Source organism: Geodermatophilus sp. SYSU D00710 (assembly GCF_054050195.1).
Window position 1 is genome coordinate 1 of the sequence record NZ_JBJGYX010000018.1, and the last position, 56061, is coordinate 56061.

57 protein-coding genes (1 of these 57 only partly in view) are annotated in these 56061 nt (G+C 75.6%); 29 read left to right on the forward strand and 28 right to left on the reverse strand.

Annotated features, from left to right (window positions below):
* From ACI78U_RS10635 to glfT1, 5 genes are all read left to right on the forward strand, one after another.
* On the forward strand, positions 1–689 hold a 689-nt coding region (locus tag ACI78U_RS10635), incomplete at its 5' end, for an LGFP repeat-containing protein (RefSeq protein ID WP_456875276.1).
* A 372-nt stretch (positions 690–1061) separates the two neighbouring features.
* Positions 1062–2540 (forward strand): hypothetical protein, encoded by a 1479-nt coding sequence (locus ACI78U_RS10640; RefSeq protein ID WP_456875277.1) that lies wholly within the window; start codon positions 1062–1064, stop codon positions 2538–2540.
* Positions 2541–2736: 196 nt separating this feature from the next.
* On the forward strand, positions 2737–3570 hold the full coding sequence (gene wzm, locus ACI78U_RS10645) for a galactan export ABC transporter permease subunit Wzm/RfbD (RefSeq protein WP_456875278.1): 834 nt from the start codon (positions 2737–2739) through the stop codon (positions 3568–3570).
* On the forward strand, positions 3567–4349 hold the full coding sequence (gene wzt / locus ACI78U_RS10650; protein ID WP_456875279.1) for a galactan export ABC transporter ATP-binding subunit Wzt/RfbE: 783 nt from the start codon (positions 3567–3569) through the stop codon (positions 4347–4349). Before wzm ends, wzt begins: the two co-directional genes overlap by 4 nt.
* Positions 4346–5254 carry a galactofuranosyltransferase GlfT1 gene (gene glfT1 / locus ACI78U_RS10655; protein ID WP_456875280.1) on the forward strand — a complete coding sequence of 303 codons (909 nt, stop codon included), beginning with the start codon at positions 4346–4348 and terminating at the stop codon, positions 5252–5254. The genes wzt and glfT1 overlap by 4 nt, the downstream gene beginning before the upstream one ends.
* Before the next feature lie 81 nt (positions 5255–5335).
* Here glfT1 and ACI78U_RS10660 read toward each other — a convergent pair whose 3' ends face one another.
* Positions 5336–7300: a glycosyltransferase gene (locus ACI78U_RS10660; RefSeq protein ID WP_456875281.1), complete on the reverse strand. Its 1965-nt coding sequence runs from the start codon at positions 7298–7300 to the stop codon at positions 5336–5338.
* Positions 7301–7321: 21 nt separating this feature from the next.
* Positions 7322–8509, reverse strand: coding sequence for a UDP-galactopyranose mutase (gene glf, locus ACI78U_RS10665; RefSeq protein ID WP_456875282.1), 1188 nt, complete (start codon positions 8507–8509; stop codon positions 7322–7324).
* Between the two features lie 170 nt (positions 8510–8679).
* On the opposite strand from glf, the gene ACI78U_RS10670 reads away from it, so the two are divergent.
* The 4 genes from ACI78U_RS10670 to ACI78U_RS10685 are packed head-to-tail and all read left to right on the forward strand — an operon-like array spanning position 8680 to position 12668.
* Complete coding sequence (locus tag ACI78U_RS10670) at positions 8680–9624, forward strand: glycosyltransferase family 2 protein (protein WP_456875283.1); 945 nt, start codon at positions 8680–8682, stop codon at positions 9622–9624.
* A complete protein-coding gene (locus tag ACI78U_RS10675; RefSeq protein WP_456875284.1) occupies positions 9621–10718 on the forward strand; it encodes a mannose-1-phosphate guanylyltransferase in 1098 nt (365 codons plus the stop codon). The genes ACI78U_RS10670 and ACI78U_RS10675 overlap by 4 nt, the downstream gene beginning before the upstream one ends.
* Before the next feature lie 53 nt (positions 10719–10771).
* On the forward strand, positions 10772–11542 hold the full coding sequence (locus ACI78U_RS10680) for an SDR family NAD(P)-dependent oxidoreductase (protein ID WP_456875285.1): 771 nt from the start codon (positions 10772–10774) through the stop codon (positions 11540–11542).
* A gap of 55 nt (positions 11543–11597) precedes the next feature.
* A complete protein-coding gene (locus ACI78U_RS10685) occupies positions 11598–12668 on the forward strand; it encodes a DNA-3-methyladenine glycosylase family protein (RefSeq protein WP_456875286.1) in 1071 nt (356 codons plus the stop codon).
* Positions 12669–12772: 104 nt separating this feature from the next.
* Here ACI78U_RS10685 and rfbA read toward each other — a convergent pair whose 3' ends face one another.
* Genes rfbA through cofD form a run of 3 tightly spaced genes read right to left on the reverse strand, consistent with a single transcriptional unit; the run spans position 12773 to position 15688 of the window.
* Positions 12773–13645, reverse strand: coding sequence for a glucose-1-phosphate thymidylyltransferase RfbA (rfbA, locus tag ACI78U_RS10690; RefSeq protein WP_456875287.1), 873 nt, complete (start codon positions 13643–13645; stop codon positions 12773–12775).
* Between the two features lie 29 nt (positions 13646–13674).
* Complete coding sequence (locus tag ACI78U_RS10695) at positions 13675–14733, reverse strand: coenzyme F420-0:L-glutamate ligase (RefSeq protein WP_456875288.1); 1059 nt, start codon at positions 14731–14733, stop codon at positions 13675–13677.
* Complete coding sequence (gene cofD, locus ACI78U_RS10700) at positions 14726–15688, reverse strand: 2-phospho-L-lactate transferase (protein ID WP_456875289.1); 963 nt, start codon at positions 15686–15688, stop codon at positions 14726–14728. Before cofD ends, ACI78U_RS10695 begins: the two co-directional genes overlap by 8 nt.
* Before the next feature lie 324 nt (positions 15689–16012).
* Here cofD and ACI78U_RS10705 point away from each other — a divergent pair, with 324 nt between their 5' ends.
* Entirely contained in the window at positions 16013–16264 is a 252-nt protein-coding gene (locus ACI78U_RS10705; protein ID WP_456875346.1) for a WhiB family transcriptional regulator, read from the forward strand.
* A gap of 151 nt (positions 16265–16415) precedes the next feature.
* Positions 16416–17363, forward strand: coding sequence for a hypothetical protein (locus ACI78U_RS10710; protein ID WP_456875290.1), 948 nt, complete (start codon positions 16416–16418; stop codon positions 17361–17363).
* Here ACI78U_RS10710 and ACI78U_RS10715 read toward each other — a convergent pair.
* Positions 17338–18324, reverse strand: a complete 987-nt coding sequence (locus tag ACI78U_RS10715; RefSeq protein WP_456875291.1) for a hypothetical protein — start codon at positions 18322–18324, stop codon at positions 17338–17340. The genes ACI78U_RS10710 and ACI78U_RS10715 overlap by 26 nt on opposite strands.
* Before the next feature lie 73 nt (positions 18325–18397).
* Between ACI78U_RS10715 and ACI78U_RS10720 the strand changes: the two genes are divergently transcribed.
* Complete coding sequence (locus tag ACI78U_RS10720) at positions 18398–19291, forward strand: hypothetical protein (protein ID WP_456875292.1); 894 nt, start codon at positions 18398–18400, stop codon at positions 19289–19291.
* A 67-nt stretch (positions 19292–19358) separates the two neighbouring features.
* Here the strand turns inward: ACI78U_RS10720 and ACI78U_RS10725 are convergent, their stop codons facing one another.
* Positions 19359–19838, reverse strand: a complete 480-nt coding sequence (locus tag ACI78U_RS10725) for a metallopeptidase family protein (protein WP_456875293.1) — start codon at positions 19836–19838, stop codon at positions 19359–19361.
* Between the two features lie 211 nt (positions 19839–20049).
* Here ACI78U_RS10725 and ACI78U_RS10730 point away from each other — a divergent pair, with 211 nt between their 5' ends.
* Together ACI78U_RS10730 and ACI78U_RS10735 are read left to right on the forward strand one after the other, a co-directional pair.
* Entirely contained in the window at positions 20050–20400 is a 351-nt protein-coding gene (locus tag ACI78U_RS10730) for a DUF3499 domain-containing protein (RefSeq protein ID WP_089402638.1), read from the forward strand.
* Positions 20401–20510: 110 nt separating this feature from the next.
* Positions 20511–21476: an IS481 family transposase gene (locus ACI78U_RS10735; protein WP_456875294.1), complete on the forward strand. Its 966-nt coding sequence runs from the start codon at positions 20511–20513 to the stop codon at positions 21474–21476.
* A gap of 22 nt (positions 21477–21498) precedes the next feature.
* Here the strand turns inward: ACI78U_RS10735 and ACI78U_RS10740 are convergent, their stop codons facing one another.
* The gene (locus tag ACI78U_RS10740; RefSeq protein WP_456875295.1) at positions 21499–23079 is read right to left on the reverse strand and encodes a helix-turn-helix domain-containing protein; all 1581 of its coding nucleotides are present in this window, start codon (positions 23077–23079) and stop codon (positions 21499–21501) included.
* Positions 23080–23168: 89 nt separating this feature from the next.
* Between ACI78U_RS10740 and ACI78U_RS10745 the strand changes: the two genes are divergently transcribed.
* Positions 23169–23921, forward strand: coding sequence for an SDR family oxidoreductase (locus ACI78U_RS10745; protein ID WP_456875296.1), 753 nt, complete (start codon positions 23169–23171; stop codon positions 23919–23921).
* A gap of 101 nt (positions 23922–24022) precedes the next feature.
* Positions 24023–24937, forward strand: coding sequence for a DMT family transporter (locus ACI78U_RS10750; protein WP_456875297.1), 915 nt, complete (start codon positions 24023–24025; stop codon positions 24935–24937).
* On the opposite strand, the gene ACI78U_RS10755 is transcribed toward ACI78U_RS10750, so the two are convergent.
* The 5 genes from ACI78U_RS10755 to ACI78U_RS10775 all read right to left on the reverse strand — a co-directional run bounded on the left by ACI78U_RS10755 (position 24928) and on the right by ACI78U_RS10775 (position 27462).
* Positions 24928–25377: a pyridoxamine 5'-phosphate oxidase family protein gene (locus ACI78U_RS10755; RefSeq protein WP_456875298.1), complete on the reverse strand. Its 450-nt coding sequence runs from the start codon at positions 25375–25377 to the stop codon at positions 24928–24930. The two genes, ACI78U_RS10750 and ACI78U_RS10755, sit on opposite strands and share 10 nt — an antisense overlap.
* A gap of 40 nt (positions 25378–25417) precedes the next feature.
* A complete protein-coding gene (locus ACI78U_RS10760; RefSeq protein ID WP_456875299.1) occupies positions 25418–26266 on the reverse strand; it encodes a DUF998 domain-containing protein in 849 nt (282 codons plus the stop codon).
* Between the two features lie 38 nt (positions 26267–26304).
* Positions 26305–26718: a hypothetical protein gene (locus ACI78U_RS10765; protein ID WP_456875300.1), complete on the reverse strand. Its 414-nt coding sequence runs from the start codon at positions 26716–26718 to the stop codon at positions 26305–26307.
* A 179-nt stretch (positions 26719–26897) separates the two neighbouring features.
* Positions 26898–27101: a hypothetical protein gene (locus tag ACI78U_RS10770; protein ID WP_456875301.1), complete on the reverse strand. Its 204-nt coding sequence runs from the start codon at positions 27099–27101 to the stop codon at positions 26898–26900.
* A 67-nt stretch (positions 27102–27168) separates the two neighbouring features.
* A complete protein-coding gene (locus tag ACI78U_RS10775) occupies positions 27169–27462 on the reverse strand; it encodes a hypothetical protein (protein WP_456875302.1) in 294 nt (97 codons plus the stop codon).
* A 230-nt stretch (positions 27463–27692) separates the two neighbouring features.
* On the opposite strand from ACI78U_RS10775, the gene ACI78U_RS10780 reads away from it, so the two are divergent.
* Complete coding sequence (locus tag ACI78U_RS10780; RefSeq protein WP_456875303.1) at positions 27693–30335, forward strand: ExeM/NucH family extracellular endonuclease; 2643 nt, start codon at positions 27693–27695, stop codon at positions 30333–30335.
* A gap of 122 nt (positions 30336–30457) precedes the next feature.
* On the opposite strand, the gene malQ is transcribed toward ACI78U_RS10780, so the two are convergent.
* Positions 30458–32350, reverse strand: coding sequence for a 4-alpha-glucanotransferase (gene malQ, locus ACI78U_RS10785; protein ID WP_456875304.1), 1893 nt, complete (start codon positions 32348–32350; stop codon positions 30458–30460).
* Between the two features lie 259 nt (positions 32351–32609).
* Here malQ and ACI78U_RS10790 point away from each other — a divergent pair, with 259 nt between their 5' ends.
* The 4 genes from ACI78U_RS10790 (at position 32610) to ACI78U_RS10805 (ending at position 36659) form a co-directional block, all read left to right on the forward strand.
* Entirely contained in the window at positions 32610–33110 is a 501-nt protein-coding gene (locus tag ACI78U_RS10790; RefSeq protein ID WP_456875305.1) for a hypothetical protein, read from the forward strand.
* Between the two features lie 59 nt (positions 33111–33169).
* On the forward strand, positions 33170–34240 hold the full coding sequence (locus ACI78U_RS10795; protein WP_456875306.1) for a TIGR03885 family FMN-dependent LLM class oxidoreductase: 1071 nt from the start codon (positions 33170–33172) through the stop codon (positions 34238–34240).
* Between the two features lie 129 nt (positions 34241–34369).
* Positions 34370–36040 (forward strand): alpha-amylase family protein, encoded by a 1671-nt coding sequence (locus ACI78U_RS10800; RefSeq protein ID WP_456875307.1) that lies wholly within the window; start codon positions 34370–34372, stop codon positions 36038–36040.
* A 43-nt stretch (positions 36041–36083) separates the two neighbouring features.
* On the forward strand, positions 36084–36659 hold the full coding sequence (locus tag ACI78U_RS10805) for a hypothetical protein (RefSeq protein WP_456875308.1): 576 nt from the start codon (positions 36084–36086) through the stop codon (positions 36657–36659).
* A gap of 10 nt (positions 36660–36669) precedes the next feature.
* On the opposite strand, the gene ACI78U_RS10810 is transcribed toward ACI78U_RS10805, so the two are convergent.
* The 5 genes from ACI78U_RS10810 to ACI78U_RS10830 form a co-directional block, all read right to left on the reverse strand.
* Positions 36670–37410, reverse strand: a complete 741-nt coding sequence (locus ACI78U_RS10810) for a hypothetical protein (RefSeq protein ID WP_456875309.1) — start codon at positions 37408–37410, stop codon at positions 36670–36672.
* A gap of 67 nt (positions 37411–37477) precedes the next feature.
* Positions 37478–38242 carry a sulfite exporter TauE/SafE family protein gene (locus tag ACI78U_RS10815; protein WP_456875310.1) on the reverse strand — a complete coding sequence of 255 codons (765 nt, stop codon included), beginning with the start codon at positions 38240–38242 and terminating at the stop codon, positions 37478–37480.
* A 62-nt stretch (positions 38243–38304) separates the two neighbouring features.
* Positions 38305–39078: a sulfite exporter TauE/SafE family protein gene (locus ACI78U_RS10820; RefSeq protein ID WP_456875311.1), complete on the reverse strand. Its 774-nt coding sequence runs from the start codon at positions 39076–39078 to the stop codon at positions 38305–38307.
* Positions 39079–39099: 21 nt separating this feature from the next.
* Positions 39100–39675: a GNAT family N-acetyltransferase gene (locus tag ACI78U_RS10825; RefSeq protein WP_456875312.1), complete on the reverse strand. Its 576-nt coding sequence runs from the start codon at positions 39673–39675 to the stop codon at positions 39100–39102.
* Positions 39666–42227 carry a DEAD/DEAH box helicase gene (locus ACI78U_RS10830; RefSeq protein WP_456875313.1) on the reverse strand — a complete coding sequence of 854 codons (2562 nt, stop codon included), beginning with the start codon at positions 42225–42227 and terminating at the stop codon, positions 39666–39668. Before ACI78U_RS10830 ends, ACI78U_RS10825 begins: the two co-directional genes overlap by 10 nt.
* 170 nt (positions 42228–42397) lie before the next feature.
* Here ACI78U_RS10830 and ACI78U_RS10835 point away from each other — a divergent pair, with 170 nt between their 5' ends.
* Both ACI78U_RS10835 and ACI78U_RS10840 read left to right on the forward strand, forming a co-directional pair.
* Complete coding sequence (locus tag ACI78U_RS10835) at positions 42398–42535, forward strand: hypothetical protein (RefSeq protein WP_456875314.1); 138 nt, start codon at positions 42398–42400, stop codon at positions 42533–42535.
* Between the two features lie 114 nt (positions 42536–42649).
* Positions 42650–43507 (forward strand): SDR family oxidoreductase, encoded by an 858-nt coding sequence (locus ACI78U_RS10840; protein ID WP_456875315.1) that lies wholly within the window; start codon positions 42650–42652, stop codon positions 43505–43507.
* Between the two features lie 80 nt (positions 43508–43587).
* Here ACI78U_RS10840 and mmuM read toward each other — a convergent pair whose 3' ends face one another.
* Positions 43588–44502, reverse strand: coding sequence for a homocysteine S-methyltransferase (gene mmuM / locus ACI78U_RS10845; protein ID WP_456875316.1), 915 nt, complete (start codon positions 44500–44502; stop codon positions 43588–43590).
* Positions 44503–44538: 36 nt separating this feature from the next.
* Between mmuM and arfB the strand changes: the two genes are divergently transcribed.
* Positions 44539–44979: an alternative ribosome rescue aminoacyl-tRNA hydrolase ArfB gene (gene arfB / locus ACI78U_RS10850; protein WP_456875317.1), complete on the forward strand. Its 441-nt coding sequence runs from the start codon at positions 44539–44541 to the stop codon at positions 44977–44979.
* Here the strand turns inward: arfB and ACI78U_RS10855 are convergent.
* The 5 genes from ACI78U_RS10855 to ACI78U_RS10875 form a co-directional block, all read right to left on the reverse strand.
* A complete protein-coding gene (locus tag ACI78U_RS10855) occupies positions 44951–46168 on the reverse strand; it encodes an RNA polymerase sigma factor (RefSeq protein ID WP_456875318.1) in 1218 nt (405 codons plus the stop codon). The genes arfB and ACI78U_RS10855 overlap by 29 nt on opposite strands.
* 5 nt (positions 46169–46173) lie before the next feature.
* Positions 46174–46533 carry a YciI family protein gene (locus tag ACI78U_RS10860; protein WP_456875319.1) on the reverse strand — a complete coding sequence of 120 codons (360 nt, stop codon included), beginning with the start codon at positions 46531–46533 and terminating at the stop codon, positions 46174–46176.
* 82 nt (positions 46534–46615) lie between these two features.
* Positions 46616–47260: an N-acetyltransferase gene (locus ACI78U_RS10865; RefSeq protein WP_456875320.1), complete on the reverse strand. Its 645-nt coding sequence runs from the start codon at positions 47258–47260 to the stop codon at positions 46616–46618.
* Positions 47261–47382: 122 nt separating this feature from the next.
* Entirely contained in the window at positions 47383–48327 is a 945-nt protein-coding gene (locus tag ACI78U_RS10870; RefSeq protein ID WP_456875321.1) for a DUF2382 domain-containing protein, read from the reverse strand.
* A 111-nt stretch (positions 48328–48438) separates the two neighbouring features.
* Positions 48439–49224 (reverse strand): TetR/AcrR family transcriptional regulator, encoded by a 786-nt coding sequence (locus tag ACI78U_RS10875; RefSeq protein ID WP_456875322.1) that lies wholly within the window; start codon positions 49222–49224, stop codon positions 48439–48441.
* Between the two features lie 267 nt (positions 49225–49491).
* On the opposite strand from ACI78U_RS10875, the gene ACI78U_RS10880 reads away from it, so the two are divergent.
* Complete coding sequence (locus ACI78U_RS10880) at positions 49492–50976, forward strand: aromatic amino acid lyase (RefSeq protein ID WP_456875323.1); 1485 nt, start codon at positions 49492–49494, stop codon at positions 50974–50976.
* Between the two features lie 3 nt (positions 50977–50979).
* Here ACI78U_RS10880 and ACI78U_RS10885 read toward each other — a convergent pair whose 3' ends face one another.
* The 3 genes from ACI78U_RS10885 to ACI78U_RS10895 all read right to left on the reverse strand — a co-directional run bounded on the left by ACI78U_RS10885 (position 50980) and on the right by ACI78U_RS10895 (position 54057).
* Complete coding sequence (locus ACI78U_RS10885) at positions 50980–51771, reverse strand: hypothetical protein (RefSeq protein WP_456875324.1); 792 nt, start codon at positions 51769–51771, stop codon at positions 50980–50982.
* Between the two features lie 80 nt (positions 51772–51851).
* The gene (locus ACI78U_RS10890; protein WP_456875325.1) at positions 51852–52961 is read right to left on the reverse strand and encodes a uroporphyrinogen-III synthase; all 1110 of its coding nucleotides are present in this window, start codon (positions 52959–52961) and stop codon (positions 51852–51854) included.
* A 46-nt stretch (positions 52962–53007) separates the two neighbouring features.
* Positions 53008–54057, reverse strand: a complete 1050-nt coding sequence (locus ACI78U_RS10895; protein ID WP_456875326.1) for an MBL fold metallo-hydrolase — start codon at positions 54055–54057, stop codon at positions 53008–53010.
* A gap of 45 nt (positions 54058–54102) precedes the next feature.
* Between ACI78U_RS10895 and ACI78U_RS10900 the strand changes: the two genes are divergently transcribed.
* The 4 genes from ACI78U_RS10900 to rplT all read left to right on the forward strand — a co-directional run.
* Entirely contained in the window at positions 54103–54594 is a 492-nt protein-coding gene (locus ACI78U_RS10900; RefSeq protein WP_456875327.1) for a PH domain-containing protein, read from the forward strand.
* A gap of 339 nt (positions 54595–54933) precedes the next feature.
* On the forward strand, positions 54934–55536 hold the full coding sequence (gene infC / locus ACI78U_RS10905) for a translation initiation factor IF-3 (RefSeq protein WP_456875328.1): 603 nt from the start codon (positions 54934–54936) through the stop codon (positions 55534–55536).
* 97 nt (positions 55537–55633) lie between these two features.
* Positions 55634–55828 (forward strand): 50S ribosomal protein L35, encoded by a 195-nt coding sequence (gene rpmI, locus ACI78U_RS10910; protein WP_456875329.1) that lies wholly within the window; start codon positions 55634–55636, stop codon positions 55826–55828.
* Between the two features lie 35 nt (positions 55829–55863).
* Positions 55864–56061, forward strand: the 5' portion of a protein-coding gene (gene rplT, locus ACI78U_RS10915; RefSeq protein ID WP_091367035.1) for a 50S ribosomal protein L20. Its footprint extends 189 nt past the window's final position; 198 of the gene's 387 nt are visible here — the first part of the coding sequence; its start codon is at positions 55864–55866; the stop codon falls past the right edge of the window.

Below are 56061 nucleotides of genomic sequence, written 5' to 3' on the forward strand. Positions count from 1 at the left end.
ATGGCTGGGGGGTGGTCACCCCCTTCCAGGTCGGGGACATCTACTGGACCCGGAACACGGGGGCGCACGTGGTGCGCGGCGAGATCCGGGCGGCCTATCGGCGGGCGGGTGCCTCGGGTGGCTTCCTGGGCTACCCGATCACCAGTGAGGCCGGCGCTGCCGGTGGTGGTGCCTTCGTGGACTTCGAGTACGGCTCGCTGTACTGGTCCTCGGCGACCGGGGTGAAGGTGGTGCGGGGCGAGATCCTGAAGGCCTACCGGGCTGCCGGTGGTCCGGGGGTGCTGGGCTATCCGACGGCCGATGAGGGGCCCACGGCCGATGGCTGGGGGGTGGTCACCCCCTTCCAGGTCGGGGACATCTACTGGACCCGGAACACGGGGGCGCACGTGGTGCGCGGCGAGATCCGGGCGGCCTATCGGCGGGCGGGTGCCTCGGGTGGCTTCCTCGGCTACCCGATCACCAGTGACGAGGTGGCGCCTGGCGGCCAGGGGCGCATGACCTCCTTCGCGGGGGGGACGATCTACTGGTCGGCCGCAACCGGTGCCCATGTGCTACGGACGGAGCTGAATGCTGCCTATCTGGCCGCCGGGGGGACGACCGGGTCGTTGGGGTACCCCGTGTCCGACACGTCCGTCATCGCGGGCCAGCAGCGGGCCGATTTCCAGTACGGGACTCTCACCGCTCCCTGAGGAGGGGCTCGCGGGACCAACGGGACAGGTGTGACGAGCACCCCGCGTCGGTCCCGCGAGCCACGGCGGGCGTGCAGGACACACAGATATCGTGGGCTCGCCGTGGCACTCGCCCGGCTGGTCGGACCGAGCACCTGCACGGTCCCCGTGGCCCTGTGCCGTGTGTGCGAGCGCGCGGACTCCGCTCACGAGCCGAACGGCACCCGACCTGATCTCCCGAGGCGGCTCCTCCCAGGCGTCTCCTCCAGCTGAGCACACGGACGGTGGACACCTGTGATCACGACGACGGCGGACGAAACGGAGAGAGCAGCCTCGACCGCAGCGGTCGAGACGGTCGGCCCGCGGACGGTCGACGTCCGATCCGACGTCCTCGTGACCGTCGTGCTCGCCTACCTGGGCCTGCCCGTCCTCCTCCTCGCCGGGTACCTGCACACCCTGGCGGGATGGGCGGCCGCGGTCCTCCTGGTGATCGCACTGGTCTCCGCCGCTCGGAGTCGGCACTCCCCGGACCGCTCCGAGCCGCCTCGCGAGTCGATCGGCCTCCGCTGGAGCCAACTGGCCTTCGTCATCGTGCTGGCCCTCGGCCTCGCGCTGGTCGGAGGGGCCGTTGGCATCGTGGAAGCGCCCTGGGACTGGAACAAGCACAACTCCCTGCTGCACGACCTGACGACGATGCCGTGGCCGGTGACCTACGAGGGCATCGGGAACTCGTCCCTGGTCTACAGCTTCGGCCTCTACCTACCCGCCGCGACGGCGGGCAAGGTGGCCGGCGGGTCCGTCCTGGTCGCCCATGTCGCCCTCTTCCTGTGGCTCGCCCTCGGGTTCGCGATGATCCTGACGCTCCTCAGCGGCTTCTTCGACAAGGGACGACGAGCCCTGTTGGCAGCCGTCGCGCTGCTGGCGTTCGGCGGAGCCGACGTGCTGGGTGCCATGGTCGCCTCCGGCGATGCCGTCCCCAGTGAGTGGTGGATGATGTCGGACGACGTCGTCTTGCAGTACACCGGCAACATCACGGCGCTGTGCTGGGTGCCCCAGCACGCCATCCCGTCGTGGCTCATCGGGATCCTCTTCGTCCGGGCCTGGCCACTGAGGCGGTGGCGCGGAGGCCGCGCTCTCGTGTTCGCCGTCGGCCTGTCGACCTTGTGGTCGCCGTTCGCGGCGATCGGGGGCGCGGTGATCCTGGCGGCACTGCTCCTCAGGCTCGCCGTACAGCGTGTGCCGCTCCGTTGGCGGTCCCTCTGGGTGGAGGTGTGTCTGGGGATCGGCGTGCTCCCGGTCGCGCTCTTCCTGAGCCTCACCAGCGGTGGGCAGGAGATGTCGACGACGGGGATCGGCCCGCGAGAGTACGTCGTGTTCCTCGCCGTGGAGATCGGCCTCTGGGTGGTCCTGGCCCTCTTCTCAGGCCGATACACGTCGGCGCTCGTACCCGTGCTCCTCGTCCTGCTCGTGCTGCCCTTCCTCCGGCTCGGCGAGTACAACGACCTTGCCATGAGAGCGTCGTTGCCTGCCCTCATGGCGCTCAACGTGCTGGCCTGGGTCGGTGCCGTCCGAGGGGCAGCAGCGTCGAACAGGCCGATCGGCCGGATCGCGCTGGTCGTGGTCAGCACCGCGGCCGTGGCCCTGTCCGCGCCGACCTGGTCCTCGGAGGTCGATCGTGTGGTGGGGCAGGCGCCCGCCCTGGAACAGCCCTGGGACGAGACGGTTCCCGTGTTCCTCGAGCGCCTGAACAGCAGCCCGTCGATCTGGGCTCAGTACCTGACGTGCCCCCGAGGTCCGGCTGCGCGGGTCCTGGCACTGGAGGCGTGCCGAGGAGCCGGGGACGCCCCTGCCCCAGGCGGGCCGCAGCCGTGACCGCGGTCGACAGGGCGCGTCGCGACGGGCCTGCCCGGGTCGGACCAGCGGCCAGGCCTGGACTCCGAGCGCGGAACGTCCACCGTGCCTCGACCGCGGTGTCGGCGGGGCCGGCGGGACCCGAGTGGCGAATCGGTCCCGACGGCCTCGCGAGCCGGAGCCGGTGCCCCCTGGCACGCAGGTAGCGTGGATCGCCGTGGCACTCGCACAACCGGCCGGACGGACGTACTCGGCGGCCGTGGCGGACCTCCGGCGCGGCTGGGAGCAGCGCACGCTGTGGGGACACCTCGGCTGGCAGGACATCCGCCAGCGGTACCGGCGCTCGGTCCTCGGCCCGGTCTGGATCACCATCAGCATGGCGGTCACCGCCGTGGCGCTCGGGATCCTGTACTCGGGGCTGTTCGACATCGAGCTGTCGCGGTTCCTGCCGCACGTCCTCGTCGGGTTCATCGTCTGGAACTTCGTCAGCGGGTGCATCAACGAGGGCTCCGAGGTCTTCATCGCCAACGAGGGCCTGATCAAGCACCTGCCGGCGCCGCTGTCGGTGCACGTCTACCGGCTGGTCTGGCGACAGACGCTGTTCCTCGCTCACAACATGATCGTGTACCTGGTCATGCTGCTGGTGTTCCCCCAGCCGCTGAAGTGGACGGCCCTCGCCGTCATCCCGGCCTTCGTGCTGCTCGCCCTCAACGGGGCCTGGGTCTCCCTCGCCGTCGGCGTCATCACCGCCCGGTTCCGCGACATCCTGCCGATCACGCAGAGCGTCGTGCAGCTGGCGTTCTTCCTGACGCCGATCGTGTGGATCTACGACGAACTGGTCAACAGCCCGAACCCCGCCATCGCCGAGCGGGCACGGCTGGCCGAGTTCAACCCCTTCCTGCACTTCGTGGAGATCGTCCGGCGACCGCTGCTGGGTCAGGACCAGGAGCTGCGGTACTGGGTGGTCGTCCTGGCCATCACCGTGGCCGGCTGGGCCTTCACGATGTTCGTGCTGCGCCGCTACCGGTCCCGCGTCTCCTACTGGGTGTGAGCGTGAACGACGTCAACGGGGCCGGCATCGACGGCCCGATCGGGATCACGACCAAGGACGCGTGCGTCGACTTCCCCATCTTCGACGCCAAGAGCCGGTCGTTGAAGAAGACCGTCATGGGCCTGGTCGGGGGCAACATCGACAGCGGCGCCAAGGTGCCTGTCATCGAGGCCCTGCGGGACATCACCCTCACCCTCGACCACGGCGCCCGGGTGGGGCTGGTCGGCCACAACGGTGCCGGCAAGTCCACGCTGCTGCGGCTGCTGTCGGGCATCTACGAGCCGACGCGCGGCATCGCCGAGGTCCGTGGCCGCGTCGCGCCGGTGTTCGACCTCGGCGTGGGCATGGACCCGGAGATCTCCGGGCTCGAGAACATCATGATCCGCGGGTTGTTCCTCGGCATGACCCGCAAGCAGATGCAGGACCGGGTCGACGACATCGCCGACTTCACCGAGCTCGGCGACTTCCTGCACATGCCGCTGCGCACCTACTCCACCGGCATGCGGGTCCGCCTGGCCCTCGGCGTGGTCACCAGCATCGACCCGGAGATCCTGCTGCTCGACGAGGGCATCGGCGCGGTCGACGCCGCCTTCCTCGAGAAGTCCAAGCAGCGGCTCGTCGAGCTCGTGGAGCGCTCCGGGCTGCTGGTGTTCGCCTCGCACTCCGACGAGTTCCTCCGCGAGCTGTGCGACACCGCCATCTGGATGGAGCACGGCCGGGTCAAGCAGCAGGGCGACCTCGACGACGTGCTGCGGGCCTACAAGGGCCTGCCCGCGTGAGCGCCGCGGCCCCGGCCGCGGGGGAGTGCGTCGTCGCCGTCGTCGTCACCCGGCACCGGCGCGAGCTGCTCGCCGAGAGCCTGGCCGCGTTGGCGTCCCAGACCCGCCGCGTCGACCACGTCGTGGTCGTGGACAACGGGCCCGACGAGTCGGCCGCGCGCGTCGTCGCGGCCAGCGGGCTGCCGGCCACGCACCTGCCGAGCAGGCGCAACCTCGGCGGGGCCGGCGGCTTCGCCTACGGCATGCTGCACGCCCTCGCTCTCGGCGCCGACTGGGTGTGGTGCGCCGATGATGACGGCCGGCCCGCGGACGGCACGGTCCTCGCCACCCTGCTCGACGCCGCCCGGCGGCACGGGCTGGCCGAGGTCAGCCCGCTGGTGACCGACATGGCCGACCCCGATCGGCTGGCCTTCCCCCTGCGCCGCGGGCTGCGCTGGCGACGGCAGCGCAGCGACTTCGCGGGCCTGGACCTGCTGCCCCGCTACGCCTCGCTGTTCAACGGGGCGCTGTTCCGCGCCGAGGCCCTCGACGTCGTCGGCGTGCCCGACTACCGGCTGTTCTTCCGCGGCGACGAGACCGAGATCCACCGCCGGATGCTGCGCGCCGGGCTGCCCTTCGGGACCTGTCCGCAGGCGGCCTACCTGCACCCGGAGGGGACGACGGAGTTCGAGCCCATCCTCGGCGGGCGGCTGTCGGCCCAGTACCCGGCCAACGACGTCAAGCGCTACTACACCTACCGCAACCGCGGCTACCTCATGGCCCAGCCGGGCATGCGCTGGCTGCGGCCGCTCGAGACCGTCCGCTTCGGCTGGTTCTTCCTGGTGTCGCGCCGCGACCCGGTCGGCTGGCGGGAGTGGCGGCGGCTCACCCGCGCCGGCCGGCGGGAGCGGCTCACCCGCCGCTGACCCGCTGCCGCACCCCGCGGACGACGAGAGGGCCCCGACCGGATCTCCGGTCGGGGCCCTCTCGTCGTGGCGTCCTGGGGCTCAGACGCGCTCGTAGCCCCACTCCTCGAAGGCGGTGCTCCAGCTGTCCATCGAGGTCAGCTCACCGGCCGCGGCCCGGTAGCGGCGCTGCAGGTCGGGGAACTCCGCCGACATCCGGCGCAGCAGCTGCCCCGAGGTGGCCGCCAGCCGGCGGAAAGTCGCCGGGTCGCGGCGGCGGAAGGTGACCCCGCGGCCGTCGGCGGTCCCGACCGTGGCGCTGTCGAGCCGGGAGAGCAGGAACCACCGCGCGTCCTGGAAGGCCAGGTTCAGCTGCGGGGTCTCCATGTTCTCCGGGTCGACCGGGCGGGCGTTGTGCACCAGCGCCTTGACCAGGGTCTTGCCGATCTGCAGCGGCTTGACCGGGATCCGGCGGAAGCGCACCGCCTTGGCCGTCGGCATCGAGGGCAGAGGCAGGTCCGCGGAGGAGGGCAGCACCTGGCCGTCGGCGTGGGTGGCGCGCACCTCGCGGGCCTTGACCACGGACCCCGGCATGCCGGGGAAGAGCGCCTCTGGGCCGGCGAGGAAGTCGCGGTAGGCGAGGTGGTGCAGCTCGACGGTCGAGTACTGCAGGTTGATGAGAAACCGCAGGTCGGCCTTGAGCATCTCGCGGAAGAGCTTGCCGCCGTGCCGGTACGGCGAGTGCAGCGCCGCGGCGACCAGCCGGTTGCGGATGTGGAAGTAGGCCTGCCAGTCGCTGGCGTCGTCCTTGTCGCCCCAGGAGAGGTGCCAGATGGCGGTGCCCGGCAGCGACGCGGTGGGGAAGCCGGCGGCGAAGGCCCGCAGGCCGTACTCGGCGTCGTCCCACTTGATGAACACCGGCAGCGGCATGCCGATCTCGTCGACGACGGTGCGGGGGATCAGGCACATCCACCAGCCGTTGTAGTCGACGTCGATGCGCCGGTGCAGGTCCGGCGACTCGCGCAGCGTGTCCTTGCCGAAGTCGTGGTGGTACTCGGTGTTCGGCGCGTTGGTCCAGAAGAACGTCTCGCGGTCGACGATCTCGCCCATGCTGTGCAGCACCGAGCGGTTCTGCAAGGCCAGCATCTGCCCGCCCACGAGCATCGGGCTCTTGGCGTAGACGGCGAAGGCGCGGGCCCGCAGGAGGCTGTCGGGCTCGATCATGATGTCGTCGTCGAGCAGCACGACGTGAGTGGCGTCGCTGCGGGTGAACGCCTCGTGCATGGTGCGCGCGAAGCCGCCGCTGCCGCCGAGGTTGGGCTGCTCGACCACACGCAGCCGGTCACCGAGAGCGTCCTTCACCTCGGCGTAGCCGGCGGCGTCCTTCACGTGGTTGTTGCCCTGGTCGGCGATGGTGACCAGGGACAGCCGCTCGAGCACCGCGGGGTCCTCGACCAGCGCCCTGGCCGCGGCCAGCGCGTCGACGGGACGGTTGTAGGTGCAGATGCCGACGGCCAGCCGGGGCTCCTCGGCCGGCGCCTGGGGGGCGTACCAGCCGGCCTCGCGGATCTCGGTCTCGCTCTCGGCGGTGACGTCGAACCAGTACCAGCCGCCGTCGATGAACGGCGCGAGGTCCAGCTCGAAGTCGACGGTCCGCTCCCCGTCCTGGTGCGAGACGCCGGTGACGTGCATCGACTCGCCGTCGGCCTTGGAGCGGTAGACGTCGATGCGGCAGGTGCCGGCGACGGTGACCCGCAGGACGATCGAGCCCAGCACGCTCCACCGCCGCCAGTAGCTGGCCGGGAACGCGTTGAAGTACGTGGCGAAGGAGACCTCGGAGCCGGCCGCGATGACGCCGGAGTGGCGGCCGTCCTGCTGCACGCGGGTGGTCGCGTTCTCCTCGTCGAGGTAGAGGCTGCGGACCTTGAGCTGGTCGGCCGGCCGCGGCATGAGGACCCGCTGGACGAGGGTGACGGCCTTGTCGGGCCTGAGGTCGGTCTCCACCGGCTCGCTGACGGCGTCCGGCTTGACCGGTGCGTCGGCGACCTGCGGCGTGGTCGTCGTCATGGGGAGCGTCAGTCCTCGCTGTCAGTCGTCGAGGCGGCCGTCGAGCGAGCCGCCCTCGTCGAAGAAGGGCCGGATGCGGTTGTCGAACATGCTCAGTGCCGACCCGATGGCCATGTGCATGTCCAGGTACTTGTAGGTGCCCAGCCGGCCGCCGAAGAGCACACGCTTCTCCGCGGCCTCCTTCTTGGCCAGCTCCCGGTAGCGCTCGAGCTTGGCGCGGTCCTCGGGGGTGTTGATCGGGTAGTACGGCTCGTCGCCGGTCTCGGCGAAGCGCGAGAACTCCCGGACGACGACGGTCTTGTCCGTCGGGTAGTCCCGCTCCGGGTGGAAGTGCCGGAACTCGTGGATCCGGGTGAAGGGCACGTCCTCGTCGGCGTAGTTCATGACCGAGGTGCCCTGGAAGTCACCGATCGGCAGGACCTCGGTCTCGAAGTCCAGCGTGCGCCAGCCGAGCTCGCCGGCCTCGTAGTCGAAGTACTTGTCGATCGGGCCGGTGAAGACCGTCGGCACGTCTGCGGGCAGCTCGTCGCGGACCTCGAAGTAGTCCGTCGACAGCCGCACCTCGATGTTCGGGTGGTCGGCCATCCTCTGCAGCCACGCGGTGTAGCCGTCCTTCGGGAGGCCCTCGTACGTGTCGTTGAAGTACCGGTTGTCGAACGTGTAGCGCACGGGGAGGCGCGCGATGACCGCGGCCGGCAGCTCGGTGGGGTCGGTCTGCCACTGCTTCTTGGTGTAGCCGCGGATGAACGCCTCGTAGAGGGGGCGGCCGATCAGGGAGACCGCCTTCTCCTCGAGGTTCTGCGCGTCGGCGGTGTCGATCTCACCGGCCTGCTCGGCCACCAGCGCCCGGGCCTCGGAGGGGGAGTAGCTGCGCTCGAAGTACTGGCAGATCGTGGCCAGGTTGATCGGCAGCGAGTAGGTCCTCCCCTGGTAGATGGAGTAGACCTTGTGCTGGTAGTTCGTGAACTCGGTGAACTGGTTGACGTACCGCCAGACCCGCTCGTTGGACGTGTGGAACAGGTGGGCGCCGTAGACGTGCACCTCGATGCCCGTCTCGGGCTCGGGTGCGGAGTAGGCGTTCCCACCGATGTGGTCGCGTCGGTCGAGGACGAGCACGCGCTTGTCCAGCTGGCTGGCCACCCGTTCCGCGACGGTCAGCCCGAAGAAGCCGGAACCGACGACGACGAGGTCAGGTCTCGCTGAGGTCACGCCTGGCGACTGTACCGGCGCAGCCCGTCGGCCTCAGGCTGCCGCGGAGGTGTGGGGGGCCTGTCGTGACGGGACCGTCCCCCTCGTCCCACCGGCCACACGAGAGCCCTGCCGCACCGCCGTCGGGGCACGCTCGGGGAGGCGCGCCGCGGCGCCTCTACAGTCGGCCCGTGCCCGGCCCCGCTGACGACCCACCGATGCGCGTGGTGGCGGTGACGTACTCCCCGGGCGAGGCGCTGGAGGGGTTCGTCACCTCCCTGGCGAAGGCCACCGACCACCCGGTCGAGGTGGTGCTGGCCGACAACGGCTCCACCGACGGCGTCCCCGAGCGGGTGGTGGCCCGCCACCCGCACGTGCGGTTGCTGCGCACCGGGGGCAACGTCGGCTACGGCGCCGCGGTCAACGCGGGCCTGGCCGGGGCGCCCGGTCGGTACGCGCTGGTGGCCAACCCCGACGTCCGCTTCGAGCCCGACGCCGTCGACGAGCTGCTCGCCGTCGCCGCCCGCTGGCCGCGGGCGGCCACCGTCGGCCCGGCGATCCGCACGCCCGAGGGCGAGCTCTACCCCTCCGCCCGCGACCTGCCGCGGCTGTCGACCGGCGCCGGGCACGCGCTCTTCGGCTGGGCCTGGCCGGGCAACCCGTGGACGGCGCGCTACCGCCGCGAGCGGGAGGCGCCGCGCGAGCGCACCGCCGGGTGGCTGTCGGGCTCGTGCTTCCTCGTCGACCTCGAGGCGTTCCGGGCGGTCGGCGGCTTCGACCCCGGCTACTTCATGTACTTCGAGGACGTCGACCTCGGCGAGCGCCTCGGCCGCGCCGGCTACCTGCACGTGTACGCGCCCAGTGCCGTCGTGGTCCACGAGGGCGGGCACGCCACCCGGCGCGAGCCGCACCGCATGCAGCGGGTCCACCACACCAGCGCGCTGCGCTACCTCGCCGGCCGGTACCCCGGCCGCCGCCACGCGCCGCTGCGTGCCGCGCTCCGGGCCGGGCTGGGCGGCCGGATGCTGGTGTCCTACGTCAGCGGCCGGGTGGCCGCGGGAGCGCGCTTCCAGCGCCGTGCCGACGACGTCGGCCGGGCCGCCCGGGCCCGCGCGCGGAGGGGAGCTGGGGCATGAGGCACGCCGTCGTCATGGCCGGCGGCTCGGGTACCCGGCTGTGGCCGCTGTCGCGGTCGGCCCGGCCCAAGCAGCTGCTCGACGTCGTCCAGGACGGCGACGGGGGCGCGCACAGCCTGCTGGCCGAGGCGTTCGCCCGGCTGGAGACCGTGCTGCCGGCCGAGCGGATCTGGGTGTGCACCGCCGCGCGCTACGGCGACGGGGTGCGGGCGGCGCTGCCGCGGCTGCGGCCCGACCGCCTGGTGCTCGAGCCGGTGGCCCGCGACACCGCCAACGCCGTCGGGCTGGCCGCCGCGCTGGTGGCCGAGGCCGACCCCGACGCCGAGCTCGCCGTGGTCAGCGCCGACCACGTCATCCGGCCGGTCGAGCGGTTCGCCGCCGCGCTGGGCACCGCCTACGACGCCCTGGCCGTCCGTCCGCGGGCGCTGGTCACCCTCGGCATCCGGCCCACCGCGCCGGCCACCGGGTTCGGCTACGTGCGCCGCGGCCCCGCCACCGAGGTGCCCGGGGTCGCCGAGGCGGCGGCGTTCAAGGAGAAGCCCGACCGCGCCACGGCGGAGGGCTACCTCGCGTCCGGGGAGTACCTGTGGAACTCGGGCATGTTCGTCTGGCGGGCGCGCACCGTGCTCGACGCGCTCGCCGACCACCTGCCCGCGACGGCGGAGGGCCTCGCGCGGGTGGTGGCCGCCCCGGCCGGGCCGGCGCGCGACGCCGTCCTCGCCGAGGTCTTCCCCACGCTGCCGAAGACGAGCGTCGACTACGCGGTCCTCGAGCCCGCGGCCACCGAGCCGGGCCGGGTGCTGGTCGCCGACCTCGACGTCGAGTGGCTCGACGTCGGCTCCTGGCCGGCGCTGGCGCAGACGCTGCCGCGGGTGGGGGAGGACGCCGTCGGCGGGCTGGCCGTGACCCTCGACAGCGCCGGCAACATCGTCTTCAGCGACGACCCCGGGCACCTGGTGGCGCTGGTCGGCGTCCGCAACAGCGTCGTCGTGGCCACCGCCGACGTCACGATGGTCTGCCCGGTGGGCGACGCCGAGCGGGTCAAGCAGCTGCTGGCCGCCGTCGAGGAGCGCTTCGGCCCCCGCTACAGCTGAGCGGCGGGGAACCCGGCGCGGTGATCGTCGCCGGGCGTGGTGGGATGCCGGGCATGCAGAGCTTCGACGTCGCAGCTGTCGTGTCCGGCGGGGCCTCGGGCCTCGGGGAGGCCACCACCCGCGCGCTCGCCGCGCGGGGGGCCGCGGTCACCATCGTCGACCTCAACGAGGAGCGGGGGAAGGCGCTGGCCGCCGAGCTGGGCGGGCACACGACCTTCGTCCGCACCGACGTCACCGACGAAGGTCAGGTGGCCGCGGCCGTCGAGGACGCCACCGGCAAGGACCGGCCGCTGCGGATCGCGGTGAACTGCGCCGGCATCGGCTGGGCGCAGCGCACCGTGGGCAAGGGCAACGTCGCCCACGACCTCGACCCGTTCCTGCGCACCGTGATGGTGAACCTGGTCGGCACCTTCAACGTGCTGCGGCTGGCCGCCGCGGCGATGGCGGCCACCGAGCCGGAGGAGGACGGCGAGCGCGGCGTCGTGGTCAACACCGCCTCGATCGCGGCCTTCGACGGGCAGATCGGCCAGGTCGCCTACGCCGCGTCCAAGGGCGGGATCGTCGGGATGACCCTGCCCGCGGCCCGTGACCTGTCCAGCGTCGGCGTGCGGGTGTGCACCATCGCGCCCGGCCTGGTCGACACCCCGCTGCTCGGCGGGCTGCCCGAGGAGGCGCGCACGGCGCTGGCCAACGGCATCCCGTTCCCCAAGCGGCTGGGCCGCCCCGACGACTTCGCGCAGCTGGCGCTCGGCATCATCGAGCACGGCTACCTCAACGGCGAGACCATCCGCATGGACGGCGCCCTGCGCATGGCCCCGCGCTGACCGCGAACGCCTGCTGAGGCGCAGGACCGCTCTCCCTCTTCCCCGGAGACCCCGCGTGACCACCTCCCTGCCGGCCGCGACCCCGCCGGTACCCGCACCCCGCCCCGACCCGGCACCCGCCGGCACGGGCGCCGACGCCGACTTCGCCGACTGCTGGCGGCCGGACTGGCCGGTCGACCTCCGGGGGGTGCTGTACCCGCACCAGCGCAGCGCCGGCGATCCGGCGATGCAGTGGGAGGGGGACGCCGTCTGGCGGACGACGACCACCCCCTGCGGCCCGGCGACCGTGCGGATCACCCACCGGGCCGGCGAGGTGCGGGTGCTGGCGTGGGGGCCGGGCGCCGAGTGGGCCGGCACGGCGGTGCCCGGCTGGCTGGGCGCGGACGACGACCCGGCGGGCTTCGACCCCGACTGCCACCCGCTGGTGCGCGAGCTCGCCCGCCGCACGCCCGACCTGCGGCTGGGCCGCACCGGCCGCACGTGGGACGCGCTGGTGCCGGCGGTCCTCGAGCAGAAGGTCACCGTGGTCGAGGCGCACCGCGTCTGGCGGGCGCTGCTGCGGCTGGCCGGCGACCCCGCGCCCGGACCGGCCCCCGCGGGCATGCGGGTGCTGCCCTCGCCCCGTCGACTGCGGGAGGTCACCGACTGGGCGTGGCACCGCTGCGGCCTCGACGGCGCCCGCCGGCGCGCGCTGCTGCACGTCGCCTCGGTCGCCCACGCCCTCGAGCCCGGCGAGGACTGCGACTCCCCGGCGCTGCAGCGGCGGCTGCGGACCGTCCCCGGGATCGGCGTGTGGACCGCGGCGGAGGTCGTGCAGCGCACCCACGGCTGCCCCGACACGGTCAGCTACGGCGACTACCACCTCAAGAACCTGGTCGGCTGGTCGCTGGCCCGCCGCAAGACCGACGACGACGGGATGATGGTGCTGCTCGAGCCCTGGCGCGGGCACCGGCAGCGGGTGGTCCGGCTGCTGCGCCTGGGCGGGAGCATGCCGCCCCGGGGGGGGGGGGGGGGGGGGGGGGGGGGGGGGGGGGGGGGGGGGGGGGGGGGGGCGGGGGCGGGGGGGGGGGGGGGGGGGGGCCGGGGGGGACCTGCCCCCCCCCCCAGGAACAACCCCCCAATCTGACCCCGCGCCGACCTCCCGCGCCGGAGGGCGGCCGCCCTCGTGGTGGGCCGTGAGGGAGGACGCCCGACGATCAGGTCACCTGATCCCGGCGGGGCGGGGCGGGCTCAGCGGTGGCCGTCCTCCAGCAGGCCGAGCAGGTAGGCGCCGTAGCCGCTCTTCGCCAGCGGCTCCGCGGCGCGGCGCAGGCCGTCGTCGTCGAGCCAGCCCTGCCGCCAGGCGACCTCCTCGATGCAGCCCACCTTGAGGCCCTGCCGCTCCTCGACCACCGACACGAACTCCGTCGCCTGACGCAACGAGGCGAAGGTCCCGGTGTCCAGCCAGGCCGTGCCGCGGTCCAGCACGGTGACGGTGAGCCGGCCCTCGTGCAGGTAGTGCTCGTTGACCGCGGTGATCTCCAGCTCGCCGCGGGCGCTGGGCCGGATCGAACGGGCCACGTCCACCACCCCGGCCTCGTAGAAGTACAGCCCCGGGACGGCGTAGGAGCTCTTGGGCCGGGCCGGCTTCTCCTCGATGGACAGCACCCGGCGCGCCCGGTCGAACTCCACGACGCCGTAGTCGGCCGGGTTGGCCACGTGGTAGGCGAACACGTGCCCGCCGTCGGGCGCGGGCAGCCGGCCCAGCGCCGTGCCGAGGCCCGCGCCGTAGAAGATGTTGTCGCCGAGGACCAGGGCCACCGGCTGGTCCCCGACGAAGTCGGCGCCGATGAGGAAGGCCTGCGCCAGCCCCTCGGGCCGCTCCTGCACGGCGTACTCCAGCCGCATGCCCAGCCGGCTGCCGTCGCCCAGCAGCGCGCGGAACGCGGCCTGGTCGCCCGGGGTGGTGATCACCAGCACCTCGCGGACGCCGGCCATCATCAGCGTGGAGAGCGGGTAGTAGACCATCGGCTTGTCGTAGACCGGCATCAGCTGCTTGCTGACCGCCTGCGTGATCGGGAACAGACGGCTGCCGGTGCCCCCGGCCAGGATGATGCCGCGCATGACGGCGGACGCTACCGACGGCGGCGTGCTCAGACCCGGGGGGAGCCGAGCCACAACCTCCCGACGAGGGAGGAACCGCCCGGCGTGCCCACCGGCTCCCAGCGGGTCGCCCAGCCCTCGGCGTGCAGTTGCACCACCACCGCCCCGAGCAGCGCCCCCAGGTTGACCGCCGCGGTGGTGGTGGCCCGCTCGGGCAGGTGCACGTCGACGACGCCGTCGCCCTCCCCGCCGTGCCGCAGCACCACCGGGAACTCCGGCAGCGCAGCGCTGGCCACCCGGAACGCCGCGGCCACCGCCTCCCGGTCGCCGTCGCGGGGCACCAGGTCGGCCTCGGGCCGCCGGCCGGCCACCAGGTCGCGGCTGCCGTAGGGGAACAGGTCGCCGGGCCCGAGCCGCACCAGCGCCCGCGCGCCGAGGTCCTCGGCGACGGGTGCGAGGGCCAGCCCGCGCACGACGGCGACCGGCACGCCGTCGAGCTTGCCCTTGACCAGGTCGGCGGCCGAGGCCAGCTCGTCGACGACGGCGACCTGTGTGGTCTCCAGCCGGTTGCCGTGCGCGTCGACCGCGCCGCGGTGGTCGGTCAGCGGCGCGATGCCGGCGGACCCGACCGCGACGTCGGTCAGCCCCTCCCGCCAGGTCCGGCCGAAGGTGTCGCTGACCACCACCGCCACGTCGACGCCCAGCAGCTCCCGCAGCCGGGCGCGCAGGCGGCGGGCGGAGGCGTCGCCGTCCTCGGGCAGCAGGACGAGGGCGTCACCGGGCACGTTGGAGGCGTCGATGCCGGCGGCGGCCACCACCCAGCCGTGCCGGGTCTCGACGATCCGCAGCGGCCCGCGGCGGGCGACCACGCGCACCGTCTCGGCGTCGATGGCCCGCTGCCGGACCGCCTCCCGGTCGGCGCCCGGCGGCACCGGCACCACCCGGCCCTCCACCTTGGACACGACCTTGGAGGTGACGACGACGACGTCGCCGTCGGCCAGCCAGGGTGCGGCGCCGGCGACCGCCGCGGCCAGGTCGTCGCCGGCGGTGAACTCCGGCAGCCCGCGGACCGGCAGGACCCGCAGGCCGTCCTCGGGCGGCTCAGCCACGGACCGGGACCCCGGCGGCGTCCAGCGCGGCCCGGGCCATCGCGGCGGTGGCCTCCGGCGAGCTCATCAGCAGCGGCACGGCACGCACGTCGACGCCGGGCACCTCGGCGGGATCCCCGGTGTGCACCAGCCAGGCGTCGAGCAGACCGCCGTCGGACCGCGCCCCGTAGTGGCGGCCCACGCCCTCGGCGCTGACCTCGACGCCGAGCACCGGCAGGCAGCGGTCGGCCATCCCGCGGACCACCCCGCCGGCGACGACGGGGGAGACGCCGACGACGCGGCCGGGGGCGGCGCGCAGCGCATCGCGCAGGCCGGGCACGCCGAGGACCGTGCCGATGGACACGACCGGGTTGGACGGGGCCAGGACGACGGCGTCGGCGCGGGCCAGCGCCTCGACCACGCCCGGCGCCGGGCGGGCCTGCTCGGCGCCGACCTGCACGAAGGCGTGCGGCTGCGGCTCGGCGCGGTGGCGCACCCACCACTCCTGGAAGTGGATCGCGCTGCGGCGCCCGGTGCCGGGGTCGTCGACGACGACGTGGGTCTCCACCCGCTGGTCGCTCATCGGCAGCACCCGGACGCCCGGCTGCCAGCGGTCGGCCAGCGCGGCGGTCACGTCGGAGAGCGGGTAGCCGGCGTCGAGCATGCGGGTGCGGACCAGGTGGGTGGCGAGGTCGCGGTCCCCCAGGCCGAACCAGGTCGGCTCGGCGCCGTAGGCGGCCAGCTCCTCCTTGACCGTCCAGGACTCCCCGGCCCGGCCCCAGCCCCGCTCCGGGTCGATGCCGCCGCCGAGGGTGTAGACGACGGTGTCGAGGTCGGGGCAGATGCGCAGGCCGTGCAGGGTGACGTCGTCGCCGGTGTTGACCACCGCGGTGATCGACCCGGGCGGGGCGACGTCCCGCAGGCCGGTGAGGAAACGGGCCCCTCCGACGCCACCGGCGAGCACGACGATCTCCACGAAAGTCATCGTGCCCCATGGGCAGTTGTCCACTGTTCGACGGGCGTGTCGGGTACGTGCACGAGAAGTGACGAACGATCCGTGACGGGTGTGACGGCTGTGGTCGAGCGCTTACACCGGGCGCAGTTGACGCTCGGGCAACGACACGCGTGTAATTCCGGCGGTGTGAGGGGCGGGGCAGCGCCGGGGACGGACCCGGTGCCCGACGCCCCGGACGACAGCGAGAGGGGACGCATCGTCATGGCAGAGGTCTCGTGGCTGAGTGACTACGTCAGCGGGGCGGACCGGACCGGCCGGAGTGCCGGGTCCGCCGACCAGGGGCTGATGGGGATGCTCGGCATGGGCCTGACCGACGACGTCGCGTCCTGGCAGGAGCGCGCGCTGTGCGCCGAGACCGACCCGGAGGCGTTCTTCCCCGAGAAGGGCGGCTCGACCCGGGAGGCGAAGAAGATCTGCACCGGCTGCGAGGTCAAGGCCGAGTGCCTCGACTACGCGCTCGCCAACGACGAGCGGTTCGGCATCTGGGGCGGGCTCTCCGAGCGGGAGCGCCGCCGCCTGCGCCGCCGCGCCATCTGAACGCAGGCCCCGGCAGGGGCCGAACGGGACCGTCCGACACACCGCCGTGCGACATCCCCCGTCCACTCCCGCAGCCCCCGACGGCACCGCCGTCGGGGGCTGCGGCGTCCCCGGGCCGGGGGTGCCGGAGGCCGCGTGGTCGGATGGAGGGGTGCGCCCCGGTCCCGGTCCCACGGCGGGACGGGAGACCCGCGTCGTGCTGGGCCGGGCGCGGGTGGCCCACGAGGTCCGTGCCGCGGTGCCGCTCGCGCGCAGCGTCCGGTCCCCGCTGACCGCGTCGGCGCCCTGGCTGACCACGGTGCTGGCGGTGCAGGCCGCCCACCGGCGGCCCCGGCTGCTGCCCGCCGCGGTGGTGGTCGGGCCCCACCGGTCGGCCCGGCCCGACGCGCTGGCCCTGCTCGCCCTCGCCTCCGCCGGCCCGGTGGTCACCGCCACGCTGCTCGGCGACGGCCTGCCCGTCCCCGGCGGCCGGCCCGCCGCCCGGCTGCCCGCCCGGGACGACGACGCCGCCGCGCTGCTGGCCGCCGGCGTCCTCGGCCTGCTGACCTCGTTCCGCCGGCCCTGGCGGCTGCGACTGGCCGGGCTGCCGCTGGGCGACCCGACCGTGCGCGCGTTGGCCCGGCTGCGGCCCGACGCGGTCGTGGCCACCACCCGCAGCCGGCGGCTGGTCGACGACCTCGACGCCCTCGCCGCCGCCACCGGCGCCCGGGTCGAGCGCAGCCGGGACGCCCGCGCGCTCGACGCCGCCCTGCCGGCGCTGCTCGCCGGCGAGCGCGACCCCCGGGCCCGCGACCTGGTGCGCGCCGCGGCCCGCCTGCACGCCGCCGTCGGCCGCCTCGAGGTCGCCACGGTGACCGACGGCGGCCGGCTGCGCGGGGGCCTGCTCACCCTGCTCGACGGCGACCCCCCCGGGGGCGGCGGCCCGGCCGGCGCGGACCGGCTGCCCTGGTGGGGGCACGCCGAACCCGGGGGCCTGCGCGAGGAGACCGGCGCCCCGCTGGTCGGCGTCTCGGTGGGCGGCCGCGGCCGGGTGGTGCGCGCGGTGGCCGACCGCGCGCTGCGGCTGCTGCCGGTCAGCCCGCGACGCGGATCCGGCTGAGCAGGGGATCGCGCAGTGACTCCGCCCGCTCGGTGCCGAGGAACAGCGTCCCCTCGGCGCGCGCCTCGCCGTCGCGCAGCCGCGCGGCCGGGGCCACCGTGACGCTGAGGTCGTAGACCCGGCCGGTGTAGACCGGGGGTGTCCCGGCCGGCCGCGTGTAGGTGGGGAACCGTCCGGCCAGCCGCAGGGCGTCGCCGTCGCGGGTCACGGCCAGCGCCGGGGTGGGCAGGTCGGCGTACTCGGCGCCGGTGGGCGTGCAGCCGGCCGGCTCCGGGTCGCGCGGCGCGGTGGTGCCCAGGCAGTTCCAGGTGGGCAACCGCAGGTGCGCCAGCGCCGTGCCGTCCTCGCCGACGGTCACGCTCACCGCCGGGTAGGTGGCGGTCACCCCGACCGCGCGCCGCTCGAGCACCAGGCCGCCGAGGGCCAGCCGGGCGCTCACCCCGTCGTCGCCGAGGGGGACCGACCGGGCGGCGAGCCATCCGGCGCCCTGCTCCCCGGGCAACGGGTCGGTGGGCACCGGGGGCAGGTCGGGCGGGCGGGTCGTCGGCGTGGCGGGCGGCGGGGACGGGGGAGCGGCCGCCGGGGGAGGAGCAGCCGCGGGCGCCTCGCCGCGGCCGGAGCCCAGGGCGAGCGCGGCCAGGACGGCGACCAGCGCCAGCGCCGCCGCGGTGAGCGCGGCGACCGTGCGGACGGCGGCACCGTCGCCGGCCGGGGCGGCCGGAGGCGGCTCCGGCCGCGCGGGAGCGGGACGGGGCGGCGTCCCCGGCGGCGCCTCGAGGAACCCGGGGAGGTCGTCGTGCGCCCACCGTCGGGTGACGGCCGGCGCCTCGGCGGGAGGTGGGGGGTCGGGCGGGGCGGCGCCCCGCGGCCGGGTGCGGACCAGGAGCACCGCCACGGCGGTGAGGGCCGGCAGCGCCCCGCCGAGCACCACCCAGGCGGCGAGCGGCGCGGGGGAGTCCATCCCCCGCAGCATCGCAGGGCACCGGCCCGACCGTCTGCGTGCGGCACGCCGCGAGCCCTGACACGATCCCCCGGTGGCCGAGAGCGGGACGACGTCGTCCGGGATCCGCGACCGCGTGACCTCGCTGCTCGCCGAGCTCGGCGTCGCCCAGCCCGTCCTGGCCGTCGCCGACCTCAGCGCCCGCCTCGGCGTGGTGCAGGGCGTGCTGGCCGACCGGGTCCTCGACCTCGCCGTCACCGAGAGCGGCCGACGCCGGCTGCGCGCGGAGCTGCGCGGACGGCGCTGGGCCGAGGAGCGGCAGGTCGGCGTCCCCGAGGTGCTCGCCGCCGCCGACGACGGCCGCTGGCTGCTGTCGCGCCGGGTCCACCCCGGCCCCTCCGGCGGGCCGCGGTGGACGGCGGCGGCGGTCGAGACCGCGGTGCGGATCGCGCCGCTGCCGGTCCCGCCGGGGCAGCCCTGGTCGCCGCCGTCGGGTCCCGCGCTGCGCCGGGCGCGGGCCTCCGTGGGCGACACCGGCCGGCTGCTGCGCGGCGGGCTGCGCCTGGGCGAGCTGCGCGCGGTCCGGGCCGCTGCCGCACAGCTGCCGCTGTCGGAGGTCGGCCACGGCGACTACCGCGCCGCCAACCTCGTCCTCGACGGCGACGCCCCCGAGGGCGAGGAGCGGCTGGTCGTCCTCGAGTGGTCCGGCGTGCGCGCCGCGCCGCGCCACCGCGACCTGCTCACCCTGTGGGCCACCACGCCGGACGCGCAGGACCGGGCACAGGTCGGCGAGGTCGTGCTCTCACGCACCGCCGGCTGGGAGGAGCCCGACGTCGGCCTGCTCTGGCACGCCGTGGCCCTGGAGCAGCTGGTGGCCCGGCTGACCCGGGCCGACCGCGGCGACGGGCTGGACGTCGCCTTCGCCCGCGCCCGCCTCGACGAGGCGCGCCGGATGGCCGAGGAGCTCGGCAGCCCGGTCGAGAGGTGACGGAACGGCCCCCTCGCGGGGGCCGCCGCGAGCGGAGCGAGGCGTGGGGGGCGAGGAGGTCCGTCCTTCAGCCTGTGGGGTCGATCTCCTCCGGGTCGCGGCCGAGCAGCACCGCCACCTGGTCGACGACGACGTCGCGGACGAGGTCGGCGAGGTCGTCGCGGTCGTGCGCCCGGATCTCCAGCGGCCGCCGGTAGACGACGATCCGCGCCGGCACGTCGCGGCCGTCCTCGCGGTGGGCGGGCAGCACGCGCGCCAGCGGCACCGTCGCGTCGTCCAGGACGTCGGGGTCGAGGACCACCTCGTCGGGGCTGGTGTGGTCGACCCAGGGCACGTCCTCGACGGCGAACTCGACACCGGCCAGCTCGCGCTCCCAGCGCCGCTCGATGTCCTCGACCGCGTCCAGGACGAGGTCGTCGAACTGCTCGGCGCGGCTGCGCGACAGCGGCACCTCCTCGGGCACCAGGCGTCCCCGCAGGCCCCGGCCGTGCCGGTCGCGACGGGAGCGGGCAGGACCGGAGGAGGGGCGCTTCGCGGGTCGGCTCATGGCGGGGCGAGCGTACGGCGGACCAGAGGACGCGGGCAGCGCCCGCGGGCGACGCGGGGTCCGCGGCGACCCGCCGACCCCGCCCGCGAGCCGCCCCCTGCCGGGGCGCACGGGGACGTCGGGTTGGATGGGAGAGGAGGTGCAGCGGGCGGTGCGCCTGCTCGCCGCGACCCCCGCGCGCGGCTACTGTGCCTCGCGTGAGGAACCGGTGGTGAGGCAGTCTCGTCGCTGCTCGCGCAGCGGCTGCGCGCAACCGGCGGCGGCGACGCTGACCTACGTCTACGCGGAGTCGACCGCCGTCGTGGGCCCGTTGGCCACGTTCTCGGAACCGCACAGCTACGACCTCTGCGAGTTCCACGCCGAGCGGCTGACCGTGCCGCGGGGCTGGGAGGTCGTCCGGCACGAGATCGACGTCGAGGACTCCGGCCCGACCGGCGACGACCTGCTCGCGCTGGCCGACGCCGTCCGGGAGGCGGCCCGGCCCGAGCCCCCGCGCGCCCCGGCCGACGACGGCCGCGGCACCCGCCGCGGCCACCTGCGGGTCCTGCCCGACCTGGACTAGCTGTCGCGACCAGGGACGTTGTTGACGGTCGGCGCGTCGGCTTGGTCATGAAGGAGACCTCCGGGAGGAGTGGTGGTGCTTGACGTCACCATCGCCAACCGGAGGTCTCCGTGGCTCACGCTAATGCCCGCACCACCGTCTATGCCCGCAAGCTGATCGTCGCTCGTGTCCTGGCTGGTCATCGGCCCGGTGAGGTGGCCAAGCAGCTGGGGATCAGCCGGCAGACGGTCTACAAGTGGGTGCGCCGCTGGCGCACCGAGGGTGCGGCCGGGCTGGCCGATCGCTCCTCGCGGCCGCACCGGATGCCCCGGCGGACCTCACCGGAGACGGTCACGCGCATCATCGCCGCCCGGCGAGAGCACCATGCCGGGCCGCTGCGGCTGGCTGCCCTGCTGGGGCTGGCGGCCTCCACGATCGGCGCGGTGCTGGCCCGCGCCGGCCTGCCGCGGTTGGCCGACATCGACCGGCTCACCGGCGTGCTGCTGCGCGGCCGGCGGCACTCCGACCGCCGCTACGAACGCGCCCAGCCCGGCGAGCTGCTGCACGTCGATGTGATGAAGCTCGGTCGCATCCCAGTCGGTGGTGGCTGGCGGGTGCACGGCCGGGCGGCCACCGTCGACCACCGGCACAAGCCGGTGCCGATCGGCTTCGACTACCTGCACGTGGCCATCGACGACCACTCCCGACTGGCCTACGTCGAGGTGCTGCCCGACGAGACGACCGGCACCTGCGCGGGCTTCCTGATCCGCGCGGTGGCCTGGTTCGCCGGGCACGGGGTCACCATCGAGCGAGTGCTCACCGACAACGCCATGAGCTACCGCCGCGGCAACGCCTGGATCACCGCCTGCACCGAGCTGGGCATCGCTCGGCGGTTCATCCAGCCCGGCCGCCCGTGGACCAACGGCAAGGCCGAACGGTTCAACCGCACCCTGCGCACCGAGTGGGCCTACGCCACCGGCTGGACCAGCAATGACCAGCGCACCACCGCCCTGGACGCCTGGCTGGAGCACTACAACACTGCCCGCAGCCACTCCGCCCTCGGAGGCCACCCACCGATCAGCCGACTGGCCGCGTGAACAACCTGTCCGGTCACGACAGCTAGTCGGAGAAGACCTCGATCGAGGCGCCCATCTCCACCAGCCGCTCGTAGAGGTGCTCGTAGCCGCGGGCGATGATGTCGACGTTGCGCAGCACCGACGTCCCGCGCGCGGCGAGCATCGCCAGCAGGATGCACACCGCGGGCCGCAGCGCCGGCGGGCACACGACCTCGGCGTTGCGCCAGCGGGTCGGCCCGGTGACCAGCACCCGGTGGGGGTCCATGAGGCGCACGTCGGCGCCCAGGCGGGTCAGGTCCGACAGGTGGATCGCCCGGTTGTCGTAGACCCAGTCGTGGATGAGCGTCGAGCCGGTCGCCGACGCCGCGATCACCGCGAAGAACGGCAGGTTGTCGATGTTGAGGCCCGGGAACGGCATCGGGTGGATCTTGTCGATCGGGGCCTTGAGCTGCGACGGGTGGATGGTGACGTCGGCCAGCCGGGTGTGGCCGTTGTCGGCCAGGTACTCCTGCGAGAGGTCGTACCGCAGCCCCATCTCGGCCAGCACCGCGAGCTCGATCTCCAGGAACTCCACCGGCGCGCGGCGCACCGTCAGCTCCGAGCCGGTCACGATGCCGGCGGTCAGCAGGCTCATCGCCTCGACCGGGTCCTCGCTGATCGTGTAGTCGACGTCGGCGTCGAGGACGGCGCGCCCGTGCACGGTGAGCGTCGTCGTCCCGAGGCCCTCGACCCCGACGCCGAGCAGCTGCAGGTACAGGCACAGGTCCTGGACCATGTAGTTGGAGCTGGCGTTGCGGATGACGGTGGTGCCCTCGGTGCGGGCCGCGGCCAGCAGCGCGTTCTCGGTGACGGTGTCCCCGCGCTCGGTCAGCACGATCGTCCGCCGCTCGGTCGCCCGGGGGTCGACGCTGGCGTGGTACTCGCCGGCGTGCGCCTCGATCGCCAGCCCGAACGGCCGCAGCGCGATCATGTGCGGCTCCACCGTGCGGGTGCCGAGGTCGCAGCCGCCGGCGTAGGGCAGCCGGAACTCGCGGGCCCGGTGCAGCAGCGGGCCGAGGAACATGATGATGCTGCGGGTCCGGCGGGCGGCGTCGGCGTCGATGCCGGCCAGGTCGAGCTCGTCGGGGACCTGCAGGGTCAGGTCGCGGCCGGCGGCGTCCCAGGTGGCCGAGACGCCGATCGAGCGCAGCACGTCGAGGATGCGGTCCACCTCGACGATGCGGGCCACGTTGCGCAGCGTCGTCCGGCCCCGGTTGAGCAGCGCGGCGCACAGCAGCGCCACGGCGGCGTTCTTCGACGACTTCACCGTCACGCTGCCCCGCAGCGGGGTGCCGCCGGTGACCCGCAGGTGCGTGGGCCCGGCCGGGCCGACGCTGATCAGCGGGCTCTCCAGCGCCTCGGAGAGGCGGCCCAGCAGGTCGAGGGTGAGGTTCTGGCCGCCCTGCTCGATGCGGGCGACGGCGCTCTGGCTGGTGCCCAGGCGCTCGGCGAGCTGCTGCTGGGTCAGGCCGCGGTGCCGGCGGGCGTCGCGCACCAGCGCGCCGATCCGCACGGCGGTGGCGGTGGAGGAGGGCAGGACGGTCGAGGGGGCCGTCGTCTCGGCCGTGGACTCGGTCGCGGTCACGGGGGTCCACGGTATCTCGTAGGTGAGATGCCCCGGCGAGCCACGCCGCGGGGGGCCGGTCCGCCCGGGGCGGACGGCAGACTGTGGGCATGGAGGTCCTGGTCACCGGGGGCAGCAGTCCGCTCGGTCAGAGGTTGGTGCCCGTCCTGCAGCAGGCGGGTCACGGGGTGCGGCAGATGTCCCGCCGCGGAGCGGGGCCCGGGGGCGTGCGCGCCGACCTGGCCACCGGCCGCGACCTGGCCGCGGCGGTGCGCGGCGCCGAGGTGGTCGTGCACGCGGCCAGCGCCCCGCGCGGCGACCACTGGCAGGTCGACGTCGCCGGGACCCGCCGGCTGGTGCAGGCCCTCGACCGCGAGCGGCTGCAGCACCTGGTGTACGTCTCGATCGTCGGCGTCGACCGGGTGCCGTGGAACTACTACCGGGCGAAGTTCTCCGCCGAGCAGGTGCTGCTGGCCTCCGGGTTGCCGGTGACGCTGGTGCGGATCACCCAGTTCCACCACTTCGTCGACGAGATGCTGGCCACCGCCCGCCGCGGCCCGGTGCTGCCGGTCCCGATGGGCTGGCAGGCCGCACCGGTCGACGTCGGGGAGGCAGCCGGCTTCCTGGCCGAGGTGGCCTCCGCCCCGCCGACCGGCGACGTCGTCGAGTTCGGCGGGCCCGAGGCGCTCTCGGCCGCCGAGCTCGCCCGCGCCTGGGCGGCCGCCCGCGAGCCGTCGGTGCGGGTGGTGGCCACGCCGCTGCCCGGCAGGCTGTCGGCGGCCTTCCGGGAGGGCGGCGTGCTGCCCGGCCCGCGGGCCCCGCGCGGGCGGCGCACCTACGCCGAGCACCTGCGGCAGGGCTGAACCGCGCCGTTCCTGCCGGACTCCGCAGCGGGGCTGCCGGTGCGGGCGTGACGTCCGGAAGTCGCCAGCGGACCGTCGGTGGCGCTCCCTAGGTTCGGTCCGTGCCCTCCGCCCGCCCGGTGTCCCTGCCCGTGCTGTCCGCCGTCGCCGTCACCGTGCTGGCCTGGGCGTCGGCGTTCATCGGCATCCGCGCGGTGGGGGAGGACCTCTCGCCCGGCGCCCTGGCGCTCGGGCGGCTGCTGGTCGGGACGGCGGTGCTGGCGCTGCTGTGCCTGGGCCGCGGCTGGGTGGCGCCCACGCGGCAGGAGTGGCGGCTGATGGCGGTGTGCGGGATCGGCTGGTTCGGCGTCTACAACGTGGCGCTCAACGCCGCCGAGCGGCACCTCGACGCCGGGACGACGGCGATGCTGGTCAACGTCGGGCCGATCCTCATCGCGGTGCTGGCCGGGGTCTGGCTGCGGGAGGGGTTCCCGCGCTGGCTGGTGGCCGGACTCGCCGTCGCCTTCGCGGGGGTGCTGCTGATCGGGCTGGCCGGCCGGGGGAGCGGGGGTGACCTGCTCGGCGTCCTGCTGTGCCTCGTCGCGGCGGTGACCTACGCCGTCGGGGTGGTGGCACAGAAGCCGGTGCTGCGCCGGCTGCCGCCGCTGCAGGTGACGGCGACCGCGTGCGCCATCGGGACGGTGTGCTGCCTGCCCTGGGCCGGTGCGCTGGTGACCGAGCTGGCCGCCGCCCCGGCGGCGTCGGTGCTCGGCACGGTCTACCTGGGCGTGGTGCCCACGGCGCTGGCGTTCAGCACCTGGGCCTACGCGCTGGCGCGCACCGAGGCCGGCCGGCTGGGGGTCACCACCTACCTGGTGCCGCCGCTGGTGGTGCTCATGTCGTGGCTGCTGCTCGACGAGGTCCCCACGCCGCTGGCCGTGGCCGGCGGGGTCGTCTGCCTGGCCGGCGTCGCGATCTCACGCCGTCGCGGGACGGTCCGTGCCGCGGTCCGCGTGGCGGAGCCGGTTCAGAGGTAGGCGCGGGGGTCGACCGCCGGGGGCAGCTCACCGGGGACGATCCGCCGGCCGGTGACCGCCGTCGGGATCAGGCGCAGCCAGTGGCCGTGCTCGCCCGGTGCCCACGGCTGCAGCCCGGTGGCCCGCGTGCGGGCGACGAGGTCGGCGCGGTGCTCCGGCCCGACCTCCTCGGCGACCCCGCGCACCAGGACGCTCCACCCGCTGCGGGTGCGCCGGTCGATCTCGTCCACCTCGAACGTGACGGCGGCGTGGTCGGCGGCGGCCAGCTTGGTGCCGGGCGAGGTGCGGATGACCACCGTGGTGCCGTCCATGGCGTAGTTGACCGGGAAGACCAGCGGGTGGTGCTCGGCGTTGACGGCGAGCCGGCCGATCTCCTGGGTGGCCAGGAGCCGGTGGCACTCGTCGACGGGGATCTCCTGCAGCGTGCTCTCGGCGCTCACGGGCCCATCGTGGCGGCGGCGCCGGACGCCCGCGACCGGTTCACCTCCGGCGCGGCCCCGCCCACGGGTCGTCGGGGTCGAGGTCGTCGTCGGGGTCGTCCCCGTGCTGGTCGGCGGGGTGGACCGGGTCGCCGACGACGGCTCCCCGCGGGCCCGCGTCGGCGCGCCGGGCGGCGGCCTCCAGGGCGTCGTCGCGCTCGGCGGCGGCGCGGGCGCGGGCCAGCCGCTCCTGCTCCCGCTCCTCCGCGCGCAGCTGCCGGCGGCTGGGACGGCCGGTGACCGGCTCGCTGCGGCTGCGGGTGAGCCACCACAGCGCGGGCCCGGCCAGCGCCAGCCCGATCGGCAGGACGTAGGCCGCGGCCCGCTCGGTGCCGCCCTCGCCGAGCAGCCCGACCACCCCCGCGCCGTAGAAGACGGTCATCGCGGTGCCGAACAGGCCCAGCAGCACCACGGTCGTGCCCAGCGCCTCCGACCACGGCCGCACCGCGTACGCCAGCGCCATCAGCCCCAGCCCGCCGGCGAGCAGGTACAGGACCGCGCCGGTGGTGTGCAGCGACGGGCTGGTCAGCCGCGGGAAGACGCCGACCAGCAGCACGCCCAGCGCGGCGGCGCCGAGCAGGGCCACCGCCGGGCGGGCGGCGCGGCCGCGCAGCGCCGGCAGCAGCGCGACCGCGCCGGCGGCGATCAGGGCGGCCTGCACGACGAACGAGGCGTTCATCAGCGTGGACCCGGGCCGGGTGGGGTCGCCCAGCGCGCTGATCACCTCCGCCGACCGCGAGTAGGGCAGCTCGGAGCGCAGCTGCACGATCGTCTCGACGACGAAGAACTGCAGGGTCAGCACCCAGGCGAGCGCGCCCGCGGTGATCCGCTTCCTCGGCACACCTCCCATGGTCCCAGCCGCCGTGGTCCCGACCCGCCGCGGCGGGGTCAGGGGAGGGCGGCCAGGACGGCGGCGTACTGGGCCGGGGTCAGGTACGACGGGTTGCTGCCCGCCGGCATCCGCAGCACCTCGGCGTCCCGGGTGACCGGGTCGGCCAGCAGGTCGGCGCGCGGGAGCGGGACCCCGAGCAGGGTGAACCGGACGACGGCGACCGGTCCGCGCCCGTCGGAGCCGACCGGGCCCGCCAGCACCCCGGTGGCGTGCACGCCCGGGCGGTCGCGGCCGCTGCGCCACAGCAGGACCGGGTCGCCCGGCCGCATCAGCCCGAGCCGGTAGGAGGGCCGCAGGCAGCGGGTCACCTCGTGCGCCCGGCCGGGTGCCCAGCCCGGGACCACCGCCTCGGGCGGGCGCGCGGTCTTCACCAGCCAGCAGCCGACGTCGGCCCGGCCCAGTCGGGTCACCGGCCCATCCCAGCAGCCGGGCCGGGCGCGCGCCCGCCGTCGCCGGCCGGGGCCGGTCCGGCGACCGGGTGCGCGACGAGCTCGGCCGGACGCCGGCGCGGCCGTGGTTCCGCGACGCCGTGGGGGAGGTCGTCGCCGCCACCCCTGACCGCCTCGGCGAGGCGGCCAGGGAGCGGTCCTCAGTCGGTGGCGGAGTGGAACTCCGCGCCGGCCGGGTCGGCGTCGTCGGAGCCGACGGCCTGCCGCTCCTGCTCGGTGCGGTGCTGCAGCGCGTCGTCGTTGGGCCGGGGATCGGCCTTGCCGTGCTGCTGGCGGTCCCGGGGCGCCGACTCCTCGGTGTCCATGACGTCGTCGAGGGTGGGGCGGTCGGGTGGGGTGGTCATGGTGCTGCCTCCGCTGCGTCGTCGGTCGGTCCTGCAGGCCATAGCCGTCGCGCCCGGCCGGAAACCCTCAGCGCTGCTCCAGCGAGCCGGCCGGCAGCCACGCCTCGACCAGGACCGGCCCGTGCGCGCCGGGGACGGCGTAGGCCACCCGGCCCTGCCAGCCCCCGGGCCGCTGCCGCCACTCGACGAGCAGCCCGGGGACCCGGCCGGAGCTGCCGGGCGGGTCGTGCACCCAGCAGTGCCGTCCCGCGCCCTCCCGGGGCCGCGGCGGGGGAGCGGCCTCGGGGAGCGGGCCGGCCGGACGGACGCCGGAGTCGGCGGCCCGCTCGCCCAGCGACGGTCGCGACGACCCCCGGTGCATCCCACCTGCCACCTCGGCAGTCTGGCACGGCGGCCGAACGTGCGTTCGATCCTCTGCGGCGGTCGCCGCGCCGGGGGCCGTCGGCGTGTCGACATGCCGACACGCCGACTTGCCTGTGATGTGGGTCACGCCGCACGCTGACCGTCACCCGGCCGTCACGTCCCGTTGTTGGACTGTGCACGACGGGTGCTCACCATGTGCAGGTCCCCGCACCTCTCGAAGGGTCATCCGTGCGTTCAACTCCCGGCTCCCGGCGCGTGCTCGTGCGCCGCGCCGCACTCGGCACCACCGCCGCGTCCCTGGCCGTCGTGGGCCTGCCCACGGCCGCCGTGGCCGCGCCGCCCACCACGCCGTACGTCTCCGAGATCCACTACGACAACACCGGCACCGACGCCGGTGAGTTCGTGGAGGTCCACCTCCCGGCCGGTACCTCGTCGGCCGGTCTCTCGGTCGTGCTCTACAACGGTGGCAACGGCACGGTCTACGACACGGACGCGCTGCCGGCGGTCACGGCTCCGGCGGACGCCCCGGCGGTCGCCACCGTCAGCTACGCCGCCAACGGCGTCCAGAACGGCGACCCCGACGGTGTCGCGCTCGTCCGGGGGACCGAGGTCCTCGAGTTCCTCTCCTACGAGGGGACCTTCACCGCGACCAACGGTCCGGCCGCCGGCAGGACCAGCACCGACATCGGCGTCCGCGAGGCGGGCACCGAGCCCAGCGGGCAGTCGCTGTCGCGCACCTACGACGCCAGCGGCGACGCGCTCGTGTGGGCCGGTCCGGCCGCGGCGACCCCGAACGCGGTCAACCCCGCCGGCACCACGACCCCGCCGCCGCCGGTGACCGGCCCCTGCGAGACCACCCCGACCCACGAGATCGGCGCGGTGCAGGGGAGCGGGGCCACCACACCGGTGGACGGGGCGACGGTCACCGTCCGCGGCGTCGTCGTCGGTGACCTCCCCGGCCTCAGCGGCTTCTACCTGCAGGACGCCGACGGCGACGGGGACGCCGTCACCTCCGACGGGGTCTTCGTGTTCAGCCCCGTGGCCGTCGACCTGGGCGACACCGTCGCGGTGAGCGGGCGGGCCGGCGAGTTCGGCGGCCAGACGCAGATCACCGCGCAGGCCGAGGTCGCCGTGTGCGCCGACGGCACCGCGGCGAACCTGCCCGCCCCGGCCGCGCTCGACCTGCCGGCCGACGACGCCACCCGCGAGCGGCTCGAGGGCATGCTCGTCGCCCCGGCCGACACGCTGACCGTCAGCGAGGTCTTCGACCTCACGTCCTTCGGCGAGCTGACCCTCTCGGAGGGCGGCCTGCTCGTGCAGCCGACGGAGCTGGCCCGCCCGGGCAGCCCCGAGGCGCAGGCCCTTGCGACGGAGAACACGCTGCGCCGGATCGTCCTGGACGACGGCCTGAGCGCCCGGGTGAACGTCAACACCCGTCCGTACCTCTCGCCCACCACCCCGGTGCGCGTCGGCGACGAGCTGACCGTCACGCAGCCCACCGTGCTCGGCTACGGCTTCAGCCAGTGGCGGCTGCAGCCGGCCGACGGCACCGCGGCGGGCACCTTCGCCCCGCAGAACACGCGGCCGGCGAGTCCGGACGAGGTCGGCGGTGACGTCCAGGTCGGCGCGTTCAACGTGCTGAACTACTTCGTCACCCTGTCCGGACCCAACGCCCGGGGTGCGAGCAGCCCGGCGGAGTTCGAGGAGCAGGCGGCCAAGATCGTCACCGCCATCGAGGCGCTGGGCGCCGACGTGGTCACCCTCATGGAGATCGAGGACACCGACTCCACGGGCACCTCGCCGGGCAACGCCGACGGCGCCCTCGCGGACCTGGTGCAGCGGCTGAACACGGCCGCCGGCTACGACAGGTGGAGCTACGTGCCGCTGGCCGACGAGCTCTACGCGGTCGACCGCGACGTCATCCGCAGCGCGATCATCTACCAGAACGACGTCGTGCAGCCGGTCGGCGACTCCGTCGGCCTGGTGGACGAGACCGTGTGGGACAACGCCCGCGAGCCGCTCGCGCAGACCTTCGTGAAGGACGGCGACGCGTTCACCGTCGTGGCCAACCACTTCAAGTCGAAGAACCCCGGCACCGACCCCGCGCCGACCGGCGACAACGTCGACGACGGTGACGGCCAGGGTGCCTGGAACGGCGACCGCGTGCGGATGGCCGAGTCCCTCATCGCGTTCACCGAGGAGCTCCGCGGGACCACCGGTGACGAGGACGTGCTCCTCCTGGGCGACTTCAACGCCTACACGCAGGAGGACCCGATGGTCGCCTTCTACGAGGCCGGCTACGACGACCTGGGTTCGTTGTTCGACGAGGGCCGGTACAGCTACGTGTTCGACGACATGTCCGGCTCGCTGGACCACGCCCTGTCGACCGGTGCCCTGACCGACAAGGTCACCGGGGTCGCGCACTGGAACATCAACTCGGTGGAGTCCTTCGCCTACCAGTACACCGGCGACCCGGCGCTCTACGCCCCGCACCAGTACCGGTCCAGCGACCACGACCCGGTGGTCCTCGGCATCGACCTCGAGGAGCGCTGCAACGGCCTCGTCCCGACGATCCGCGGCACCGAGGCGGGGGAGACCCTGCGGGGCACCGCCGGCGTCGACGTGATCATGGGCCTCGGCGGGAACGACACGATCACCGGCGGCAACGCCGACGACGTGGTCTGCGGCGGCGCCGGGGACGACCGGCTGGCCGGTGAGAACGGCAACGACCGGCTGCTCGGCGGCTTCGGCGTCGACACCCTCGAGGGCGGCAACGGCGACGACACGCTGGTCGGCGGGCCGGGGGAGGGCGACGTCCTGACCCAGGGCCGGGGCACCGGCAGCAGCGAGCAGGAGGGCGCGGAGTCCTGACGACGGACCCTCCTGCCCCCCACCGCTCGCACGCTCGCGGCGGGCCCCTGCAGGAGGGCCGTCCCAGCACGTTGCCCGTCCGGCGCGGCCCCGGGGAACCGGGAGCCGCGCCGGACGTGTTCTCAGGAGCCCGTGCGGGCCTCCCCGCCGGCCTGCTCGCCGATCGCGTCCTCCTCCGGGTCGCTGGTGCGCCGCACCCCGTCGGCCAGGATGCGCGCGACCTCCTGGAGCAGCGCGTGCCCGGCCAGCTCCTCCACGGGCACCGGCAGCGGCAGCGACCAGTTGGGCCGCTCGGTGGTGCCCGGCACGTTCGGGCGGCGCCGCACGCCGAGGGCGTCGTCGAGCGTGGCCGACAGCAGCAGCGACGGCGCCCGCCCCAGCAGCTCGTGCGCCCGCTTCACCGCCGTCTCCGGCCGGGCGTTCTTCCGCAGGCCCGGCAGCTTCTCCAGCAGTGCCGTCCGGCCCCGCTCGAGCTCCTCGTCGGTCCCGGTGCCGTGCTCGCGCTGCTCCTCGACGTCGGCGCCGCTCCACAGGCCCGCGACCGTGGGCAGGTCGTGGGTGGTGACGGCGGCCATCGCCTCCTGCGGCCACTCGGCCGGGTCGTCGTCCTCGAACCACAGCAGCCGGTAGCCCAGGATCCCGTGCTCGGCCAGGGCCTCGCGGACGCCCTCCTCCACCGTGCCGAGGTCCTCGCCGACCACCACCGCCTGCGCCCGGTGGCTCTCCAGCGCGACGATGTCGAGCAGGTCCTCGGCGGGGTAGCGGACGTAGGCGCCGTCGACGGCGCCGCCCTCGGCGGGGACCCACCACAGCCGGAACAGGCCCATCACGTGGTCGATGCGCAGCCCGCCGGCGCCGGCCATCGTGGCGCGGATCGACTCGACGAACGGCTCGTAGTCCGCCTCCCGCAGCCGCCACGGGACCAGCGGCGGGGAGCCCCAGTCCTGGCCCTGGGCGTTGAAGGCGTCCGGCGGGGCCCCGACGCTCACGCCCTGCGCCAGCACGCCCTGCCAGGTCCAGGCGTCGGCGCCGCCGCCGGCCACGCCGATGGGCAGGTCCTGGATGACGGTCATGCCCTCGGTGGCCCGCTCCAGTTGCAGCGACAGGCACCACTGCAGCCAGGCGTGGAAGGCGACGTCGCGCTCGTGCTCGGCGACGAACCGGCCGACCGCCTCGCTGCGCGGGTCGCGCAGCTCGTCGGGCCAGGTGTGCCAGTCGGGGCCGTGGACGTCGGCGAGCGTCGCCCAGGTGGCCCAGTCCTGCAGCTTCTGGCCCTGGTGCCACCACCAGTCGGGGAAGGCGGGGTCGTCGCGGCCGGTGGCGTCGAAGACCCGGCGCAGCGCCTCGCGCTTGCGCGCCCAGATCGCGTCGCGGTCGATGAGCTCGCCGTCGGACAGTGCCCGGCCGGCGTCGCCGTCGACGTCGACCCGGTCGGCGCCGGGGACCTCCTCGACGCGCAGGTAGACCGGGTTGCGGAAGCGGCGGGTGGCCGGCAGGTACGGGCTGGCCTCCTGCTGCGGGGTGGGCGCCACCGCGTGCAGCGGGTTGACCAGCACGAACCCGGCTCCCTGATCGGCGGCCATCTCGCGCACGGCCCGCAGGTCGGCGAGGTCGCCGATGCCCCAGCTGCCCGCGCCGCGGGTGGCGTAGAGCTGCACCGCCCAGCCCCAGGCGCGGTCCGCGGGCAGCCAGCAGCGCCCCGGCGACACGACCAGCCGGCGCCGCGGACCGCCGGGGGTCTGCAGCCAGTGGTAGCCCAGCGGGAAGTCCTCGGGCAGCGCGCCGTCGACGTGCCGGGTCGAGCCGTCCTCGAGGGTCACCTCGGCCTCGTCGACCTCCAGGACGTCACCGGGCCGGGCCACGATGGGCGCCCGCTCCTCGAGGTCCTCCGGCGGCTCGCCGATCACCTCCCGCAGGCGGTCGATGGTGGCCGGGGCGACCTCGTGTTCCTCGTCGAGGGCGTCGAGCCAGGTGGCGTCGATGCCCCACCGGTCGGTGCTGGGGGTGCGTGTCACCCCCCGATCCTCACGGCGGGCAGGGCTGATCGCAGCGCAGGGCGGGAGTGGCGCCGCCCACCGTGCCGCGTCCCGGTGCGGCACCCTCCCCGCGTGGACGGGACCTGGCTGCCGGTGCACCCGCCGCTGCTGGGGCCCGCGGTCCTGGGACCGCTGGCCGCCGAGCTGCGCCGCCGCGGGGCGGAGGTCGCCGTGCCGGACCTGCGTGGCCGCGTGCAGGACCCCGCGTCACCGGCTTCCTCCGCGGCCGGCTGGGACCGTGCGGTGGGCGGCGGGTACGGACGGGCGCGCCGACGTCGTCGTCGGGTTCTCCGGCGCGGGCATCGTGCTGCCCGCGATCGTCGCCGCCGTCGGGGCGCGGCGGGTGGTGTGGCTCGACGCGGTCCTGCCGCCGGCCCCCGGGACGGCGCGGTGGCCGGCCGACGTCCGCGAGCGGGTGGCGCCGCTGACCGGCGACGACGGCCGGGTGGCCGACTGGACGACGTGGTGGGGCCCCGACACGATGCGCGACCTGCTCCCCGACGAGGAGGTGCGGGCCGCCGTCCTCGCCGAGGGCCACCGGCTGCCGGCGGACCTGTGGTCGACCGGCGTCGCGGTGCCGCCGCTGACCGCCGAGCCCCGCTACGTGCACCTCTCGCCGGCCCACGACGCCGACGCCGCCGAGGCGCGGGCCCGCGGCTGGCCGGTCGCCGGTGACGGCCGCGGCGGACACCTCGACGTCGCGACCGACCCTGCGACGACGGCCGGGCTGCTGGGCTGACCTTGCGGCACCCGCCGGTCCGCCGCGCGCGCCCTCCTGACCTGCGGTAGGCACGAGCGGTGACCGTGATCGGGTTCCACAACTCCCACGAGCAGGTGCACCCGGCCGATCTGCTGGCCGCCGTCCAGCACGCGGAGGAGGTCGGCTTCACCGCGGCCATGTGCTCGGACCACTTCGCGCCCTGGAACTCCGCGCAGGGGCACTCGGGGTTCGCCTGGTCCTGGCTCGGCGCGGCGCTGGCCACCACCGGCCTGCCCTGCGGCGTGGTCAACGCCCCCGGGCAGCGCTACCACCCGGCGGTCATCGCCCAGGGCGCCGCGACGCTCGCGGCGATGTTCCCGGGGCGCTTCTGGATGGCGCTGGGCAGCGGGCAGGTGATGAACGAGCGGATCACCGGCACCCCGTGGCCGCCCAAGCGGGTCCGGGACGCCCGGCTGCGCGAGTGCGTCGACGTCATCCGCGCGCTGCTGGCCGGCGAGGAGGTGACCCACCGCGGGCTGGTCGACGTCGAGCGGGCGCGGATCTGGACGCTGCCGGAGCACCAGCCGGCGCTGGTCGGGCCGGTGATGAGCGTGCCGACGGCGCGGCGGCACGCCGACTGGGCCGACGGCATGATCACGATCAACCAGCCGCACGAGACGCTGCGCGAGCTCACCGGCGCCTACCGCGACGCCGGGGGCCAGGGCCGGCTCGTGCTCCAGGTGCACCTGTGCTGGGACCCCGACCCGGAACGGGCGAGGTCCGTCGCCTTCGAGCAGTGGTACACGAACACCTTCCCGCCGCCGCTGTGCTGGGACCTCGACGGGCCCGAGGCCTTCGAGCAGGCCAGCGCGTACACCCCGCAGGAGGCGGTCGAGGGCGCCGTGCGGGTCAGCTCCGACCTCGGGCAGCACGCCGCGTGGCTGGCCGAGTACGTCGACCTGGGCTTCGACGAGATCTACCTGCACCACGTCGGCAAGGAGCAGAAGCCCTTCCTCGACGCGTTCGGCGAGCACGTGCTGCCGCAGCTCGGCGTCACCCGGCCCCAGCCTGCGGTCGCGCTCGACGGGCCCGGCGGCCCGCGGCGTCCGCGGCAGGATCCCGAGCCGGGCCCGTCCTTCGTGCTGCCCGAGGGGCGCCCCGGCGGGTGACCCGGCGGTCCGGGCGTCCGCGGCGCCCCGAGAGCGCACCTGGTGCCGCTCGCGGCAGCGTGTCCGCGCGTGTCACCGGCAGCAACCGACCACTCGACGCCCCGCGACACCCGAGCCGAGGGAGCCCGCATGAGGATCACCGACACGGCCGACCTGTGGTGGAAGACGGCGGTCGTCTACTGCCTCGACGTCGAGACCTACATGGACTGGAACGGCGACGGCGTCGGCGACTTCGAGGGGCTGGCCCAGCGCATCGACCACCTGGCCGACCTCGGCGTCACCTGCCTGTGGCTGATGCCCTTCTACCCGACCGCCGAGCGCGACGACGGCTACGACATCACCGACTTCTACGGCGTCGACCCGCGCCTGGGCACGCACGGCGACCTGGTCGAGCTGATCCGCACCGCGAACGACCGCGGCATCCGGGTGATCGCCGACCTGGTGGTCAACCACACCTCGATCCGGCACCCGTGGTTCGAGCAGGGCCGGCAGGCCCGGGACGCACCGTTCCACGACTTCTACGTCTGGCGCGACGACGAGCCGCCCGACACCTCCGACCAGGTGGTCTTCCCCGACCAGGAGGAGTCGACCTGGACCCACAACGAGCCGACGGGCGAGTGGTACCTGCACCGGTTCTACAAGGAGCAGCCCGACCTCGACGTCACCAACCCGCGGGTGCGGGACGAGGTCGCCAAGATCATGGGGTACTGGCTGCAGCTGGGCCTGTCGGGCTTCCGCGTCGACGCCGTCCCCTTCTTCCTGGAGACCGAGGGCGGGGACCCGGACGAGTTCCCCGAGCCGCACGACTACCTGCGGGCGCTGCGGTCCTTCCTCGGCCGGCGCACCGGCAGCGGGGTCCTGCTCGGCGAGGTGAACCTGCCGCACGAGCAGCAGCGGGAGTTCTTCGGCGGCGACGAGGGCGACGAGCTGACCATGCTGTTCGACTTCGTCGGCATGCAGGCCACGTACCTGTCACTGGCCCGCGGCGACGCCGGCCCCCTGGTGCGGGCGCTCACCGCCCGGCCCTCGCTCAACCCCGACAGCCAGTGGGCGACCTTCGTCCGCAACCACGACGAGCTCACCCTCGACAAGCTCTCCGAGGACGAGCGCAAGGAGGTCTTCGCCGCCTTCGGGCCCGAGGAGCGGATGCAGGTCTACGGCCGCGGCCTGCGCCGCCGGCTGCCGCCCATGCTCGACGGCGACCCGCGCCGGGTGAGGATGGTCTACAGCCTGCTGTTCTCCCTGCCCGGCACGCCGGTGCTCTTCTACGGCGAGGAGATCGGGATGGGGGAGGACCTCGACGCCGAGGGCCGGCTCGCCGTCCGCACGCCGATGCAGTGGACGTCGGGCCGCAACGGCGGGTTCTCCTCCGCCGAGCCCGACCGGCTGCCCGGCCCGGTGGTCAGCGGCGGGTTCGCGCCGGAGTTCGTCAACGTCGCCGACCAGCGCCGCGACCCCGACTCGCTGCTGTCGTTCGTCAAGCTGCTGGTCCGCCGCTACCGCGAGTCCCCCGAGCTGGGCTGGGGGTCGTTCCGGGTGCTCGAGCAGCCGCACCGCGAGGTGCTGGCCCACCTCTGCGCGTGGGACGACGGCACGACGCTGGCGGTGCACAACCTCGGCCCCGAGCCGCGGACCGTGCCGCTCGTGCTGGAGGGCTGCGACGCGTCCTCCCGGTTGGAGGACCTGCTGGAGACCCGGACGACGCCGATCGGTGACGGCGGCGCGGTCGAGCTGACCCTCGACGGCTACGGGTACCGCTGGCTGCGGCTGGTCACCGAGGGGAGCCGCCGCCTGCCCTGACCCGGGCGGTGCCGCGCGACGGCGGCCCCTAGCCTGAGCGGCGATGACCGAGCCCAGCGTCCCTCCCGCCGTCCCTCCGGCCGTTCCCTCGGCCACCGCGCCGCCGACCGCACCGGTTCCCACGGGCGCCACCGCGGCGACCGCCGTGCCCGCCGCCGGACCCGCCGTCCCGCCGGACGGGTCGCTCCCGCCCGGGCAGCGGCCCACCGGTCCGCTGCCCGGCCGCCCCCCGGCGCCGCCCGCGCCGTCCGCGGTGCCGTCCCCGGCCCACCGGCGGACCAGCCCGATGACCCGGATGGGCCCGTGGGCGCCGGTCGCCGGCGCCGCGCTGGGCCTGGTCGCGGGTCTGCTCGCCGCGCTGCTGCTGGCCGGCCGCGCCGACGCCTTCGCCGAGGAACTCGCGCTGGTGCTGCTCGTCGTCGGGCTGACGCTGCTCGGCGCGGCCGGGGTGCTGCTGGCCGACGAGGTGCGGCTGGTCCGCCGCGGCACCCGGGAGGCCGGCGTCCGCCCGTCCTGGGTCGAGGCCACGGCGGGGCTGGTCAACGGGCTCACGCCGGCGCGGCTGCTGCTGGCCACCTCGGCGTTCGTGCTGTTCCTGGCCGCCTACACCGGCCGCTGAACGGGTCCGCCTAGGCGACGGTGTCGGGGTCGCGCAGGGTCGCGGGGTCCAGCCGGCCCTCGACGATGTCGTCGGCGACGTCGTCGACCACCCGGCCGGTGGCGAAGGCGTGCGCGCGCAGCACCGTCAGGGTGTCGACGACGTCGAGGCCCAGCGCGACCGTGGCCACGCCGGTGGCCTGCCACACCCGGCTGCGGCGGCGGGCGTCGGGGGAGTCCCACCACCGGGCGCCCTCGTCGGCCGGCGCCGCCCCGGACGAGCGCACCATCTCCTCGGTCAGCACCAGCAGCGCGGCCTCGACGTCGTCGCGCGGCACGGACGTGAGGGTCTCCAGCTCGCGCGCGTAGAGGTCGACGATCACCGTCGGCCCCAGCGGCGGCGCCAGCGGCAGCGAGAACACCGCCCGGAAGGGCGTCTCGCCCAGCAGCGCGGTGTGCAGCTCGGGCCAGTTGCGGTTGATGTCCTCGATGTCGAAGACGATCGCCTGACCGGTGTCGTGGGCGCGCAGGCACGGGCCGTCGCCGGCGGTGAACTGCAGCTGCTCGGCGTGCGAGGTCGTGCGGTCGCTGGCGCCGATCGGCGTCCGCAGACCCGCGCCCTCGTGGATGCTCAGCGCGGCGCCGTCGACCCCGACCGCCTGGGCGAACGCCCGGGCCAGCCGCGAGGGCGCCATCTCCGGGCCGGTCTCGTCCTGGGTCGCGGGCTCCTGCAGCGCCTGGAGGAACCGTCCCGCCGCGTCGTTGCTCGTCACCGTCTGCCGTCCTCCTTCTCCGCCGTCCACCATCGTGCCCCAACCCCCGCGGCACCACCCGGGGGCCTCAGCGGTAGGCGTCCACCGCCAGCACCACCGCCAGGCCCAGCCCGGCCAGGCCGATCAGGCGGCGCAGCAGGGCCTGCGGCGCGCGGCGCACCACCCGCGGTCCCAGCCGGCCGCCGACCAGGCAGCCCAGGGCCAGCGGGAGCACCGCGCTCCACACCACGGGGGCGAGCACCACGAAGCCGACGGCGGCCACCGCGTTGGCCACCCCCAGGACGACGTTCTTGAACGCGTTGCTGCGCGGCAGACCCTCGCCGGTGCCCAGCAGGAACAGCGCCAGCAGCAGCACGCCGGCCGCGGCGCCGAAGTAGCCGCCGTAGACGGCCACCAGCGCCGTCCCGGCGACCAGCCACCACGGGTCACGGCGTCGGTGCCGGCGCGCTCCCTCGGCGGCCAGCTCGCGCGGCGGGCGCTGCAGCACGATGGCCAGCGCCGCCCCGCCGATCAGCACCGGCACCAGCCGCTCGAACGCCTCGGCCGGCGTGACCAGCAGCAGCCCCGCACCCGCGGCCCCGCCGAGCACCCCGGCGGCGACCAGGGGCAGCATCCGGCGGCCCTGCCCGGACAGCTCCGGCCGCGAGGCGCTCACCGACCCGACGCTGGTGAGCACCAGCGCCACGGTGTTCGTGACGTTGGCGGTCACCGGCGGCAGCCCGGTGGCCAGCAGCGCCGGGTAGCTGACCAGCGAGGCGAGCCCGGCGATGCTCCCCGACAGGCCCGCGCCGATCCCCGCCAGCACCAGCAGGAGCCACTCGAGGACGCTCACGGGCGTCGGGGTCGGCGGGCGGGCATCGGGACGAGCCTGTCACGGCGGCCGGCGCACGCTCCTCACCGGGCCAGCAGCACGCCGACCGCGACCGCGCCGAGCACGACGATCGCCGCCCGCAGCACCGCCTGCGGCAGCCGCCGGCCGTAGCGCGCCCCGAGCGGCCCGCCCGCCGCGGAGCCGGCCGCGACGAGCGCCGCGGCCGTCCAGTGCACCCGGTCGGTGGCCACGACGACGTAGACCAGCGCCGCCACCGCGTTGACCGTCGAGCTCAGCACGTTCTTCAGCGCGTTGAGCCGCTGCAGCGGCTCGGCCAGCAGCAGGCCGAACAGGCCCACCTGGAGCACGCCCTGGCTGGCGGCGAAGTAGCCCCCGTAGCTGCCGGTCGCGTACGCGGCGGCGACCAGCCCGGCCAGCCGCGGCCCGCGCGGGGGAGCGTCCGGTGCCGGCTGCCGGGCCGCCAGCCGGCGGGTCAGCAGCGGCTGCACCGCGACCAGCACCACGGCCAGCCCGACCAGCGCCGGCACCACCGCCTCGAACGCCGCCGCCGGCAGGTGCAGCAGCAGGACCGCGCCGGTGAGCGCGCCCAGCGCCGAGGCCGGCACCAGCCGCAGCAGCAGCCCGCGCTGCCCGGCCAGCTCCCGCCGGTAGCCCACCGCGCCGCCGACGCTGCCGGGCACCAGCCCGAGGCTGTTGGAGATGCTCGCCGTCACCGGCGGCAGGCCGGTGGCGAGCAGGACGGGGAAGGTCACCAGCGTCCCCGAGCCGACGACGGCGTTGATCGCGCCCGCGGCCAGTCCCGCGGCGGCGACCGCGAGCGCCTCCAGCGGGGTCACGCGGTCACCGCCGCCGGGCCGTCACGCCAGGCCGGTGACCGCGGCGAGCAGGGCGTCGTCGAGCGGACGGTCGGCGTAGACCAGCCGGACGGCGTCGGGGTCGGGGTTGCCGGCGTCCGGGCCGCGCCAGGCCGGCGTCAGCCCGGCCCGCTCGGCCCGCGCCCGGGAGCGCTCGAGCAGGTAGGCGACCACCGGGCGGTCCGGAGCGACGGCGTGCGCGGCGTCCAGCGCGGCGGTCACGAGCTCGGCGGCCAGGCCGTGGCCCCACGCGGGCGGGGTGAGGCGGTAGGAGAGGTTCCACCACGAGGTGCCGGGCGGGCAGGCGCAGCCGCCGGTTCCCACCACCTGGCCCGGCCGCAGCGCCGGCACGTCGGCGTCCTCGCGCAGGCGGGCGGTCCAGTAGCCGAGCCCGGCGTGCGCCCAGTCCGCCAGGGAGTGCCCGATCCGGGTGGCGACCTGCTCGCGCGAGGTGACCCGGCCCGAGGGCAGGTGCGCCCAGGTACTGGGATCGGACAGCAGCGCGTGGTGCTCCTCGAGGTCGTCCGGGACGACGGCGTCCAGCCGCAGCCGCGGGGTGGTGACCGGCCTCAGGTCCACGCGTCGTCCCGCCGGCCGGCGCCCACGACCCGCAGCACGAGCTCGCCGGCCTCGTCGGAGGCGCCGAGGTCGACCTCGGCGTCGATGCCCCAGTCGTGGTCGCCGGCCGGGTCGTCGACGATCTGCCGCACCCGCCAGAGCCCCGGCGTGCTGCGGTCCCACACCAGCAGGCCGGGCCCGCGGGCGTCGGCGCCGGTGCCCACCTCGTCGTGCTCGGCGAAGTAGTCCCGAACCACCTCGCCCCAGCGCTCGGCGTCCCAGCCCGCGCCCGAGTCGAGCTCGCCCAGGTCGTACCAGCGGCGCCGGGCCCACAGCTGCACCCGGGAGAACAGCGCGTTGCGGACCATCGCGGTGAACGCCCGCTCGTTGCCGGTGAGCGGCCGCGCCCGGGCCGGGACGGCCACCGGCTCGTCGAGGGGCTGGTCGGGGCTGGTCAGCTGCTCCCACTCGTCGAGCAGCGACGAGTCGACCTGCCGGACCAGCTCGCCGAGCCACTCGACGACGTCGGTGACCTCCTCGGTGCGCGCCGCGGCCGGGACGCCGGAGCGTAGCGCCTTCACCGCGTCGGACAGGTAGCGCAGCACCGCGCCCTCGGAGCGGGTGAGGCCGTAGACCGAGACGAACTCCCGGAAGGTCATCGCCCGCTCCCACATCTCGCGGACTATCGCCTTCGGCGACGGGTGCGCGTCGCGGGCCCACGGGTTGCTGCGCACGTAGACGTCGAAGGCGTGCTCGAGGAGCTCCTCCAGCGGCTTCGGGTACGTGACGTCCTCGAGCAGCTCGATGCGCTCCTCGTACTCGATGCCCTCGGCCTTCATCTGCGCGACCGCCTCGCCGCGGGCCTTGTTCGCCTGCGCGGCCAGCACCTGCCGCGGGTCGTCGAGGGTGGCCTCGAGGACGCTGACGACGTCGAGGGCGAAGGCGTCCGAGTCGGGGTCGAGCAGCTCGACGGCGGCCAGCGCGAACGTCGACAGCGGCTGGTTGAGGGCGAAGTCCGGGGGCAGGTCGACCGTCAGCCGGTAGCGCCGGCCGTCCGGCTCGGGCTCGTCGAGCCGTTCCAGGACGCCGGCCTGCAGCAGCGAGCGGGCGATCCCGATCGCCTCGCGGACGTGCCGCAGCTGCCGCTTGCGTGGCTCGTGGTTGTCGGTGAGCAGGCGGCGCATCGCCGCGACGGGGTCGCCGGGCCGGTCGACGACGTCGAGCAGCATCGCCGTCGACACCCGGAAGGAGCTCGACAGTGGCTCCGGCTCGGCGGCGACCAGGCGCTCCATGGTCGCCTTCGACCAGGGCACCATCCCCTCGGGCGCCTTCTTCCGCACCAGCTTGCGGCGCTTCTTGGGGTCGTCGGCGACCTTGGCGAACTGCCGCAGGTTCTCCACCTCGTGCTCGGGGGCCTGCACGACGACGGTGCCCGCGGTGTCGTAGCCCGCGCGGCCGGCCCGCCCGGCGATCTGGTGGAACTCGCGGGCGTTGAGCAGCCGGGTGCGGGTGCCGTCGTACTTGCTCAGCGCGGAGAACACGACGGTGCGGATGGGCACGTTGATGCCGACGCCGAGGGTGTCGGTGCCGCAGATGACCTTGAGCAGGCCGGCCTGCGCGAGGGTCTCCACCAGCCGCCGGTACCGCGGCAGCATCCCGGCGTGGTGGACGCCGATGCCGTGGCGCACCAGCCGGGAGAGCGTCTGCCCGAACGCCGAGGTGAACCGGAACCCGCCGATCGCCGCGGCGATGGCCGCCTTCTCCTCCTTCGAGGAGACGTTGACGCTCATCAGCGCCTGCGCCCGCTCCAGCGCCTGGGCCTGGGTGAAGTGGACGACGTACACCGGCGCCTGCCGGGTGTCGAGCAGCTCCTGGATCGTCTCGTGCGCGGGCGTCGTCGCGTACCAGTGGTGCAGCGGGACCGGCCGCTCGGCGGAGGCGACCAGCGCGGTGGGGCGGCCGGTGCGGCGGGTGAGGTCCTCGCGCAGCCGGGTGGTGTCGCCCAGCGTCGCGCTCATCAGCAGGAACTGCGCGCGGGGCAGCTCCAGCAGCGGCACCTGCCAGGCCCAGCCCCGGTCGGGGTCGCCGTAGAAGTGGAACTCGTCCATGACGACCAGGCCGACGTCGGCGTCGGTGCCCTCGCGCAGCGCCACGTTGGCGAGGATCTCGGCGGTGCAGGCGATGACCGGGGCGCCGGCGTTGACGCTCGCGTCGCCGGTGAGCATGCCGACGTTGGCCGCGCCGAAGACGCCGCACAGCGCGAAGAACTTCTCACTGACCAGGGCCTTGATCGGCGCGGTGTAGAAGCTGCGCCGTCCGGCGGCCAGGGCCGCGTACTGCGCGCCGGTGGCCACCAGCGACTTGCCCGACCCGGTCGGCGTCGCCAGGACGACGTTGGCGCCGCTGACCAGCTCGATCAGGGCCTCCTCCTGGTGCGGGTACAGCGGCGTGCCGCCGTCCTCGGCCCACGCGGCGAAGGAGGTGAACAGCTCGTCGGCGTCGTCGCCGCGCGCCCGCAGCGCCGAGAGGTCGCCGGGGTCGTCGAGCAGGGGGAGCGGAGCCGTCGCGGTCATCGTGGGGACAGCGTGCCCGACGGCCGCGGCCTTCCCGCCGGGGCTCCCGGACAGGGCCCTCGGGTGGGGTTCGGGGTCACGAAACGGTAACGACCGGTGCAGATCGGGTGTGAGGTGGCCGACTCGGGGAGAGTAGGTGAACAATGGGTTAACGGGAGGTGGATGCAACCATGCGAGTCGAGGAACGACCCCTGATCCGGTGGGTGCCCGTCGTGGACCGGCACGGTCACCGGCACATGGAGATGCGCTGGGACGCCGTCGCGCTCGGCGCGCCGGCCGAGGCCCCGCGGCTGGGCAAGACGGCCTGACGGCCGGTCGGGTTCTGCCGCCGGGTGTGCGGGTAGGCGGACGGCGACGCGGTACGGGGGAGACCACCCCGTCCACCGCGCGCCGCCCGCCTGTCCGCGCACCGAGGAGCACCCGTGTCGTCACCCCGCCCCGAGTCCCAGCCCGAACAGCAGCAGACCCCGCCCGGCACGCTGGGCGAGATGGACCCGAAGCCCGACCACGGCGAGGAGACCTACCGCGGGTCGGGGAAGCTGACCGGCAAGGCCGCCGTGGTCACCGGCGGCGACAGCGGCATCGGCCGCGCGGTCGCGATCGCCTTCGCCCGCGAGGGCGCCGACGTCCTGATCAGCTACCTCAGCGAGCACGAGGACGCCGAGGACACGAAGAAGTACGTCGAGGAGGCCGGCCGCACGTGCGTGCTGGTGCCCGGTGACATCTCCGACCGGGCGCACGCGAAGACGATCATCCCGAAGGCGGTCGAGGCGTTCGGCAAGGTCGACGTCCTGGTCAACAACGCCGCGTTCCAGATGAGCCACGACTCGCTGGAGGAGGTCCCCGACGAGGAGTGGGACCACACCCTCGCGACGAACCTGACGGCGATGTTCGTGCTCTGCAAGGACGCGATCCCGCACATGCCCTCGGGCGGGTCGATCATCAACTCGTCGTCGGTGAACTCCGACATGCCGAGCCCGAGCCTCGCGCCCTACGCGATGACCAAGGCCGCCATCGCCAACTTCACCGCGAGCCTGGCGCAGATGTACGCCGAGAAGGGCATCCGGGCCAACAGCGTGGCGCCCGGGCCGGTGTGGACGCCGCTGATCCCCTCGACCATGCCCGAGGAGAAGGTGGCCAGCTTCGGCCAGCAGGTGCCGATGGGCCGCGCCGGGCAGCCGGCCGAGCTCGCGCCGGTGTACGTGCTGCTGGCCAGCGACGAGGCGTCCTACGTCTCCGGCGCCCGGGTCGCGGTCACCGGCGGCAACCCGATCCTGTAGCGCCGCGCCCGCGACGATCAGGGTCCCTGATCCCCGGGCGTCCTCCCTCACGTCCCACCGTGGGGGAGGACGCCGCACGATCAGGGACCCTGATCGTGGCGCAGCGCCCCCGCGAGCCCCGCGATCCCGGCCGGGCCGACCCGGCAGCAGCCGCCCACCAGCCGCGCGCCGGCCGCCACCCACCCCGGGACGGCGGCCGGGTCGACCCCGCCGGTGCCGGTCCAGCGCCGCGCCACGGCGTCCCAGCCCTCGCCGCTGTTCGGATAGGCCACCAGCGGCAGCCCCGCGCCCGCCGCGGCCCGCAGCGCCGCCGGCACGCCCGCCGGGTCGGTGCAGTTCACCCCGACGGCGACCACGGCGCCCACCCCGCGCGCCATGCCGAACACCTCCGCCGCCGGCTCCCCGCGCCGGGTGCGTGCGACGCCGTCGCCGTCGACCACCGTGGTCAGCGACAGCCACACCGGCACGCCCAGGGCCTCGGCCTCGGCCAGCAGCGCCTCGGCCTCGGCCGCCGCGGGCACCGTCTCGCAGGCCAGGACGTCGGCCCCGGCCTCGGCGAGCGTGGCCATCCGCGGCCGGTGGAACGTCCGCAGCCGGGCGACGCCGACCTCGTCCGCGTAGGCGCCGGTGTACTCGGAGCCGTCGGCGAGTGCGGCGCCGTAGGGCCCCACCGAGCCGGCCACCCAGGACTCCGGCGCCCCACGCCGCGCGAGCTCCACCGAACGGGCCACCAGCGTCAGCGCCTCCGCGCGGTCGAGGCCGGCGGCGGCGAACCCCTCGACGGTCGCCTGGTAGCTCGCCGTCGTCGCCACCTGCGCGCCGGCGGCGGCGAACGCGGCGTGCGCGGCCACGACGGCGTCCGGGTCGTCGCGCAGCAGCCGTGCCGACCACAGCGCCGAGGACACGTCGTGCCCGCGCGCCTCGAGCTCGGTGGACAGCCCGCCGTCGAGCAGGACCGGACCGGCGGCCAGCGCGTCCGGCAGGGGGGTGGTCACCGCACCATCCTGCGCCCACCCGGCAGACTGGACGGCGTGCCCGCTGCCGACGACGCCGCCGGTGACCTCCCGGTCACCGGCTCCCTCGTCGTCCCCGCGGCGGCGCTGTCGTGGCGGTTCTCCCGCTCGTCGGGCCCCGGCGGACAGGGCGTCAACACGGCCGACTCGCGGGTGGAGCTGTCGCTGTCGCCGCTGGAGCTGCCCGCGCTGACCGACGCGCAGCGCGACCGGCTGGCCCGGCGGCTGGCCGGCCGGCTGGCCGACGGCGTGCTGACCGTCACCGCGAGCGAGCACCGGCAGCAGCTGCGCAACCGGCAGGCCGCGCGCGAGCGGCTGGCCGCGGTGCTGCGCGCCGCCCTGGCCCCGCCGCCGCCCGCCCGCCGTCGCACCACGCCGACCCGCGGCTCGCAGGAGCGGCGCATCCAGGCGAAGAAGCAGCGCGGCGAGCTCAAGCGGTCCCGCCGCCGGTGGGACTGACCTCCGCCCGGCGGCGCTCCAGGAACGCCCGCTCGGTGGCGTTGCCGGCCAGCGCGATCGCCTCGCCGTAGGCCGCGGCCGCCTCGGCGTCCCGGCCCAGGCGGCGCAGCAGGTCGGCCCGGACGGCGGGCAGCAGGTGGTGGCGCGGCAGGTCGAGCGCGTCGGCCAGCGCCAGCCCCGCGGCGGGCCCGTCGACCTCGGCCACCGCCACGGCACGGTGCAGCGCCACGACCGGCGAGGGGGCCAGCGCCACGAGCAGGTCGTAGAGCGCGACGACCTGCCGCCAGTCGGTCGGCGGGTCGCTGTGCACGGCCTGGATCGCGGCCTGCACCTGGTAGGGCCCGGGCGCGTCCCGGCGCAGGCAGCGCCGCACCAGCTCCTGCCCCTCGGCGACCAGGCCGGCGTCCCAGCGCCGCCGGTCCTGCTCGGCCAGTGGCACCAGCTCCCCGGACGCCGACACCCGCGCGGGCCGGCGGGACTCCACCAGCAGCATGAGCGCGAGCAGGCCCAGGGCCTCGGGCTCGTCGGGCATCAGCTCGACCAGCGCCCGCCCCAGCCGGATCGCCTCGGCGCACAGGTCGGTGCGGACGAGCTCCGGCCCGGCGCTGGCGGTGTGCCCCTCGGTGAAGACCAGGTAGACCACGGCGAGCACGCCCGCGAGTCGGTCGGGGAGGTCGGCCTCGGCGGGCACCCGGTAGGGGATCCGGGCGTCGCGGATCTTCGCCTTCGCCCGCACCAGGCGCTGGGCCATCGTCGCCTCGGGGACGAGGAAGGCGTGCGCGATCTCGGCGGTGGTCAGCCCGCCGACCAGCCGCAGCGTCAGCGCGACGCGGGCGGCGGGCGCCAGCGCGGGGTGGCAGCAGGTGAACAGCATGCGCAGCCGGTCGTCGCGCACGGCGCCCTCCTCGGGCGGGGGACCGGGGTGGTGCAGGAGCGCCGCGGCGCGGTGGCGGTCGGCCCGGCTCGCCTCGCGGCGCAGCCGGTCGATCGCCCGGTTCCGCGCGGTGGTGACGATCCACCCGGCCGGGCTGGGCGGTACGCCGTCGGCCGGCCAGCGCTGCACGGCGGTGGCGAAGGCGTCCTGGACCGCCTCCTCGGCGGCGTCGATGTCGCCGAGGAGGCGGGTGAGGACGGCGACCGCGCGTCCGTAGGACTCGCGGAACACCGCCTCGACGTCCGGGGCGGGCATACCGCTCAGGGGCGGCCCGAGCCGTCGTGGAACGGCCGCACCTCGATGGGCAGGGTGGTCGCGGCGACCAGGCGCCGGCCCCACTCCAGCGCGGCGTCGAGGTCCGGCACGTCGATCACGGAGAAGCCGCCGACGTGCTCCTTGCCCTCGGCGAACGGCCCGTCGACGACCAGCACGTCCCCGTCCCGGGGTCGCAGGGTCGTCGCGACCGCCGGCGGGAGCAGGCCACCGCCGAACACCCAGCAGCCGGCGTCGACCATCGCCCGGTGCACCGCGTCGGTGTCCCGCACGATCGGCTCCAGGACCTCGGGCGGGGGCGGGGTCCCGTCCCCGGGCTGGACCACGGTGAGCAGGTAGTGCGGCATGGGATCTCCTCGGGTGGGCGGCCGGCACCGTACCGGCCCTGCACCTCCTGTACGAACGAGGCAGCCCCGGATCGACAGCGTCCTACAGCTCGGGCATCGGGACGCCGGGCGGGCGGACGGCGACCCACAGCGGCAGCGCGCCGTCGGCCGAGCGCGTCGCCTGCACCACCTCGAACCCCAGCCCGCGGGCGAAGCGCACCACCGCCCACGCGGGGGCGACCAGCGCGGCCGGGACGCCGTCGCGGTCGCAGCGGGCCAGCACCGGCGCGAGCACCGCGCCGCCGAGGCCTCGACGGCGGGACCGCGGGCGGGTGGCGAGTGCGCGCAGCCGCCAGTGCGGCCCGTCCGGCAGCACCGCGGCGAGCGCGGCGTCGGTGGCCGCGACGGCGCCGGCGCGGTCGGCGTGCAGCCGCGGCACCTCGCGGTCCAGCGCCGCCGCGACGTCCCGCGGCAGCGGGGCGGCGGCTCCCTCGGGGGCCTGCCAGGAGGCGACGGCGTCGGCGTCCGCGCTGACCCAGGTGGTGCCGGTGGCCACCCCGCGGTGGGCGTCGAGCTCGGCGAGCCGGGTCAGCCGCTGCGTGCGCCCGTCGGCCGGCAGCGCCCAGCGCACCCAGCGCGACTCCGCCAGCGCCACGGTCAGGGTGACCGCGATCCGCGGCACGTCGCGCGGCTCGGCCGGCCGGACCACGGGGACGCCGACGTGCACGGTCGGCCCGGGCTCGCTCATGCCGCCATGACACCACGGGGACGGCGGCCGGGCCCGGACACGGCGACGGGGCCGGCCCGTGGTGGGCCGGCCCCGTCGGGGTGCTGCTGTGGTTCCGTGGCGGCCCCGGCAGGGGCCCGGCCTCAGCGGCCGATCTTGCCGTCGTTGTCGCGGTCGAGGGCGTCCTTGGCCTTCTGCACGAAGCCGCGCTCGTCCCGCCCGGTGGTCCCGGTCGTGGTGCCGGTGCCCGCGACGCCGGTGGTGCCGCCGTCGACCTCGATCTCCTCCTTGCGCACCTGCTCGGTGACCTGCTGCTGCTCGGTCACCGTCTGGGTGTCCAGGCGGACCCGCTCGACCGGGGTGGCCTCCTTGGACACCACGGGGCGCTCGGCGTGCAGGACGACCTCGTGCTCCTCCTCGGAGATGGCCGGCCCGTCCATCGCCTTGCCGTAGTTGGCGTCGGTGATGGGCTCGCGCTCGACCCGGACCTCCTCGTGGGAGACCGGCACGGTCTGGGACACGTTCTCGGTGACCACGTACTTGCGCAGCCGCGCCCGGCCGGCCTCGACCCGCTGGGTGCCCACGTTGAGGTGCTCCTCGGAGCGGGTCATCGCGGTGTCGGTGGTCGGGCCGGAGGTGTCGTGGCCCACGGTGCCACGGGTCTCGAGGTCGTCGCGGATGCCGTCGCGGTCCCGGTCCACACCGAGGCCGGCGGTCCCGGTCGTGGTGCCGGTCGTCGTGCCCGTGGTCATGGCCTGGCCGGTCGTGGTGCCCGCGGTGCCCACGCCGTAGTACCGGTACAGCTCCTGCTCCTCCTGCGGGGACAGGTGGCCGTCGGTGTCGATGCGCGGCGCGTCCTTGATCTTCGCCTTGTCGTACGGGAAGCGGACCTGGTTGCCGCTGACCTCGGCCTGCGCCAGCGGGACGAAGGTCTCCTTGGTGCCGAACAGGCCGGTGTTCACCGTGGCCCACTCCGGGCGGCCGGTCTCGTCGTCGAGGTAGACCTCGCCGATCTTGCCGATCTTGCCGCCGTCGTTGTCGATGGCGGTGGTGCCGATGACGGTGCTGATCTGCTGTTCGGTGATCACGTGCACTCCTCACGGGTGGGGATCAGGTACGGCCGGCTCCCTCAGGCGTCCGGATGCCGGGGTCAGCGGGCCACGACAGCCATGCCCCGGCGCTTTACGACGTAAACCCGTTCACCCGGAGTTCTCGCCGGGGACACGTCCCTCGGCCCGCACCGACGCCAGCCGCTCGAGCAGGTTCTCGAGCGACTCCTCGAACTCCGCCGCGGACTCGTCCCGGGACAGCAGCTCCTCCAGCTCGACCACCAGCGGGTACTCGCTCAGGTCGGTACCGGTGCCCGGGACGCCCTCCGGGGCGTCCTCCGCGTTGATCTGTACCCCCTTCTGGGACACCTCCAACAACAGGTGCCCGAGCAGGAAGCTGGAGTAGGCGCGGTAGGCCGCCACCGCCGCCTCGGCGCTGAACCCGTTGTCGGTCAGCACCGTGAGGAAGGACTCGATCCAGCGCAGGCTGCGCAGCGGGGGGCGGATCCACGGGGCCGCCGGGGGCCGGGTGGCGACCAGCGGGAACACCTCCGGGTGGGCGAGGGCGATCCGCCGCACGCCGTGGGCCAGGCGCTGGAGGTAGTCCTGCCAGCCGTGCGCGGCGTGCAGGTGCACCTCCGGGTCGCCGTAGAGCTCGTCGACGACGGTCTCGACGACGCCGTCGAGCAGCTGCTCGCGGCCGGGCACGTAGCGGTAGAGGGCCATGGCCTCGACGCCGAGGTGCGCGCCCAGGCGGCGCATGGTGAGCGCGGCCAGGCCGTGCCGGTCGATGTACTCGAGGGCGGCGCCGAGGATGCGCCGGCGGTCGAGCCCCGTCCGGCCGGTGACCGGGGGACCCGCGGGCACGACGATCCTGCTCCCCTCCGGGGAGTCGCGGTCGGGGCGCCACATCGGGATGGTGTCCTCGCCGTCCACGTGCACCTCCCGCCGCCTCGTGTCCCGGGCCCCCGTGGCACCGGGTGTCATCCTCCTCGCGCAGCGTCCGCACCGGGGTCGGTGCCCGCGCGGCGGTCCTCCGGAACGCGCCGTGACGGTCGTCGTCAGCACGCGGTGTGCCCACGTCGCGGCCCGTCGGCGCCCGCGGCCCCGGTACGTGCACGGAGCGCGCACGGTCGCCGGGCGCCCGATCCACCCCGCCGGAGCCGCCCCGACCGTAGGCTCGGCCCGCCCCGGGAGGCGCCCATGACCGTCGTGCGGATCAGCACAGCGCCGGTGTCGGTCGACGACCTGCTCGCCGTCGTCGACGGCGCCCGGGTGGAGCTGGACCGGCCGGCGCTCGACCGCGTCGCCGCCGCGCGGGCCGTGGTCGACGACGCCCTCGTCGCCGGCACCGCCGTCTACGGCCTGACCACCCAGGTCGGCCACCTGCGCGACACCCGGCTGACGGCGGAGGAGATCCACCGCGAGCAGCAGTTCCTCGTCCTGTCGCACGCCGGCGGGATCGGGCCGCCGCTGCCGGTGCCCGTGGTGCGCGCCGCCCTCGCCGTGCGGCTGGCCGGCATCGCCCGCGGCGGGTCGGGTGCCTCGCCGGCGGTCGCCGAGACGCTGACGGCGATGCTGAACGCCGGGGTCCACCCGGTCGTGCCGGGGACCGGCTCGGTCGGTGCGGCCGACATCGGGCAGATGGCCGGGATGGCGCAGGTCGCCGTCGGGCTGGGCCGGGCCGAGTACCAGGGGCAGGTGCTGGCCGGCGGGGAGGCGCTGCGGCGGGCCGGGATCGCGCCGCTGGTCCTCGCCGGCAAGGACGGGCTGGCCCTGATCTCGGCCAACGGGGTGTCGGTGGGCCAGGCGGCGCTGGTGGTCGCCCGGGCGGCGCGCGCCGCGGAGGCCGCCGACGTCGCGGCGGCGGTGTCGATGGAGGCGACGCGGGCCAACCCCTCGGTCCTGCACCCCGCCGTCGGCCGGGCCAAGCCGGTCCCCGGGCAGGTCGCCGCCGCCGACCACCTCCGGCACCTGCTGGCCGGCAGTGCGCTGCTCGGGCCCGACGGCGCCGCGTCGGTGCAGGACGCGCTGTCCTTCCGGGTCGTCCCGCAGGTCCACGGGGCGCTCCGCGAGTACGTCACCGCCCTGCGCACGGCGGTGGAGACCGAGCTGGCCGCCGCGGCGGACAACCCGCTGGTGTCGGTCGAGGACGGCACGCTGCTCAGCAACGGCAACTTCCACCCGATGGTGCTCGCCATCGCCGCCGACGCGCTGCGCATCGCGCTCGCGCAGGTCGGCCAGCTCAGCGAACGCCGGCTGGGCCACCTGTGGGCGGCGTTCTTCGGCCAGATGACCGGCCCGCCGTCCTCGGCGGCGTACGGCCTGGCGCTGCGCTACCCCGCGGCCGCCGTCATGTCCGAGCTCCAGCAGCTGGCCGCGCCCGCCACCCTGGACACCCCGCCGCTCGACCTGGGCATCGAGGACCACGCCACCGGCGCCCCGGTGAGCGTCCGCAAGGCCGACGCCGCGCTCGGCCTGCTCGAGGACGTCCTCGCCGTCGAGCTCCTGCTGGCCTCCGACGTCCTCGCGACGGCGCCGGCCCGGGCCGCCCTGGGCGCGGGGACGTCGGTCGCGGTGGAGCTGGTCGCGGAGACGGTCGCCGCGGCCGAGCCGTACCCCGACGCCGTCCACCGGGCGCTGCGCGCGCGCTTCCCCGGTCCCGCGCGCGCGGGCACCGGCTCCTGAGGATCAGGCGAGGTCGGCCAGGGCGGCGGCGACCGCCTGGTCGCGGACGAAGTCCAGCGCCAGCAGCCGGTGCACCAGCACGCCGCGGCGGGTCAGCCGCAGGTCGGCCGGGCGCAGCCGCGGCAGGGCGGCACCGCCCGGGCGCGGGGTGGCCGGCGGCGGGTCGAGCAGGCCCCCGCGCTGCAGGTCGCCGAGGTCCTCCAGGGCTCCCCAGGCGGTCCAGCCGCGCGGGTCCTGCGGCACCGGCGTCATCGGCAGCGGGGCGCGCTCGCGCCGGCCGACGGCGGCCAGCAGCACCAGCTGACGTCCGGTGAGGGCGCCGGCCAGGGACAGGCCGCGGGCGACGACGGCGGCGTCGAGGTCGGGGGAGACGGCCGCCTCGGCGAGCAGGTAGCCCAGGTGCCGCACCCGCCACTCCTCGGTCGCTGCCCGCGCGGCCAGCACCACCGCCTCGCCGATCTCGTCGGCCGGCGCGCGGCCGCCGGGCCCGGGGGCGAGGAAGCCGTCGGTGCGCACCGCCCGGCCCTGCGCGGCGCGGGTCACCGACAGCTCGGCGGCGAAGGCCAGCGCGGCGCCCGCCCGGCAGCGGGCGCGGGAGGAGACGGGTGCGGACGGGTCGGCGTCGGCCGCGGCCGCGGTGCGGCGCAGCCACGCCGCCAGCCCGCCGTCCAGGCGCACCCGGGCCGAGCCGTCGTCGAAGACCAGGCCGGCCGCCGTGCGCGCCATCGAGCCGGCCACCAGCTCGCCGGCCTCCACGAGGGCCCGTCCCGGTGCCGTGTCCGTGTGCTCAGCCACGGCGACGATCATCGCCCGCCGCGCTCCCCGCCGTCGGCCGGGGAGTTCCTCCCCTCCCCACAGCGGGGCAGTCGGCCTGGTCAGCCTTCCAGGCGGTGCCCGTCCTCGACGGTCTCGACCAGGCCCGGCCCGAGCGCCGAGCGGAGCCGCGCCAGCGCCGGTGCGACCGCGCCGCCGTCCGGCAGTGCCCGCGCCAGGTCGGCGTCGGCCACCACGGCACCCGGGTGCGCGGCCAGCGCCCGCAGCACCGCCAGCGGACCGGGCGGCAGCTCCACCAGCCGGCCGCCGACCACGGCGGCGTGCCCGCGCACCTGCAGGTCGGTGCCGCCGGCCCGCAGCACCGGGTCGCGCGCGGGCAGCCGGGCCACGACCTCGCGGGCCAGCGCGCCCAGCCGCGCCCGCTCGGGCTGCACGGTGCTGACGCCGGCGGTCTCCAGCGGCCCTGCCGTCACCGGGCCGACGGCGACCGGCAGCACCCGGTCGCGCAGCGCGGCCACGAGGTCCGCGCGCCGGCCCAGCCCGTCGGCCACCGACAGCAGCGCGGCCGCGGCCGGGGCGCTGGTGAAGGTCACCGCGTCGACCTCGCGTGCGGCCACCGCGCCGACCAGCCGGTGCAGCGGCGCGAGGTCCGCGGGCAGCACCCAGCGGTAGACCGGCACGGTGAGCACCTCGGCGCCGGCGGCGCGCAGTGCCGCGACGAACCCGTGCAGCGGGTCGCCGTGTAGCTGGACGGCGACCCGGCGCCCGGCCAGCGGGCCCTCGGCGCCCGACAGCAGGTGGTCGAGCACCTCGTCCGACGACTCCGACGCCGGCGACCACGCGTCGACCAGCCCGCCGCCGCGGATGGCGCCGCGGGCCTTGGGACCGCGGGCGAGCACCCGGGCGCCGCGCAGGTGCTCCACCAGCGGCAGGCCCCGGCCCGCGGCCGCCTCCAGCCACCCGCGGAAGCCCACGCCGGTGGTGGCCACGACGAGGTCGACCGGTGCGGCCAGCACGGCCACGGTGGCGGCGGCCAGCTCGGCGTCGTCGGCCAGCGGCACGATCCGGATGGCCGGCGCGTACACGACCCGCGCGCCGCGGCGCTCGAGCAGCGCGCCGAGCTCCTCCCGGCGCCGCTCGGCGGTGACGGCGACGGTGTAGCCCGCCAGCGGGGCCGGGCCGGTCGGGTCGGCGTCGGGGAGCGCGGTCACCCGACCATGGTGCGCGGCCGCCGGGGCCCGCGGCGCCCGGGCCCGGTCAGCGCGGCCGCGCAGCCGTCCAGGTGGGCACCGGCCCGCCGTCGCCCACCACCAGGCCGCGGCTGGCCAGCAGCCGCAGGTGGGCATCGGTCTCGGTGACGGCGAAGATCCGCATCCGCCGCGCGTACTCCGACCACGGCCGCGACCAGGTCAGGTGCGCGGCCAGCTGCCACGGGGTGCTGCCCGGGTGCGCGCGCACGGCGGCCAGCAGCTCGCCCAGCCGCCGCTCGTGGTGGGCGCACAGCTCCTCTGCCCGCTCGGCCAGCCCGCGGAAGCGCCACTCGTGCCCGGGCAGCACCTCGGCGGCCGGCTGCGCGGTGACCGCCTCCAGCGAGCCGAGGTAGTCGCGCAGCGGGTCGGCGGCCCCGCCCGGGTGGGTCGACACGTTCGGGCTGATCCGCGGGAGCACGTGGTCGCCGGAGAAGAACAGGCCGCCGTCCTCGTCGGCGAAGCACAGGTGCCCGGGGGTGTGCCCGGGCGTGTGCACGGCGCGCAGCGACCAACCGGGCAGGTCGGCGCGGTCGCCGTCCTCGAGCAGCCGGTCGGGCCGGGCGAGCCATCGCCACCGCACCCGCTGCTCGGCCGTCCCGGCGTCGGCGCGGGCGTCGGCCTCGGGCGCGCCGAGGTCGACGAGGAAGGCCACCTCGCGCTCGATCGAGGTCTCGGGGGAGCGCTCGCGCAGCGTGGCCAGCGCCGCCGCGTCGGCCGGGTGCATGGCGATCCACGCGCCGGAGGCCTCGCGCACCCGCGCGGCCAGCCCCACGTGGTCGAGGTGCATGTGGGTGACCAGGACGCCGCGCACGTCGGAGACGCCGGCGCCCAGGCCGGCCAGCCCCGCGCACAGCGCCGCCCAGCTGTCGTCGGCGTCCCAGCCGGTGTCGACCAGGCCGAGGCCGCCGCCGGCGAGCTCCAGCACGTAGGCGTTCACCCACCGCAGCGGGCCGCCCATGGGCACCGGCACCGACCACAGCCCCGGGCGCACCCGCTCGACCGCGGGCACGGTCCGCTCGCGCCACGCCGTCCGCTGCGCCTGCCCGGTCACCTCCACGCCCGGGCACTCTGCCAGCCACCTCCCGGCGCGGGGGCTGGGACCATGAGGGACGTGCCGACGACGCCCGCCGCCGTGACCGCCGTGCCGCGCCGCCTGCGCCTGATGTGCGGGATCGCCGCCGCGCTGGTCGTGGGCGTCATGACGGTCGTGGCCGTGCTGCTGACGTCGTCGTCGACCGGGGTGATCACGTTCGGCCTGGTCGACCAGGTGGCCATCGCCGGCCTCGGGCTGTTCGTCGGCGCCGCCGTCCTGCTCGCCGGCGCCTCGCGGGTCGACGCCGACGCCGCCGGGGTGCGGGTGCGCAACGTGCTCGTCCGACACGAGCTGCCGTGGGAGGCGGTCCGGGCGGTGCGCTTCGACCGGCACTCGTCCTGGGCCTCCCTGGAGCTGGCCAACGGCGACGAGGTCGCCGTGCTCGCCGTGCAGGCGGTCGACCGCCGGCGGGCCCTGGACGCCGTCGACGGGCTCCGGGCACTGCTGGCCGCGCACCAGGCGCAGCAGCCCGCGAGGCCCCCGCTCCTCTACGACGACTGACAAAGGACCTCCCTGGCCCAGGACGGCGGCGGGGGAGGGAATGACCGGCGTCCTCGCGACGCTGTAGCATGGGCACGCCTCCCCGCTACACGAGGCGCGTGAACCACCATCCAGCGGCCCTGCCCCGGGCCGCTGACCAAGAGGAGCCCGCTCCCACCTGGCGCCGTCGAGGTGCCCAGGTCCCGGTTCGCGGAGGACCGCCCCACCCCGGGCCGGTCCCTCGCGACGTGCACGGCCCGGCGACGGGTCCCGTGCCGCACCGGCGAGACGGGCCCTGTGAGCACACCGCTCACGGGGCCCGAGTCCTTCCCGGTGCCGGATGGGCGCGACTCCTCCCGTGTGAAGAGCAGAGGAGAGGCCATCACCGAGCCCCGTATCAACGACCGTATCCGCGTCCCCGAGGTCCGCCTGGTCGGGCCCGAGGGCGAGCAGGTCGGCATCGTGCCGATCGGCGAGGCGCTGCGACTGGCGCAGGACTCCGAGCTGGACCTCGTCGAGGTCGCGCCGATGGCCCGTCCGCCGGTCGTCAAGCTGATGGACTACGGGAAGTTCAAGTACGAGTCCGCGCAGAAGGCCCGCGAGGCCCGGCGGAACCAGGCGCTCACCGTCATCAAGGAGATGCGGCTGCGCCTGAAGATCGACCCGCACGACTACGAGACCAAGAAGGGCCACGTCGAGCGCTTCCTGCGGAGCGGCGACAAGGTCAAGATCACCGTGATGTTCCGCGGTCGCGAGCAGTCGCGGCCCGAGATGGGCTACCGACTGCTGCAGCGGCTGGCCGCCGACGTCGCCGAGCTCGGCGTCGTCGAGTCCAACCCGAAGCAGGACGGCCGCAACATGGTCATGGTGATCGCCCCGCACCGGAACCAGGCCGCCACCGACGGCGCCCGGCGCCAGGCGAAGGCCGACCGGGCCGCCGAGGGACAGACCCCGACGGCCTGAGGCCACGCAGGACCGCACCACCGAGACGGCCGGCGCCGTCGCGGCAGTCCCGTGCTGCCGCGCGGCGCCGACAACCACGAACGAGGACGACGAGGACATGCCGAAGCAGAAGACCCACAAGGGCACCGCCAAGCGGGTGCGCGTGACGGGCACCGGCAAGCTCATGCGCGAGCAGGCCAACAACCAGCACAAGTTCGAGCACAAGTCCTCGCGGCGCAAGCGCCGGCTGGAGAAGGACCAGGTCCTGAGCCCGGCCGACTCGAAGACCCTCAAGAAGCTGCTGGGCATCTGAGCCCCCGCCTCCCGTAACCAGTAAGGAGTTCTCACGTGGCACGCGTGAAGCGGGCGGTCAACGCCCAGAAGAAGCGCCGCACCGTCCTGGAGGCCGCCAGCGGCTACCGCGGTCAGCGCTCGCGCCTGTACCGCAAGGCCAAGGAGCAGATCCTCCACTCGGCCACCTACAACTACCGCGACCGCAAGGTGCGCAAGGGTGACTTCCGCAAGCTGTGGATCACCCGCATCAAC

What these genes read in the sequence shown, in the direction of transcription:
- ACI78U_RS10860 (WP_456875319.1), bottom strand. Translation starts at nt 46,533, where the DNA reads ATGCCGCACTACCTGCTCACCGTGGTCCAGCCCGGGGACGGGACCCCG.
- ACI78U_RS10855 (WP_456875318.1), bottom strand. Translation starts at nt 46,168, where the DNA reads ATGCCCGCCCCGGACGTCGAGGCGGTGTTCCGCGAGTCCTACGGACGC.
- ACI78U_RS10660 (WP_456875281.1), bottom strand. Translation starts at nt 7,300, where the DNA reads ATGACGACGACCACGCCGCAGGTCGCCGACGCACCGGTCAAGCCGGAC.
- ACI78U_RS10835 (WP_456875314.1), top strand. Translation starts at nt 42,398, where the DNA reads ATGCGAGTCGAGGAACGACCCCTGATCCGGTGGGTGCCCGTCGTGGAC.
- ACI78U_RS10865 (WP_456875320.1), bottom strand. Translation starts at nt 47,260, where the DNA reads ATGAGCGAGCCCGGGCCGACCGTGCACGTCGGCGTCCCCGTGGTCCGG.
- ACI78U_RS10775 (WP_456875302.1), bottom strand. Translation starts at nt 27,462, where the DNA reads ATGCACCGGGGGTCGTCGCGACCGTCGCTGGGCGAGCGGGCCGCCGAC.
- ACI78U_RS10770 (WP_456875301.1), bottom strand. Translation starts at nt 27,101, where the DNA reads ATGACCACCCCACCCGACCGCCCCACCCTCGACGACGTCATGGACACC.
- ACI78U_RS10800 (WP_456875307.1), top strand. Translation starts at nt 34,370, where the DNA reads ATGAGGATCACCGACACGGCCGACCTGTGGTGGAAGACGGCGGTCGTC.
- ACI78U_RS10745 (WP_456875296.1), top strand. Translation starts at nt 23,169, where the DNA reads ATGGAGGTCCTGGTCACCGGGGGCAGCAGTCCGCTCGGTCAGAGGTTG.
- ACI78U_RS10805 (WP_456875308.1), top strand. Translation starts at nt 36,084, where the DNA reads ATGACCGAGCCCAGCGTCCCTCCCGCCGTCCCTCCGGCCGTTCCCTCG.
- ACI78U_RS10675 (WP_456875284.1), top strand. Translation starts at nt 9,621, where the DNA reads ATGAGGCACGCCGTCGTCATGGCCGGCGGCTCGGGTACCCGGCTGTGG.
- ACI78U_RS10830 (WP_456875313.1), bottom strand. Translation starts at nt 42,227, where the DNA reads ATGACCGCGACGGCTCCGCTCCCCCTGCTCGACGACCCCGGCGACCTC.
- ACI78U_RS10705 (WP_456875346.1), top strand. Translation starts at nt 16,013, where the DNA reads ATGGGGATGCTCGGCATGGGCCTGACCGACGACGTCGCGTCCTGGCAG.
- rpmI (WP_456875329.1), top strand. Translation starts at nt 55,634, where the DNA reads ATGCCGAAGCAGAAGACCCACAAGGGCACCGCCAAGCGGGTGCGCGTG.
- ACI78U_RS10880 (WP_456875323.1), top strand. Translation starts at nt 49,492, where the DNA reads ATGACCGTCGTGCGGATCAGCACAGCGCCGGTGTCGGTCGACGACCTG.
- ACI78U_RS10900 (WP_456875327.1), top strand. Translation starts at nt 54,103, where the DNA reads ATGAGGGACGTGCCGACGACGCCCGCCGCCGTGACCGCCGTGCCGCGC.
- rfbA (WP_456875287.1), bottom strand. Translation starts at nt 13,645, where the DNA reads ATGCGCGGCATCATCCTGGCCGGGGGCACCGGCAGCCGTCTGTTCCCG.
- ACI78U_RS10725 (WP_456875293.1), bottom strand. Translation starts at nt 19,838, where the DNA reads ATGAGCCGACCCGCGAAGCGCCCCTCCTCCGGTCCTGCCCGCTCCCGT.
- ACI78U_RS10715 (WP_456875291.1), bottom strand. Translation starts at nt 18,324, where the DNA reads ATGGACTCCCCCGCGCCGCTCGCCGCCTGGGTGGTGCTCGGCGGGGCG.
- ACI78U_RS10760 (WP_456875299.1), bottom strand. Translation starts at nt 26,266, where the DNA reads ATGGGAGGTGTGCCGAGGAAGCGGATCACCGCGGGCGCGCTCGCCTGG.
- ACI78U_RS10680 (WP_456875285.1), top strand. Translation starts at nt 10,772, where the DNA reads ATGCAGAGCTTCGACGTCGCAGCTGTCGTGTCCGGCGGGGCCTCGGGC.